General features: G+C 62.0%; 51 protein-coding genes (1 of these 51 running past the window's edge). 10 read left to right on the top strand and 41 right to left on the bottom strand.

The window, feature by feature from the left end:
* The 3 genes in view from purL to add are tightly spaced (at most 46 nt apart) and all read left to right on the top strand, a layout consistent with a single transcriptional unit that may run on beyond the window.
* A protein-coding gene (purL, locus tag OSA81_09610; protein ID MDE0899262.1) for a phosphoribosylformylglycinamidine synthase subunit PurL crosses the window boundary here: on the top strand, positions 1-608 show its 3' portion. Its footprint begins 1,693 nt before the window's first position; the window shows 608 of its 2,301 coding nt (coding positions 1,694-2,301); the start codon falls outside the window, past its left edge; it ends in the stop codon at positions 606-608.
* 5 nt (positions 609-613) lie between these two features.
* Positions 614-2,080 carry an amidophosphoribosyltransferase gene (gene purF / locus OSA81_09605; protein MDE0899261.1) on the top strand — a complete coding sequence of 489 codons (1,467 nt, stop codon included), beginning with the start codon at positions 614-616 and terminating at the stop codon, positions 2,078-2,080.
* Positions 2,081-2,126: 46 nt separating this feature from the next.
* The gene (gene add, locus OSA81_09600) at positions 2,127-3,164 is read left to right on the top strand and encodes an adenosine deaminase (protein MDE0899260.1); all 1,038 of its coding nucleotides are present in this window, start codon (positions 2,127-2,129) and stop codon (positions 3,162-3,164) included.
* On the opposite strand, the gene fbp is transcribed toward add, so the two are convergent.
* The 7 genes from fbp to alr all read right to left on the bottom strand — a co-directional run bounded on the left by fbp (position 3,161) and on the right by alr (position 11,085).
* Positions 3,161-4,159 (bottom strand): class 1 fructose-bisphosphatase, encoded by a 999-nt coding sequence (gene fbp / locus OSA81_09595; GenBank protein ID MDE0899259.1) that lies wholly within the window; start codon positions 4,157-4,159, stop codon positions 3,161-3,163. The two genes, add and fbp, sit on opposite strands and share 4 nt — an antisense overlap.
* Positions 4,160-4,336: 177 nt before the next feature.
* Positions 4,337-4,657 (bottom strand): hypothetical protein, encoded by a 321-nt coding sequence (locus OSA81_09590; protein ID MDE0899258.1) that lies wholly within the window; start codon positions 4,655-4,657, stop codon positions 4,337-4,339.
* On the bottom strand, positions 4,654-6,066 hold the full coding sequence (gene miaB / locus OSA81_09585) for a tRNA (N6-isopentenyl adenosine(37)-C2)-methylthiotransferase MiaB (GenBank protein MDE0899257.1): 1,413 nt from the start codon (positions 6,064-6,066) through the stop codon (positions 4,654-4,656). Before miaB ends, OSA81_09590 begins: the two co-directional genes overlap by 4 nt.
* Positions 6,063-7,391 carry a MiaB/RimO family radical SAM methylthiotransferase gene (locus OSA81_09580; GenBank protein ID MDE0899256.1) on the bottom strand — a complete coding sequence of 443 codons (1,329 nt, stop codon included), beginning with the start codon at positions 7,389-7,391 and terminating at the stop codon, positions 6,063-6,065. Before OSA81_09580 ends, miaB begins: the two co-directional genes overlap by 4 nt.
* Positions 7,392-7,430: 39 nt before the next feature.
* Positions 7,431-8,597, bottom strand: a complete 1,167-nt coding sequence (locus tag OSA81_09575) for a hypothetical protein (protein MDE0899255.1) — start codon at positions 8,595-8,597, stop codon at positions 7,431-7,433.
* Entirely contained in the window at positions 8,594-9,913 is a 1,320-nt protein-coding gene (locus OSA81_09570) for a hypothetical protein (GenBank protein MDE0899254.1), read from the bottom strand. Before OSA81_09570 ends, OSA81_09575 begins: the two co-directional genes overlap by 4 nt.
* Before the next feature lie 53 nt (positions 9,914-9,966).
* Complete coding sequence (gene alr, locus OSA81_09565; GenBank protein MDE0899253.1) at positions 9,967-11,085, bottom strand: alanine racemase; 1,119 nt, start codon at positions 11,083-11,085, stop codon at positions 9,967-9,969.
* 90 nt (positions 11,086-11,175) lie between these two features.
* Between alr and mazG the strand changes: the two genes are divergently transcribed.
* Positions 11,176-12,003, top strand: a complete 828-nt coding sequence (gene mazG, locus OSA81_09560; protein ID MDE0899252.1) for a nucleoside triphosphate pyrophosphohydrolase — start codon at positions 11,176-11,178, stop codon at positions 12,001-12,003.
* 20 nt (positions 12,004-12,023) lie between these two features.
* Here mazG and OSA81_09555 read toward each other — a convergent pair whose 3' ends face one another.
* The 22 genes from OSA81_09555 to OSA81_09450 form a co-directional block, all read right to left on the bottom strand.
* Entirely contained in the window at positions 12,024-13,100 is a 1,077-nt protein-coding gene (locus OSA81_09555; protein ID MDE0899251.1) for a D-2-hydroxyacid dehydrogenase, read from the bottom strand.
* Between the two features lie 38 nt (positions 13,101-13,138).
* The gene (gene asnS / locus OSA81_09550; protein MDE0899250.1) at positions 13,139-14,491 is read right to left on the bottom strand and encodes an asparagine--tRNA ligase; all 1,353 of its coding nucleotides are present in this window, start codon (positions 14,489-14,491) and stop codon (positions 13,139-13,141) included.
* 50 nt (positions 14,492-14,541) lie between these two features.
* Positions 14,542-16,668, bottom strand: coding sequence for an ATP-dependent DNA helicase RecG (gene recG, locus OSA81_09545; GenBank protein ID MDE0899249.1), 2,127 nt, complete (start codon positions 16,666-16,668; stop codon positions 14,542-14,544).
* Positions 16,665-17,588: a signal recognition particle-docking protein FtsY gene (gene ftsY / locus OSA81_09540; protein ID MDE0899248.1), complete on the bottom strand. Its 924-nt coding sequence runs from the start codon at positions 17,586-17,588 to the stop codon at positions 16,665-16,667. The genes recG and ftsY overlap by 4 nt, the downstream gene beginning before the upstream one ends.
* A gap of 17 nt (positions 17,589-17,605) precedes the next feature.
* On the bottom strand, positions 17,606-19,534 hold the full coding sequence (locus OSA81_09535; protein ID MDE0899247.1) for a hypothetical protein: 1,929 nt from the start codon (positions 19,532-19,534) through the stop codon (positions 17,606-17,608).
* Positions 19,535-19,601: 67 nt separating this feature from the next.
* Positions 19,602-20,921 carry a M23 family metallopeptidase gene (locus OSA81_09530; GenBank protein MDE0899246.1) on the bottom strand — a complete coding sequence of 440 codons (1,320 nt, stop codon included), beginning with the start codon at positions 20,919-20,921 and terminating at the stop codon, positions 19,602-19,604.
* Between the two features lie 106 nt (positions 20,922-21,027).
* Entirely contained in the window at positions 21,028-22,278 is a 1,251-nt protein-coding gene (gene ftsZ, locus OSA81_09525) for a cell division protein FtsZ (GenBank protein ID MDE0899245.1), read from the bottom strand.
* A 62-nt stretch (positions 22,279-22,340) separates the two neighbouring features.
* Entirely contained in the window at positions 22,341-23,570 is a 1,230-nt protein-coding gene (gene ftsA, locus OSA81_09520; protein ID MDE0899244.1) for a cell division protein FtsA, read from the bottom strand.
* 15 nt (positions 23,571-23,585) lie between these two features.
* Positions 23,586-24,323, bottom strand: a complete 738-nt coding sequence (locus tag OSA81_09515; GenBank protein ID MDE0899243.1) for an FtsQ-type POTRA domain-containing protein — start codon at positions 24,321-24,323, stop codon at positions 23,586-23,588.
* On the bottom strand, positions 24,316-25,725 hold the full coding sequence (murC, locus tag OSA81_09510) for a UDP-N-acetylmuramate--L-alanine ligase (protein ID MDE0899242.1): 1,410 nt from the start codon (positions 25,723-25,725) through the stop codon (positions 24,316-24,318). Before murC ends, OSA81_09515 begins: the two co-directional genes overlap by 8 nt.
* Positions 25,722-26,867: an undecaprenyldiphospho-muramoylpentapeptide beta-N-acetylglucosaminyltransferase gene (gene murG, locus OSA81_09505; GenBank protein ID MDE0899241.1), complete on the bottom strand. Its 1,146-nt coding sequence runs from the start codon at positions 26,865-26,867 to the stop codon at positions 25,722-25,724. Before murG ends, murC begins: the two co-directional genes overlap by 4 nt.
* Complete coding sequence (locus OSA81_09500; GenBank protein ID MDE0899240.1) at positions 26,860-28,035, bottom strand: putative peptidoglycan glycosyltransferase FtsW; 1,176 nt, start codon at positions 28,033-28,035, stop codon at positions 26,860-26,862. Before OSA81_09500 ends, murG begins: the two co-directional genes overlap by 8 nt.
* The gene (gene murD, locus OSA81_09495) at positions 28,032-29,402 is read right to left on the bottom strand and encodes a UDP-N-acetylmuramoyl-L-alanine--D-glutamate ligase (protein ID MDE0899239.1); all 1,371 of its coding nucleotides are present in this window, start codon (positions 29,400-29,402) and stop codon (positions 28,032-28,034) included. Before murD ends, OSA81_09500 begins: the two co-directional genes overlap by 4 nt.
* Positions 29,403-29,442: 40 nt before the next feature.
* A complete protein-coding gene (gene mraY / locus OSA81_09490; protein ID MDE0899238.1) occupies positions 29,443-30,549 on the bottom strand; it encodes a phospho-N-acetylmuramoyl-pentapeptide-transferase in 1,107 nt (368 codons plus the stop codon).
* A complete protein-coding gene (locus OSA81_09485) occupies positions 30,549-31,940 on the bottom strand; it encodes a UDP-N-acetylmuramoyl-tripeptide--D-alanyl-D-alanine ligase (protein MDE0899237.1) in 1,392 nt (463 codons plus the stop codon). Before OSA81_09485 ends, mraY begins: the two co-directional genes overlap by 1 nt.
* Entirely contained in the window at positions 31,937-33,469 is a 1,533-nt protein-coding gene (locus OSA81_09480; GenBank protein MDE0899236.1) for a UDP-N-acetylmuramoyl-L-alanyl-D-glutamate--2,6-diaminopimelate ligase, read from the bottom strand. The genes OSA81_09485 and OSA81_09480 overlap by 4 nt, the downstream gene beginning before the upstream one ends.
* Positions 33,462-35,450, bottom strand: coding sequence for a penicillin-binding transpeptidase domain-containing protein (locus OSA81_09475; GenBank protein ID MDE0899235.1), 1,989 nt, complete (start codon positions 35,448-35,450; stop codon positions 33,462-33,464). The genes OSA81_09480 and OSA81_09475 overlap by 8 nt, the downstream gene beginning before the upstream one ends.
* The gene (locus OSA81_09470) at positions 35,447-35,728 is read right to left on the bottom strand and encodes a hypothetical protein (protein ID MDE0899234.1); all 282 of its coding nucleotides are present in this window, start codon (positions 35,726-35,728) and stop codon (positions 35,447-35,449) included. The genes OSA81_09475 and OSA81_09470 overlap by 4 nt, the downstream gene beginning before the upstream one ends.
* On the bottom strand, positions 35,728-36,651 hold the full coding sequence (rsmH, locus tag OSA81_09465) for a 16S rRNA (cytosine(1402)-N(4))-methyltransferase RsmH (protein ID MDE0899233.1): 924 nt from the start codon (positions 36,649-36,651) through the stop codon (positions 35,728-35,730). Before rsmH ends, OSA81_09470 begins: the two co-directional genes overlap by 1 nt.
* A 5-nt stretch (positions 36,652-36,656) precedes the next feature.
* Positions 36,657-37,088 (bottom strand): hypothetical protein, encoded by a 432-nt coding sequence (locus OSA81_09460; protein MDE0899232.1) that lies wholly within the window; start codon positions 37,086-37,088, stop codon positions 36,657-36,659.
* A gap of 403 nt (positions 37,089-37,491) precedes the next feature.
* Entirely contained in the window at positions 37,492-39,234 is a 1,743-nt protein-coding gene (locus OSA81_09455; protein ID MDE0899231.1) for a tetratricopeptide repeat protein, read from the bottom strand.
* Between the two features lie 269 nt (positions 39,235-39,503).
* Positions 39,504-39,923 carry a thioesterase family protein gene (locus tag OSA81_09450; protein MDE0899230.1) on the bottom strand — a complete coding sequence of 140 codons (420 nt, stop codon included), beginning with the start codon at positions 39,921-39,923 and terminating at the stop codon, positions 39,504-39,506.
* A gap of 123 nt (positions 39,924-40,046) precedes the next feature.
* Here OSA81_09450 and OSA81_09445 point away from each other — a divergent pair, with 123 nt between their 5' ends.
* From OSA81_09445 to OSA81_09425, 5 genes are all read left to right on the top strand, one after another.
* The gene (locus OSA81_09445) at positions 40,047-40,358 is read left to right on the top strand and encodes a hypothetical protein (GenBank protein MDE0899229.1); all 312 of its coding nucleotides are present in this window, start codon (positions 40,047-40,049) and stop codon (positions 40,356-40,358) included.
* A 162-nt stretch (positions 40,359-40,520) separates the two neighbouring features.
* Positions 40,521-40,658, top strand: coding sequence for a hypothetical protein (locus tag OSA81_09440; protein MDE0899228.1), 138 nt, complete (start codon positions 40,521-40,523; stop codon positions 40,656-40,658).
* Positions 40,659-40,896: 238 nt separating this feature from the next.
* Entirely contained in the window at positions 40,897-41,466 is a 570-nt protein-coding gene (locus OSA81_09435) for a DUF2911 domain-containing protein (GenBank protein MDE0899227.1), read from the top strand.
* 585 nt (positions 41,467-42,051) lie between these two features.
* Entirely contained in the window at positions 42,052-42,861 is an 810-nt protein-coding gene (locus OSA81_09430) for a glycerophosphodiester phosphodiesterase family protein (protein MDE0899226.1), read from the top strand.
* Positions 42,858-44,513 carry a glycerol-3-phosphate dehydrogenase/oxidase gene (locus OSA81_09425; protein MDE0899225.1) on the top strand — a complete coding sequence of 552 codons (1,656 nt, stop codon included), beginning with the start codon at positions 42,858-42,860 and terminating at the stop codon, positions 44,511-44,513. The genes OSA81_09430 and OSA81_09425 overlap by 4 nt, the downstream gene beginning before the upstream one ends.
* An 11-nt stretch (positions 44,514-44,524) precedes the next feature.
* Here the strand turns inward: OSA81_09425 and OSA81_09420 are convergent, their stop codons facing one another.
* The 12 genes from OSA81_09420 to OSA81_09365 form a co-directional block, all read right to left on the bottom strand.
* Positions 44,525-46,360 (bottom strand): ATP-binding protein, encoded by a 1,836-nt coding sequence (locus tag OSA81_09420; GenBank protein ID MDE0899224.1) that lies wholly within the window; start codon positions 46,358-46,360, stop codon positions 44,525-44,527.
* A gap of 1 nt (position 46,361) precedes the next feature.
* Positions 46,362-46,637, bottom strand: coding sequence for a hypothetical protein (locus tag OSA81_09415; protein MDE0899223.1), 276 nt, complete (start codon positions 46,635-46,637; stop codon positions 46,362-46,364).
* Positions 46,638-46,728: 91 nt separating this feature from the next.
* Positions 46,729-47,211, bottom strand: a complete 483-nt coding sequence (locus OSA81_09410; GenBank protein ID MDE0899222.1) for a c-type cytochrome — start codon at positions 47,209-47,211, stop codon at positions 46,729-46,731.
* A 43-nt stretch (positions 47,212-47,254) separates the two neighbouring features.
* Positions 47,255-47,401, bottom strand: a complete 147-nt coding sequence (locus tag OSA81_09405) for a hypothetical protein (GenBank protein ID MDE0899221.1) — start codon at positions 47,399-47,401, stop codon at positions 47,255-47,257.
* Positions 47,398-48,036: a molybdenum cofactor guanylyltransferase gene (locus tag OSA81_09400; protein MDE0899220.1), complete on the bottom strand. Its 639-nt coding sequence runs from the start codon at positions 48,034-48,036 to the stop codon at positions 47,398-47,400. The genes OSA81_09405 and OSA81_09400 overlap by 4 nt, the downstream gene beginning before the upstream one ends.
* A gap of 2 nt (positions 48,037-48,038) precedes the next feature.
* Positions 48,039-48,881 (bottom strand): formate dehydrogenase accessory sulfurtransferase FdhD, encoded by an 843-nt coding sequence (fdhD, locus tag OSA81_09395; protein MDE0899219.1) that lies wholly within the window; start codon positions 48,879-48,881, stop codon positions 48,039-48,041.
* A gap of 46 nt (positions 48,882-48,927) precedes the next feature.
* Positions 48,928-49,122, bottom strand: a complete 195-nt coding sequence (locus tag OSA81_09390; protein ID MDE0899218.1) for a hypothetical protein — start codon at positions 49,120-49,122, stop codon at positions 48,928-48,930.
* Positions 49,123-49,149: 27 nt separating this feature from the next.
* Positions 49,150-49,437, bottom strand: a complete 288-nt coding sequence (locus tag OSA81_09385) for a hypothetical protein (protein ID MDE0899217.1) — start codon at positions 49,435-49,437, stop codon at positions 49,150-49,152.
* 34 nt (positions 49,438-49,471) lie between these two features.
* Positions 49,472-50,833, bottom strand: coding sequence for a M28 family metallopeptidase (locus tag OSA81_09380; GenBank protein ID MDE0899216.1), 1,362 nt, complete (start codon positions 50,831-50,833; stop codon positions 49,472-49,474).
* A gap of 22 nt (positions 50,834-50,855) precedes the next feature.
* The gene (locus OSA81_09375; protein MDE0899215.1) at positions 50,856-52,271 is read right to left on the bottom strand and encodes a hypothetical protein; all 1,416 of its coding nucleotides are present in this window, start codon (positions 52,269-52,271) and stop codon (positions 50,856-50,858) included.
* Positions 52,272-52,371: 100 nt separating this feature from the next.
* Complete coding sequence (locus tag OSA81_09370; GenBank protein MDE0899214.1) at positions 52,372-53,118, bottom strand: hypothetical protein; 747 nt, start codon at positions 53,116-53,118, stop codon at positions 52,372-52,374.
* Positions 53,109-54,323 (bottom strand): membrane dipeptidase, encoded by a 1,215-nt coding sequence (locus tag OSA81_09365; protein MDE0899213.1) that lies wholly within the window; start codon positions 54,321-54,323, stop codon positions 53,109-53,111. Before OSA81_09365 ends, OSA81_09370 begins: the two co-directional genes overlap by 10 nt.
* Before the next feature lie 564 nt (positions 54,324-54,887).
* Here OSA81_09365 and OSA81_09360 point away from each other — a divergent pair.
* Entirely contained in the window at positions 54,888-57,479 is a 2,592-nt protein-coding gene (locus OSA81_09360; GenBank protein ID MDE0899212.1) for a DPP IV N-terminal domain-containing protein, read from the top strand.
* Positions 57,480-57,671 lie beyond the last annotated feature (192 nt).

The raw sequence follows: 57,671 nt of genomic DNA, 5'->3' as shown, positions 1-57,671 counted from the left end.
CACCCGTTATCGGAATGGTAGGTGTCATCGACGACGTCTCGAAGATCATGCGTCAGCCCTTCCAGACAGCCGGTGACGACATCGTCCTGCTTGGTGTGAATACTGGCGAGATCGGTGGCTCAGAGTACCTCTACGTGACCGCAGACCTCGTGGCAGGAGTGCCACCGTCCGTAGATCTCGACGGCGAACGCATGCTCCAGCGCGCGGTACTCAAAATGATCGATCAAGAAGTGCTCAATTCTGCACATGACTGTTCCGAGGGCGGACTCGCAAGCGCGCTCGCAGAGTGTGCGCTGGGTAACGGTGGGGAGCCGTTCGGCCTCGAGGCGTCACTCGACGAGGATCTTCGCCCGGTGGTCAGCCTCTTCGGTGAGTCACATGGCCGGATCATCGTCTCGTGCGACCCGGCCAAGACCGACGAAGTGCTCCGGATCGCCGGAATACACGCGGTCCCAGCCAAACGTCTGGGCACCGTCTGCGAGGCGGAGAGTGGATTCTCGCTCCACGTCAGGGACGGTGTTGTCTCGTGCTCAATGACGGACATTGCCCGTGCTTATTTCGACGCTATTCCCAACATCATGAACACCTCGTCGGATTCTGGAGCCTAAGGCACATGCCTGAGCGCGAGTTGCCTGTCGTGACATCGAACGACCCTTTCGAGACCTACGAACTCGACGACCGGCCGCATGACGAATGCGGCGTGGTCGCCATCAGCGGAATCGATGGTGCGGCCGAGCAAGCCTTCCTCGCGATGTATGCGCTACAGCATCGCGGTCAGGAGGCTGGCGGCATCGTCTCATTCGATGGCGAGACATCCCACATTCACAAGGGTGGAGGACTTGTCTCGGAGATCTTTCGACCCGAAGCGCTGGCCAGGCTCAACGGCCGGACAGCCGTGGGACATGTGCGCTACTCGACGGCAGGGGGAAGCAACGTCGCCAACATCCAGCCAATCACTGCGCGATACGCGCGCGGTGATCTGGCCTTGGCGCACAACGGCAACCTGACTAATCAGATCGCGCTGCGGACTCGACTCGTCAATGAAGGAGCGATCTTCCGATCGTCTTCTGATTCGGAGACGCTGGTCCATCTGATCGCGAAGTCCCGCAAGGACACGGTTGATAGCCAAATCGTCGACGCTCTTGGGCACCTTGAAGGCGCCTTCTCAGTGGCCGTCGCGGTTGATGACACCATCTATGCGGCCCGCGACCCGAGGGGCTTCCGTCCCCTCATTCTCGGGAAGAAGGATGGCGGACACGTCGTCGTCTCAGAGACCTGCGCGCTGGACATACTCGGCGCCGAGTATGTGCGAGATCTCGAGCCCGGCGAGGTGATTCGTGTGCGGGGTGGAGACGTCGAGAAGGTCGCATCTCTCGCAGAAGCCCCACGCCCTTCACCATGCATCTTCGAGCTCGTGTACTTCGCGCGCCCGGACTCTCGTTTGTGGGGCGTCAGCGTGGACCGAGCCCGCCGTGCCTTTGGACGGCAACTCGCCAAAGAGCACCCGGTCGAGGCCGATGCAATCATTTCGGTTCCTGACAGCGCAAACTCCGCGGCGCTCGGATACGCCGAAGAAAGTGGTATTCCGTTCGAACTGGGCCTACTCAGAAATCATTACGTCGGCCGCACCTTTATCAAGCCGGACCAGAAAGACCGAGATTTTGGTGCACGAATGAAGTACAACCCCGTCCGTGAAGTACTTGCCGGCAAACGCGTGGTCGTTGTCGACGATTCGCTCGTGCGTGGGACTACGGTTCGAAGTCTCGTCCGCATGCTGCGAGGAGTGGGCGCTGCCGAAGTGCATTTCCGAATCGGGAGCCCCCCGGTGCGACATCCCTGCTTCTACGGCATCGACATGCCAACGAAGGCGGAACTGATCGCCTCGCGTCTCGGGGTCCCAGAAATCGCTGGACAACTCGCAGTGGACTCCCTGGGCTACCTCTCACTCGAAGGGATGGTGGACGCGGTCGAGGAAGCCGGCCCCTACTGTACGGCGTGCTTCTCCGGAGACTATCCTGCTCCCCTAGTTGATGTCGAAATGGGACTAGCGTCGGCAGAAGGACCGACCTTAGGTCTCTAGCCGTGGGGTGATTAGGGTCGGATCACCCCACCGGGGCCATGCTAGCGTGACGGCGACAGTCGAGTTCTGTCGGAGCCTTCCGAAGGCAGAACTCCACATGCATCTCGACGGGTCGATACGACCCGCGACGATGCTGGAGCTCGCGCGGGAACGAGACGTTGGGATGCCCGCGGGGACTGCAGAAACGCTGGCCGACTACATGCTGGTTTCAGACGCCGCCAGTCTCGAGGAATACCTAGAGCGCTTTGCCGTAACACTCTCGATCATGCAGGACGCCGACGCTATCGAGCGCATCGCGTACGAATGCGTGATCGACCATGCGAGTGAGCAGGTCCGCTACGTCGAGGTCCGGTTCTGCCCGCTGCTCAACACCGAGATGGGACTGGCCCCCGAGGAGGTCCTCGACGCCGCCCTTCGAGGAATGAGGCGTGCCGAGCGGGCCGCAGGAGCGTCCACTCGAGTGAGAAGTCAGCTCATCGTATGCGCGCTTCGTTCACATACCGCTGAGCATACGCTCGAAGTGGCGGAACTGGCCGTGGCCTTCAGGAACCGTGGGGTGTGCGGCTTCGATATCGCTGGAGCGGAGGCGGGAAACCCGGTGGCCGATCACAAGGAGGCGTTCGACTATGCCCACGCCATGGGGCTGCCGATCACGATACACGCCGGCGAGGGATTCGGAGCGGCGTCAATTCGGCAAGCCCTTGAGCTGGGACACGCGTCCAGGATCGGCCACGGCACACGTCTTTACGAAGACCCGGCGCTGCAGGGCGAGCTACGAAAGAAGGGCATTCCGCTCGAAGTGTGTCTGACTTCGAATGTTCAAACGCGCGTTGCGGATTCCATAGCGGCACATCCCGTCCGATCGTATGTCCAGGACGGGATTCCCGTCGTACTCGGGACTGACAACCGACTGATGTCGGGCGTTGATCTTTCGGATGAGTATGCGTCGGCGGCCTCAGCGTTCGGACTAGATCGAACCGCAATCATCGGGCTTGCCCGAACCGCGTTCGAGCACGCGTTCGTGACTCCGCGTGAACGGATGACACTGCTGGAAGACTTTGACCGGGCGGCCGCGGCCCTCTAGGACTCGGCCGCGAGCATCTCGTCGGCGAGATCGACTAACGACTTGGAGCCCAGGTACAGCGGTATGCGCTGATGCAGTGAGTCCGGCTGAACATCCATGATGTCCATCGTCCCGGTGCTGGCCCGTCCACCCGCCTGCTCCGCGATCATCGCCATAGGCGACGCCTCGTACTGGAGCCGCAGCTTCCCGACCGGGTTTTCCAACTCTCCCGGGTACATAAACAGGCCGCCCTGAAGCAGCGTGCGATGGAAGTCCGCGACGAGCGACCCGATGTACCGAGAACCGAAGCCTCCCGTCGTCTTCAGGTGGACCATGAGCTTCTGCTGACCGCGCGTCCAGCGTGCGAAGTACGCCTCGTTGACCGAGTACACCTTCTTAGGCGGCTCCGGCATCCTCATGTCGGGATGGCTGAGAATGAACTCGCCGATCGATGGGTCGAGCGTGAAGCCATGCACGCCAGCCCCCGTGGTGTATACGAGCATCGTGGACGAGCCGTAGAGGATATATCCTGCGGCGACCTGGCTCCTGCCCGGCTGGAGGCAATCTTCGAGCGTGCCTCGCTCACCCGTCGAGATCTTCCGGTGGATGCTGAAGATCGTTCCAATCGAGACATTCACATCGATGTTCGACGATCCGTCGAGTGGATCGTAGATAACGACGTACTCCCCGGAGGGGAATTTGTCCGGAATCGGAATGAAGGTCTCGTTTTCCTCAGAGGCCATACAGGCAACGAGGCCCGTATGATCGAGGGCCCGGTACATGACGTTGTTCGCGAACACGTCGAGCTTCTGAACGAGCTCACCATGGACGTTCTCGTCGCCGGCCGAACCGAGGATGTCAACCAGCCCCGCCTTATTCACCTCACGCCCAATCACTTTAGCAGCGAGGGCGATGTCGTGAAGCAGACGGGTGAAGGCTCCGGTCGCCTGAGGGTGCCGACGCTCGGCATCAACCAAGAACCGGGAAATCGTGACGACGTGGCTGTCAGCAGGCATGGCTGGCGGTCGGGGACCGGGGCGAGGCGTGTAATAAGAGCCGGTGTATCGACTCTTCGCAGTCAATCTAGCGAAGGACGGGACGAACGCACCGTGATGCGCCCGGAGCGCCTCACGATCACGTGAACATCGCCCTGCCGATCGATGCGATAGACCTCGGCGGCGAATCGCCTGGTACTACAGCGTCTCTTCTTTTGCTTCGGCGTTGAAGAGGTCTCGCTGACTCTGATCAGCCAAGAGATCCCGTTCCTCGCGATCTTCTTCGGCAAGTCGGGCTCTCAAAATTCGTCGGACCTTCATGTCCGACCGGATCCCAGCGACAAGCATCACGACCATGCCTGTGATCACACATCCGAACGCCACCACCGTCAGCGGCACGCCATAGAGTGTGAATCCCCCCAAGCGCAGGGTCACCCTCTGTCCGGAATTCAGTGCCGCGAAGCCGAGCGACAAACTCAGAAGGATCACCACTCCGACGCCACCGACGAATCGACTCACGCGAGCACCGGCTCCACCGCGGAGGAGGTGACCTCCGAGCCGGCGAACGTGGCCCCGGAGGTGCGTTCGAGGAGCGTCTGCGTGTAGGTCCCGATCCGGTCGGGGTCTCCGTCGAACACGACGATCTTGTTCCGTCCTGTCCGGCCACGGATCTGGCCTTCGTCCCGCCCACTACCCTCGATCAACACCTCTTCGACGCGACCCACTTCGCTCACGTTGATTTCTGCCTGAATCGCCCGACTGACCTCGATCAATTCCTGAAGCCGCACCTGAGCCTCGTCGGGGCCGACGAAATCCTCGGCAGGCAGACGGGTCGCCGGAGTGCCCTCACGCAAGGAGTATTTGTACGTATACGCCTCATCGAAGCGCACCGTCCGCATCAGGTCGAGAGTGTCTCGAAACTCTTCCTCGGTCTCACCGGGGAAGGCGACGATGATATCCGTCGACAATGCGATGCCCGGCATCGCGGTGCGGATCAGATCAACCTTCTCGAGCAGACTCTCCACCGTGTAGCGGCGAAGCATGCGCCTCAGCGTTCGGTTGTTACCTGCCTGAGCGGGCAAGTGCAGGTGCTCGCACACGGCCGGCTCCATGGCCATGACCTCGACCAACTCCGGTGAGACATCGTTCGGGTGCGGCGAGGTATACCGGACACGCCGGATGCCGTCGACTCGTGCGACGTCTCGGAGAAGCTGCGGAAAATTCACGTCGTCCCAGACGTACGAATTGACGGTCTGACCGAGGAGCGTGACCTCGGACACACCCTGATCGGCGAGCCCTCGAACTTCAGCCAGAATTTCTAGCGCGCTACGGTTCTTCTCGCCACCGCGCACATAGGGCACGATGCAATAGGTGCAGCGGTGGTCACACCCCCGCTGAATCGGAACCCAGGCGGTAGGGCCGTCGGTTCTGCGCTGCTCAAGTCCCTGGTAGTTCTCGTCCATGTCCAACTGAAGCACTGCGAGCTGCGGCCCGCGCTTCTTTGACGCCTGACGTGCGGATGCCGTGGGCGGGGGCGGGACTGGTTCGCCCTCACCCCGCTCCAGACGTCCAAGAGTCTCGGGTAGGCCACGATATCCGTCAGGCCCCATGACCAGATCGACGTAAGGGGCCTGTTCGAGAAGTGTTTCGCCTAGGCGCTGCGCCATGCAACCGGTAACACCGATAAGCATGTCGGGGCGGTCGCGCTTCAGGCCGTTCAACTGCGACACCCGGCCCAGCACACGCCTCTCGGCGTGCTCCCGGATCGCGCACGTGTTCACCAGCACTACGTCCGCGTCTTCTGGCGCACGCACGATCTCGTACCCTCCAGTCTCAAGGATACCCTCCATCAGCTCACCATCGCTGATGTTCATCTGGCAGCCGTACGTTTCGACGTACGCCCGGCGGACTCTGGATTCGTGGGTCATGACGAAATACGGGATGGATGGCGGGGCAGATCAATATACAGATGAGCACCCTCTGCAAGCAGGGTTCCCTTCACCACAGCTCGTTCCTGAGGAGCGGCGTCGCCCGGCTCTCCCACCCCAATTCGCAGGTAGTCCTCGGTTAACCCAGTACCTCCGTCACCCTCTACGACCACGGTCGCCTTCGACCCTACTCGCCCGCGTCGGTACTGTATTCCCTTCTCAAGGGCGATTTCCCGGAGTTCACGAGCACGATCTCCAGAAATCCGCTGGGGAACCGGGTTCGGGAGGGAGGTCGCGTGTGTATCTCGACGCGGCGAGTAAGGAAAGACATGGAGATAGGTGAACGGCAGCTCTTCGATCAGTGCCCGCGTCGACGCGTGATCCTCATCCGTCTCGCCGGGAAACCCTGTGATCACATCAGCACCGAGCCCGAGGGGTGCGACACGCTCGGCGATCTGAAGAGCTCGCTCGCGATACTGCGCTCGACTATGCCATCTCCGCATGAGGCGGAGGACTGGGTCTGCTCCGCTCTGCAGTGGCATGTGGAGGTGTGGAGTCAGCCGGCCACCTGAGGTCGCGAGCAGATCGAGCAGCAAATCGTCGATCTCAGTAGCCTCCACACTGCCAAGCCGAAAGCGCACGTCGGGGACCGAATCGAGTAGCTCTGCACAAAGCGTTGACAGCGATGAGCCCTCGGGGAAATCCAGTCCATAATGGCCGATGTGGATCCCGGTGATGACGAGCTCGGCATGCGACTGAGCCAACAGACGAGCCTCCGCGACGACGTCGACTGTGGGTCTTGAACGAGACGTGCCGCGGGCCAGCCTCGTGGCGCAAAATGAACACTTCCGGTCGCACCCGTCCTGAACCTTGAGCCATCCTCGGGCGGCGCCAGCCCGGGTGCGAAGAAGTTCCCCACCAATGGGTTCGGCATGCATACGGTCGAGAGATGTGCGGACCTCGATTTGAATGAGCCCGCTGGACTCCGGGGCCGCTCGGGTGAGCGTGGTGGCAACGAGCATGGGATCATGCCCCGGCACGACATCTACGACACCCGGCATCTCCCTGTACTCCGGCTCGCGCAGAGCGGCAGAACAACCCGCCACGATGACGCTCTGGCCTGGTCGCTCACGCTGTAGTCGCCGGATGAACCGCCTGGCCTCAGCGTCTGCCTGGTTCGTGACCGTGCACGTGTTGACCACCACGACATCGGCTTCCGCCCGATCTCTGACGGTCAAGGCACCACGGGCCTCGATCTCCTGACGCATCCGTTCGGTGTCGTACTGATTGGCCTTGCAGCCGAACGTGTGATAGTAGACGCGCACGAGGCACCTCCAGGAAACGCCCTTTCGAGCAGTCTCCGATCAGAGTCCAGAGACCAGAAGCGATATGGTCACTCGCCAGAAATTCTCCGTCAGTCCGTCACCTGACCGCCGACCACGCTCCACCGCTAAGTCCGCGGCGGCGAGTACGATGTCTCCCGACGTGCTAAGAGCCAGTCCGAAGCCAGCAGCAAAGGTCTTTTCCGTCGCCCGGGTGTCGTTGGGCGAGAACGGGAGGCCGGTCTGCCTGTATCCGAAGCGGAGCGGCATCGCCTTCCCCCACAGCCGGGCTCGGGAAAGTTCGGTGCCTATACCAAATCCGTTCGAGTCCCTGGCCTGACCGACACTGCTGAGGGACTCTTGGGCACCCGACCAATCCGCAACCTTAAGGGACCCTGTGACCGTTAACCCTGTGCCCACCAGCGCACTCGCGCCCGCCCGATACTGAATGGGCAGCTTGTAGGTCTGGTCCGCACCTCGCGTCTCGTCCGTGGCCTCAGCGTGCAAATTCGTGGGCACCTGCACGCTCGCTGACACGCGTACGCCCTCAGTTACGTTCATTCCCGCCCCAAGCGTGAACGAGTGGCCCTTATACCCCCACTCACCCTGCTCAATGTAGTCGTCGACGTCGGTGGTTTCATCGCCCCCGTAGGTACGTGTCAGCGTACGAACAACCGAGCCGGCATATCGGCCAACAGTCAGTCCGACCGAATAGTCATCACCCAGCTTCCGAGAGAAGCCGAGATTCAGGTTGGAGATAGATCCATCCTGAACGAAATGGTCTTTCGTGGCGACGGATTCACCACCGAAGGGAACCTCACCTTCCGCGGTCCTCTGATAGTGCTGATCGAGGAACGACCCTATCTGAACGGACATCATCCCTTGGAAGAACGGATATGCGATGCCGAGCAGTGGAAAGCGATTGCCCTGCACTTTCCCGGTCACTCCATCTTCGGAGGCATAATCGACCCACGAGGGCTGAGCAGCCATGACACCGGTCGAAAACGTGAGGTAGCCGAGGGCCGCGGGGTCGGTAGGGAGGAATGATCCACCTCGGAGTCCAATGCCGAGATTTCCGAGAGCACGGGCTCGGCCGTCGAGCGCCTCGATGGGTAGGCCGAGGCCCGCGGCATTGAAGAGGGACTGTCCGGCGGCCGGTGTCCCCATCACGGCCAGTCCGGCCAGTGTCAGTAGCAGGCGCTTCATCATGGGAGTTCCACGGGCGGGCCGATCGTCAGCACAAGCCTCAGATACGGCTCACTCGCCGAGCCTGGGCCGTCGAACGAAGCGAAGGAGATCGAGAACGGCTCCAAGACAGACAGAAGGGCAAGCGTGCCCGTAGCTGGGTTTCCCTTCGAGTCCTCGCCGCGTAGCAGATCACGCGAAAACGTCGTGAACGGAATCTCGATGCTTACGCCTGGTGACGAGCCGAATGCGGCCGGCGGCACCGGGCGGCCAAATCGCTCCTCGATCAAGGAATTTCCGAGCGGCGATTTCGGCATCGCCGACCGATCGGTCACCGGCCTCACATCGAGACGAATCGAATCGGATGGCTGGAACGCCGCGTCGGTCATTCGGCTCGTTAGCACGAGCGCCGCGAAGCTGATTTCGACAGGAGTCAGCGTGTGGGGGCACGACACCACCGCGCAGAATTCAGCGTAGCCGTCGATGACCGACGGAATCGAGACATCCATGACCGTCCGCCACGAGGGAGCGCCACCGATCCGCACACCATCCGGCGGCGGCGTCGGATTGGGTGTGTAGATGAAAGTCATTTCACGTGTCGGGGCGGTCACCTGGATCAACGTGTCAGGCGCAGAACTCGGACGGGCATCGATCCGGAGAGCCATCCCGCGAATACGCAGCCGGGAACCCGGCTCGATGATATCGAGTCGCGCACCTGCGGTCAGATCGGTGGTGTCAGCCCACGCGGCAACCTGCAGCGAGTCGAGTTCGAACACTGCAGAATCCCCTGCCGCGGGGTCCCACACGGCAGTGCCGATCGCAGTCACAGGGCCGGCACCGGGCTCCGGCCAGGCGCGCTGGTCGTTGATCGTGTCGATCGCGTAGTCCCAACTGGTGGTCGTCGCGTCCCATTCGACCTGAGTCGCCCCAAGCGCAAGGGTCACTGGTGCGGCGTTCGTGCTCGCGATGGTGTCGAAATACGCCACTAGACGACCGCTCGGATACGTCAAGGTCGAGTCGGGCCGGCTGGCGCCTGTAGCGTCCACCGCGACTACGACCGACGGATACCTGCGGAACCGCACGAGCGTGCGGGCGTCGAGCGTGCCTTCGTACTGGTTCGCCAAGACACCGGAACCGAGATCCTCCGGCGAGCCGTACCCGCCGAACACTTCGAGATTTGAAGCGAAATCACTCCAGGGGACAGTGATTTCGACGGTCACCGGCTCGCCCGGCAGTGCCTGATCACCAATGGCGACCGGTAACTGCTCCTCACATCCCACGAGAAAAATCGGCCACAGCCCGAGGGCCGCCACCGTGAGTCCTACTCTGCGATGTTTCAAAAAAACCCTCAAGTACCTTGATTTCCTTTCGTTAGGCCCGCGCACAGCACTCATCACGTCGCGGCCCAGACCCGGGGGAGGCGGCCGGTCAAGCCGGTGAGCACCTCGTAACTGATCGTTCCTGCTGCTTTTGCCACATCGTCCACTGAAATGGACGCACCGCCCTGCTCACCGATGAGGGTCGCGACCGTGCCCTCCGCGACTCCTGGAATACCCGTGATGTTTACCACCGTGACGTCCATGGAGATCCGTCCAATGATCGGGACTCTTCGCCCATTTACAAGCGCAGCACCTCGATTCGACAATGACCTAGGTAATCCGTCCCCATATCCGATCGACAGGGTGGCCCATTGCTCGTCCACGTTTGCCACATACGTCGAGCCGTAACCGAGTTCCGTCCCGGTCAGAGCATCTCTGACATGGACGACCCTAGAGTGAACTGAAACTAACGGTTCCGGGCGTATCTGACCTTCTCCAACTGTCCCACCGTAGAGGAAGATCCCAGGACGGACGAGGCTCCCTGTGCGTGACAACCGACGGATTGAACCTGCACTGTTCAGCGCATGCACGAGAAAATGTGCCGGCAATGGGTCTGACTGTTCGAGCACGTCCTCAAGACGACTCCACTGCCGGTCGATCGAGCCCGCGTCTTCGTCGGCCGAGTGCAGGTGTGTGTAGCACCCCACCCAGCGGAGGCTGGGCCGTGCTCGAGACACCTCAGGCATCCACTCAGAAGAAGTCCGGAAGTCGAAACCACTTCGCCCCATTCCAGTATCGACGTCGAGGTGCCAGCCGATAGTCCTGTCCCTTGCAGCGGCCACACCGGCCGTATGCTCCAGTGCGCGCAGGCTGGAGATCGACAACTGGAGGTCGTGCTCGACCGCCACCGCGACATCATCTGCTGGAGCGGGACTGCACACCACTATGGGCCGAAGGACGCCAGCATGGCGGAGCTCGACTCCCTCCGAGATTGTCGCGACCCCGAATCCCCAAGGATCGAGCGGCTCCAGAACCTTCACGACACCAGATACGCCGAGTCCGTACGCGTCCGCCTTAACCATGGGGAGGACGCCCACCTCAGGCCCCACCGACTGAACGATGCGGTCGTAGTTGGCGCGTAGCGCGTCGGCTCGCAGCTGTACCCACGCGCGGGCCTTGGGATTCGTTGACATAGACCCTGAAAGATGCCAAAAACAGGGCTTTACGACGACCCCTCGGCTACACTTCCCAGTGGGTTCCGCTCCGCGACCGAGTCAAAAACAATGCACCACGAATTCCGACACCACTTCCCAGGACCGGGGGCCCTCGACCGGGCTCTCCGGCTCGTACGGTTTTTACGCGACGGTTGCCCGTGGGATGCCGAGCAGACAGCGGAGTCTCTGGTCCCCTGGCTTCTGGAAGAGACCCACGAGGTGGTGGACGCCATTCATAGGGGAAACGCGAGAGAACTCGAGGGGGAACTTGGAGATCTGCTCCTGAACCTTGCCTTTCAGATCGTTGTCGCCGAAGAAGCCGGCAACTTCAATGCAGGCTCGGTATACGCCCATCTGGAGCAGAAGATGATTGGGCGACACCCGGAGCTGTTTGGCGGAGGAACGAAGCGGTCCTGGGCGGAGTCAAAGGAGCAGGAACGAGCCGAAAGAGCTGCGCAAGGTGAGGAGGTCGAGGAAGGAGCCCTCGCTGGCCTGGCGCGAGGGGTTGATCCCCTTACGAAGGCCCACCAAATGCAGGAACGCGTCGCGAAGGTTGGGTTCGACTGGGAAGACCACAACGGGCCGGCGTCCAAGGTGTCCGAGGAACTGGACGAAGTGACAGAAGCGATCGCGGGTGGCGACCCCAACGCGGTCGAGGAGGAGGTGGGCGACCTCCTCTTCGCCGCGGTCAACTTGGCCCGAATGGCGGGCACACACCCAACCAACGCGCTGGCCCGGGCCAATCAGAAATTCGCGACCCGCTTCTCACGATTAGAACAGATTGCGGGATCCCGTGGCCTCGACATGAAGACGGCCGGACTCGAAGCGCTCGACGCAATCTGGAACGAAGTGAAGGCGGGCGAAGCCCGAGGGGGCAAGGGGTCCGAACTCCTCTGAAGGAGTGTCGGTCGAGGCCGTCAGTACCCAGCCCGCTTATCAACAACGTTATCCCATTTGAGCACGGGATGTCCCATCTGAAAGTGCTCCAGATTCTCTAGAATGAGGTCGCACTCCCGGGCCCAGAAACCGCGCGTCACTGCCGATACATGCGGTGTCACCACGACATCTGGGCGCGCCCAGAAGGGCGAATCGGACTGAAGAGGCTCCCGAGAAAAAACGTCGAGCCCTGCGCCTCGGATGTGGCCCGCTTCAAGTGAAAAGATCAACGCGTCCTCATCGACGAGTCCACCTCGGGCCACGTTGATGAGAACGCAGCCTCGCTTCATCTGCGCCAATGCCTTCGCGTCGATCATCCCTCGTGTTTCCGACGTGTCGGGAGCGCACACGACGATGGCGTCGCTCTCCCGACAGACGGTATCGAACCCGGATCTACCTGAAATCACCTCGATCCGGGAACCTAGCGTCCCACTTCCTGCGAGAGGCGTCAGGTCGCCCTCGCCTTCACACACAGGTGTGCGCTTCGCGGCGATCACCCGGGCACCGAGACTGGCGACCCTGCGAGCCACTTCGCGACCGATGCCACCGAACCCGATGATGCCGATCGTAGAGGCAGAGAGCTCCGTGAGTGGTGCCCCGGCTACGTAGTAGGCGTCCGTCGACCATTCACCGCGACGCTGACCGGCCGCGGCCAGGTCCAGACCTCGGCCGAAGTGAAGCAGCATAGCGAGGACAGTTTCGGCCATCGGAGGCGCGTGAATACCTGCGGAGTTGGTGAAGATGACCGAACTCGCCAGCATCGTGGGCGTCAGAGAACTGCCGACTCCGGCCGCACCGGAATGCACCCACCGAAGCTCAGGTGCCGCCTCGAGTAGGGCTGCCGGGATGCCATAGCCGAAATAGATCTCGGCATCACGGACGGCTTCGAGCACTACGGGCGAGACCCGCGTCGCGCCATCGCCGGACCCATCGGTCTCTTCTTCGAGAACCGTGAGCTTCCACTCAGGGCCTAGAGCCTCGCGGATCTGTTCCGGAACGGAGCTCGGCATGGCCCAGATGGGCCGCCGATCCATCATGTCGAGGACCGCATGGCGCATGGCGCCGACCTCCGCTCAAGCGATATACAGGAAACCGACTATGGGTACAGGCGGTTCATGAGGCGCGGGAAGGGAATCATCTCGCGGACGTGGTGTCGGCCGGTGATCCAGGCCACGGTGCGCTCGATGCCCAATCCGAATCCGGAGTGCGGGAACGTCCCATACCGGCGTAAGTCCAGGTACCAGGCGTAGGCATCCTCCGGGAGGTTCTCCTCTCGGATGCGGGCCTGCAGCCGGGAGAGATCGTCTTCACGCTGGCTGCCGCCGATGATTTCGCCGTAACCCTCGGGTGCGAGCATGTCATCGCACAGAACGGTCCTGGGGTCGTCCGGGTTTTCTTTCATGTAGAAGGCTTTCGCCTCCTTCGGATAATCGTAAACGAACATCGGCAGATCACGCCCTTCCATGAGAATTACCTCATCGGACGCCCCAAGATCCTTACCCCACTCCACATTTCCGCCGTTCGCGTTCAAGTAGTCGACAGCTTCGGTATAGCTCATCCGCGGGAATGACGGTGTGACCAGCTCGAGCTTGCTGGTATCACGTTCGAGGACCTTCAGCTCTTCTTTGCAGCGCTCGAGCGCCCGCTCAACGATGTAGGAGACGAACTCTTCCTGCAGCTTCATGTTGTCGTTCGAGTCGGCGAATGCGACTTCCGGCTCGACCATCCAGAACTCAGTGAGGTGGCGACGAGTCTTCGACTTCTCAGCTCGAAACGTCGGTCCGAACGCGTAGACGCGGCGAAAAGCCGGACAGGCCGCTTCGACGTACAACTGGCCTGTCTGGGCCATGTAGGCGGAGTCGCCGAAGTAATCCGTCTCGAACAGCGTACCGGCATGCTCGCCGATCGAGCCCGTCAGAATGGGCGTGTCGACACGAACGAAGTCACGATTGTAAAGAAAGTCGTGAATCGCCTGTTCGACCTCGGCGCGCACACGCAGGCCCGCGCGCTGAAGGGAAGATCTGAGCCAGAGATGGCGGTTGTCGAGTAGGAACTCAACTCCGTGCTCTTTGGGCTGGATCGGGTATTCGTCGGCCAGCGACAGCAGTTCGATTGCGGTAACACCCAGCTCGTAGCCCCCTGGCGCACGCGCGTCTTCCTTGACCTCACCGGTCAGGGCAACGAGCGACTCCTGGGTGAGCGACTGCTGAAGGTCCCACGTCCCGTCATCGACCTGACTCTTCAACAGAACGCCCTGGACTACGCCGGTCCCGTCACGGACCACCGTGAACGCGACCTTGCCGTGCCCCCGTGTGGCCTCGACCCATCCCTTGACCGTGACTTCCTCGCCGGCGTGATCTCCGAGCTGCTTGATCTCGACCATTCTGGTCCCTGAATCGTTGTTCAACTCATGCCCGAACGTACGGTACGTCCGGGCGCGGCAGGACAATGCAGGAATTCTCTTCGCGGGGGAACCACCCCGCCCTCATCGGACCTCGACTAGCCTACGCCATACATCGCGAGGCGATGGTGGTAGCGGCCGATGAGATGTGCCCGGATCGCAATGTTGTTCGCGTCAGTCAGCTCCGGATCGGCTTCAATAACATCCCTCGCCTGCCGCTGAGCCTCCGCGAGGAGATCCTCGTCCGCCAGCAGATCTGCGAATCGAAGGATCCCGTCACGTCCGTGCTGCTGACTCCCGAACAGATCACCCTGTCCCCTTATCCTCAGATCTGCGCGTGCGATTTCGAAGCCGTCGATGGTGTCCCGGAAGATCCGCAGTCGCTCAAGTGCATCCTCACCGGGCTCAGCAATCAGAATGCAGTGACTCTCTGCGGCACCACGCCCGACCCGTCCGCGTAACTGGTGCAGCTGAGAGAGGCCAAAGCGCTCCGCATGTTCGATGATCATCACGCTCGCGTTGGGCACATCGATGCCGACCTCAATCACGGTTGTCGCTACCAGAATGTCTAGGTCACCCGCCGCGAATGACCGCATCACCTGGTCTTTCTCAGCCGGAGGCAGCTGCCCGTGCAGAAGGCCCACCCGTGCTTCCGGGAATACCGTGGACTGGAGTCGCGCGTGCTCCTGCGTCGCCGAGAGCAGATCGACCTTCTCCGACTCATCCACGAGAGGATAGACGATGTAGGCCTGGCGCCCTGCGGCCACTTCATCCGAGACGAAGCCATGGACGGAGTCGCGTCGATCGGGCGCACGGAGATTGGTCTTGATCGGTGTACGACCGGGGGGCATCTCGTCGAGTATGCTGATATCGAGATCGCCATGCAGGGCCATGGCCAAGGATCGCGGAATGGGAGTGGCTGACATCACCAGAACGTCTGGCCGCATGTCAGATCGTTTTAGCAGTGCCATACGCTGCTTCACCCCAAAACGGTGTTGTTCATCAATCACCACCAGACCGAGAGATTGGTAGTCGACGGTGTCCTGAATCAGCGCGTGCGTGCCCACCACGACCCGAGCCTCTCCTGACTTGATGTCGATAAGCGCTTGTCGTCGCTCAGCCGCACCCAGGCTGCCGGTGAGTAGACAGACTTTGATACCGAGTGGCCCGACGAGTTCACCAATGCCGCGCGCGTGTTGCTCCGCGAGAATCTCGGTGGGGGCCATGAGCACCGCCTGTCTCTTGCCCTCCACCGCCAGCACCATGGCAAAGACTGCGACCGCGGTCTTCCCCGAACCGACGTCTCCCTGAAGCATGCGGTTCATTCGTCGATCCGACTGCATGTCCGAATAGATCTCTCGGAGCGCCCCCGTCTGGGCACCCGTCAGAGTGTACGGAAGGGCCTCGTGAAGAGGGCGAATCAGTTCGTTCGTGCGCTCGAATACGATGCCGGGCTCGAGTTGCGTGGCCGCTCTCCTGGCCTGCGCCTGCACGAGCTGCAGGAAGAAGAGTTCATCATACGCCAGCCGGCGGCGCCCGCGTTCAGCATCAAAGACGCTCTCCGGCGTGTGTAGCCACGTCATAGCCTGATGAAGCGTCGGCTGCTCGATTCGAGTGAGTGCTTCCGCGGACAGGTAGTCGTCGTCTCGAGACCACTCCAGTAGCGAGGGTAGGTTGTTCTCAAAGACCGACCGCAACACCCATTGAGGCAAGTCATCGGAAGCCGGGTAGGTCACAAAGACCGTGCCAGTTCCGGACTTCGGCGGTTCCCTTTCCGCCTCTCGCCCGCCTGAGTCGGGCGATGCCTTGCCCCCGCGCTCCAACACAGTGAACTCGCGCGGCTGTAGCTGGTGTCCGTGAAAGAATTTCACCTTTCCGCTCACCAGCAGGGTGTCCCCCTCACGGAGCTTTCGGTCCAGCCAGGGTTGCCCGGGCCAGGCCACGGTAATCATGCCGGTATCATCTTCGATGACAGCCTGAAAAATCCGCAGACCCCGTCGCGTGGGAATGATCCCCTTGCTGCGAATCCGGCCGATTGCCGTAACGTCCATGCCCACCTTCAGCTGACCGATCGGCTCGACCGTCGACGCATCGTCGTACCGGCGTGGGACATGGTAAAGGAGATCTCGAGCAGTCGAAATTCCGAGCCGACTAAACGCGTTGGCTCGTTTCGGGCCCACGCCCTTCAGGAACTGGATCAGACGATCGAGCTGCGAGTAGCTCAAGACCCGAATACACCTCCTACAAACGCGTCGACATCGAAGTCCTCGAGATCTTCGAGGCCCTCACCGGTGCCGACGAGCTTCACGGGGATCCCATACTCCTCCTGAAGCGCGACGACGATTCCGCCGCGAGATGAAGAGTCCATCTTGGACAGTATGATTCCGCTAACCGCCACGGACTTCGAAAACGCGTCGAGTTGGCGGACCGCGTTCTGGCCCACCGTGGCATCCAGCACCATGAGCGTTTCGTGCGGCGCACCTTCCACCTGACGTCGGACCACACGATCGATTTTGGTGAGCTCCTCCATCAAGCCCCGGTTCGTGTGGAGTCGACCCGCGGTGTCGATGATCACGATGTCGGTACCACGAGCAGAGGCCGCCTCAAGGGCATCGAATGCTACCGCGGCGGGGTCGCCACCTTGCTGACCGCGCAAGAAATCAGCCCCGATCCGTTCGGCCCATGACTCGAGCTGTGCCACCGCGCCCGCGCGGTACGTGTCCGCGGCTGCGACCATGACGCTTTGACCTTCACGCATCAAGTGATGGGCGAGCTTCGCCACGGACGTCGTCTTTCCGACACCGTTAACGCCAACCAGGACATAGACAGTGGGGCCCGTCACCGCCTTATGAAGCTCGACATCCCCGCCGTCTCGCAAGATCTCCGCGACCTCTTCGCGCAGAACGGTCGCTAACGCATCAATCCCTCGGGCTTTCCCTCGTCGAAGCGTATGCTCTGCACTGTCAGTCAGGCGCATTGTGGCTTTGACACCGAAGTCGGCTCCGAGCAGCAACTCTTCGAGTTGTTCGAGGGAGGTCGAGTCCATTCCACCCGCTGCCACCCGGACATCTGTGAGCGCGAAGTCCACGACCCGCTTCCAAAGTCCTTTCTTGCGCTCCGGCTTCTTCTTGAAGAGACGTGCCATGCTCCAATCCTCCCCTGCTATCGCAGGCCGCTGCGACGACGCACGACCCACTCACCACAGAGAAGGATGATCACCAGCAGGTAGGGCCACGGCGTGGTCCGAAGCGGACGCCCGAGACCATCGTCACTACCGAGCGCCGAGGCTGTCCGGACCGATGCCCCGGGCTCGACAGGAGCGGGAAGCATCTCGGATGTCACGGGAGATACGTCGAAGCGACCCGCTGCCAAGGTATCTCCGGACGGACCCGTCACTTCATAGGTATAGACGTCAGGGGCCAGCACGCCGGTCGACAGCGTGCTCTCCGATACCACAGTGGTATCGACGACGACACTGTCGCCCTGCAACACCCGGATTCGTGAGATCGTCGTATCGCCCGGGAGACTCCACTCGACAGGCTCGCCGCGCCCGATCACCCAGTCACGGGGCCGGGCCTCGGACGCTGCGACCCGCTGATCACTCAGAAGCCATCCGGCCAAGCCGGACCAGAGACGGCGGTACGGCTCCCGCCCATTCTCACGCATGGCCCAGCGCCAGGTGCCAGATGCCAAAGCGATCGCAACACGGCCCTCGGGACCTTCGATGAGCTGGAACGCACTTTGTGGTGACCCGGCGCCACGGAGCTGAAGCTGAAGCGGCGGTTCCCGCATCCCAACCTCCGGAACGAGTACGTCACTCAGTGGCGGAAGTCCGCCCAGCGCCACTCCCGCCAGCGCTCCCGCAATCGGAGAAGTCGGAATGTCTGGGGATGCGTACCACTCGCCCTCGCGCAGTTCGACTGCGGGCAGCCCGGCGAGACCTGCTCCTGCCGCATCGGCTGGCAGCACGAGTCGACGTCCGGGGCTCCTCAGCAGTGCCGCGACCCACGGATCCGCATCCTCCCCGAGCCCGTGGACGACCAGAATCACGGCATCGGTCGCCGCCCGCTGCACGGACACAGAATCTGCGGGAGCTCCTCGATCGGAGGCACCCCCGAGACGGACATATCGATCGGGGCCGGCCCTCAGGTACCCGGCGGCGGAAAGGCCCGTGACCTCAGCGAGAACCGGTAGCAGATAACGGGGCTCCCAGTCGGGGCGAAGTGACAGCAGCACGAGTGCACCCGCCTCATGGCCGATGTTCGCATAGGAAACGCCGGCCTGATCATCGGAAAAGGCATCAGCAGGCCCCTGAATCGCAGCCGTGTAGCGTACCAGGCCAGCCTCGGTCGCGGTGGGAAGATCAACCATCACAGTTGCCCGGTATCCGGCGGATGGAGCAGGAACTGTCACCGTGGCCACCTGCTGATCTTCCTCAAAGACGGCCACGTTGATCGAGTCTCCGAACATCCCACCGAAGACCTCCAACTCCGCGACGGGAATCCCGTCAGGCTGCAGCACATCCCGGACCAGGAAGCGCCCGATGCCGGCATTATCCACCACACCTCCAAAAGACTCGAAGGTCACGTTGACGGGCAGCTCAGCAACGGCGGATCGAATCGCCACAGCATCGGCGAATCTCATGTCGGAAAGGATCCGAACTTCACGCGCCCCTCCTTCAGCGGCCGCCACCAGGGCCGGCGCAAGAAGGCTCGAAAGCCTGTCCGGAGTGCCTGCCTCGTCAACCACCGGCGTGAGATCCGACCCACCAAAGCGCATCACACGCCAGCCATCGAGCGCAAGTTCTGCCGCTCGCTGCTCGGCGCCGGACCACGCAGATGCTCCCGACTCGGCGACGGTCGACATACTGCGCGACGCATCGAGAAGTACCCAACGGCCGGACGCGCCACCTGGAGCCGCCGAGGGCAAACGAGGATCGAAGAGAAGTGCCAGAATCGTCACCAGCACAATCGATCGAACTACCGCAAGCCGTCGCGCTCCCTCGACGGAAAGTTCGACTCGCAGATAGATCCAGAAGGCGAACGCCATCAGCGCGGCGGCGAGGCCCAAAAACAGCAGAAAGCGGATCACGGAGAGTCCGGCTCGAATCGATAGGAGGTGCCGACGCGCACAACGTCGGGGGAACTGCCCGACAAGGCTACCTCTGTCCCCCTCCGGAAGGCTGATCCGGCGCATCACTGGGAGCCACATCTTCTACGAATGTCCGCACCGGACCCGCGCGCGGTATTGTCTTGAGCAGTGCCACGCGTCGGTTCTTCGCGGATCTCCAGCGGACCATGTCATCGGAGGGGACAGGATCACCGGCTGGTAGATCGACCGATAACGGATCGAACTGACGTCCGTTCTGGAGCATCTCGTAGTGAAGGTGTGGACCACTGGCGAGTCCAGTCATACCGACGTAGCCAATGATGTCACTCTGTCGAACGCGGGTCCCCACGTACACACCGTTCTTGAACGCCCTCAGGTGGGCGTATCGCGTCACCCATCCGTTCGGGTGCCGGATCTCGACCGTGTTCCCAAAGCTGCCCTTTGGCGCTCGGTGGATCACGACACCGTCAGACGTCGCCATGATTTCTGTGCCCGCATCGGCCGCATAGTCGATCCCGCGGTGCGCGCGAATCGTGTTGAGGACCGGATGCCGTCGTGAGTTGGTGAAACGGCCAGAAATCCGACGATAAGCGAGCGGCTTCAGGAGGAACGCCCTGCGGACGGACTCCCCCTCCAGGTCGAAGTACGATCCCTCACCGTCACCGTTCGGGTCGAAATATACAGCGTGGTAGGGCGTGCCCGCATTCTGGAACTCGGCGGCAAGCAGTCGCCCGGCACGCATCGAACCGTCAGGGCGAACTTCACGCTCGAAGGCGAAGCGGTACGTGTCGCCGACGCGGAGTTGCCGAGAAAAGTCGATCGACCACTGGAAGACTCGATCCAGGTGGTCGATCAGGTCGTTGCGGTCGGCGTAGTCGACCTGGTTGAGCACGGGATTGTCGACGACCGCGCTCCAGAGGCTCCCCTGGCCATCGATCTCACCACGTGCAAAAAGCGTGTCGATATAGACCGGCGTCTGAATCAAATCAGAGTGCCAGCCAGCGATATCGCGGTCGAGACGCACGGTACGATCGGGGCTGAGCGCCACATCGATGCCGCGGATGTCCGTTTCGTCTGTCAGGTATCGCAGCGTGATCTCTGTGCGTTCCCGCATACGTCTGGGGTCGGCATGCTCCTGAAACGCGAGCAAAAGATTCGCTTGCTCATTCGCGCTAAGCTCTCGGTTGAGAAGTCCACCGAAGGTCTGCCCGGCGCCGAGTGTAAAGATCTCCACACGCTCAGCCGGCTGCGCATACACGACGCTGAGACGCCCCACCTCGGGCGCCTGTCTGCCGCATGCCGAAAGGGCGAACGCCAGAATTGCGAACGCTCCTATCTGCACCATGTGCTGTGAACTTCGATCCCTCATGCGCTCCTCAGTTCCTGTGTGCTCACCAGAGGGCACAACTACCCGGCGAACGTCTCCGCCGGGCAGTCGAACGCCCTATGGTAAAGAACCGGTACTAGGGAACCGGTCAATCCATCTGGCGACGAATAAACGTCGGAATGTCCAAACCATCGATCTGCGCCCGAGACACCTTCCTCTCGGGGAACCTGCTGAGAGGGAGAACGGACTCGCCCCCACCACCACCCACGGCCATCCGAACCTCGGGCAGTTCCGCCTGCACAAAGATCGGCGGTGGCTCGAGCGCCGGCTGGTCAACCGGCTCCATGGTCTGGGCCGACTGCACCGGCTCGACCGGAACCGGAGTCCGTGGACGGGTACGGCCGAAGTTGCCCTGGATCACCTTGTCATCGTCGTCTTCCGAATCGAATCCGGTCGCGATCACCGTCACGCGAATTTTTTCTTCCAGATCCGGGTCGTGAACGGCGCCAAAGATAATTTCGGCTTCGTCCCCCGCCTCTTCCTGAATAATGGAAGAGATCTCCGTAACCTCGTCAATGGCGAGGTCCATGCCCCCGGTAATGTTGATCAGAACGCCTTTTGCGCCCGCAATCGACACGTTGTCGAGGAGCGGAGAGGAGATCGCTTCCTGGGCAGCTTCCTGCGCCCGGTTGTCGCCTTCGCCGAAGCCTGAGCCCATGAGGGCAGGACCTCGCACAGACATGATGGTGCGAACATCCGCGAAGTCGACGTTCACTTCACCAGTCACGCGAATGAGGTCCGAAATACCCTGCGTCGCATGCAGGAGAACTTCGTCAGCCTTCTTGAGGGCACTCGCGAAGGACGTCCCCTTCGGAACCACCGCGAGCAGCCGATCGTTCGGCACCAGGATCATAGTGTCGACCGCGCGACGAAGCTCGGCCAAGCCCTGCATGGCTTGACGCTCGCGCTTCTTCCCCTCGAAGGAGAAGGGCTTGGTAACAACACCGATGGTCAACGCACCCATGTCACGAGCGATTTCCGCGACGAGAGGTGCTGCCCCTGTACCTGTACCACCCCCCATCCCAGCCGTAATGAAGACCAGGTCAGCGCCCTCGAGCGCTCGTCGGACTTCTTGCTCGCTCTCGGCAAGCGCCTGCCGGCCTACTTCCGGACGAGCGCCAGCACCGAGCCCGCGCGTCAGCTTCTTGCCGATCTGCAGGGTGATCTGCGCCTGCGAACTCTTGAGTGCCTGGCCGTCGGTGTTCATCGAAATGAACTCGACGCCCTCAAGTTCCTCGTCGATCATGCGATTGACGGCGTTTCCGCCGGCTCCCCCGACGCCCACGACTTTCATCCGGGCGTTCGCGATGGGGCTCTCTTCGAATTCGAAGATCATCATTTACTCTCCTCCCTAGCGGAGATTATTAGAACTTCGTCAATAAAACCATTTATACCAATCACTTAGAAAAATTCCTTGAGCCACGTACCCAGCTTGGTAACGATGCCGGAGGTCCGTGTAGACGCGCCGCGTCCGGTCTCGGCGAAGCGATCCGCACCCCAGAGCGCGAGGCCTGTCCCTACCGCAAAGCGAGGGCGGCAAACCGTGTCCGCGAGGCCACCCAGCCCTTCGCTCGGCACACCGAGACGCACCGGCGAGGCGAAAATCTGCTGGGCGAGCTCGACGATACCTGGTATGGCTGTGGTGCCACCGGTGAGCACGATGCCGGCACCGAGTTTGTCGAGCGCGTCGTTGTCCTGAAGCTCGGCCTGGACGATTCCGAAGATTTCATCCAGACGCTGCTCGACGATGTGCGCGATGAGTTCGCAGGCCACGGAGCGCATCTGCCCAGGTGCCGCCCCCGGGAGTTCCACGGTCTCACGAGGATCCACCATCTGGGCGAACGCCTTGGCATGACGCTCCTTGGCCAGCCGCGCTTCCTTGTGCGGGACCGCGAGGCCACGCATCAGGTCCGCCGTCAGGGTTGCTCCACCGAGCGGCAGAATCGCTACGTGATGAATCTTCCCTTCATAGTAGGCCGCGACGTTGGTCGTATTCTCTCCGATCTCGACCATCGCGACGCCGACCTCCTTCTCATCTTCCGTGAGAACGGCCCGCGCGCCGGCGAGTGGTTCGAGGACCAGTTCCTGCACCCGGTAGCCTGCATGGTTCACCGCCTTGGTGATGTTCGCGAACGCCGTGACCTGGCACGTCACAAGAAAGACCTCGGACTCGAGGCGAACGCCCGACATGCGCAGTGGGTCCTTGATGCCCCGCTGATGGTCGACTCGATACTCCTGCGGGATCGCGTGCACCATCTCGCGATCGGGAGGAAGCGCGACGGCGCGGGCCACGATGTGCACTCGCTCAATGTCGTCGGATGTGACTTCGTCCCCAGAGATCGCGACCACACCCATCGAATTGGTCGCCCGGACATGGCTGCCGCCAATGCCTGCGTAGACCCGATCCACGGTGACGCCGGCCATGAGTTCAGCCTCGCTCATCGCAGCCCGTACCGACTCGGTCATCTCATCGATGTTCGTAACCATGTCGCCACGCAATCCAGCGGTCGGCGCCTGACCCACACCAAGGATGGTGAGACCCGGCCTGCGGGAGTCGCCCGACACCTCGCCGATTACCGCGCACGTGTTGGCGGTTCCGATGTCTAGGCCAGCAATCAAATTTGAACGCATAAGGAGTTTCTCTCGCTACCGGACGCGACGGACCACGACCTGGCCCGAAAAACGTAGATCAATGACCGCAGGGACGTGGCCTGGGTTCTGGGACATGGCGTGTCGAAGGGCGGCCTGGGCTTCACGGAGCCGGACCACAGGCGTCCCCTCGGGAATCAGGAACTCGACGGAGGGCTTGATCAGGTGAACTCGCAGTGACCCGTCAGCTGCCCGCTCAATACTCGACACGTTCTGGACGAACTTCCCGTCAGCGATCGTGAGCGCTTCGAGTTCGACGGCGAGATTCCTGACCTCGTCGGGAAAGACCGGCGCCTCAGCCTCTGGATAGAGCTCCGACATGATGATGGGCAGATCCATCCGGTGGACGGTCGGATCGATCGGGAGCCGGAAGCCCTCGGCGTCCACTGGTTCAAGCGTGGGGGTCGGCGCCAGAGCGACAGGACGCCGCTCGACGACAGTCACTCTCAGGCCGTTCGGAAGGCGACGACGAACATCTGCATCCAGGATCAGGGGGTGGGTGGAAAGTCGCTCCGCCCAGGTCTCGCGGTCGCCCCAAACAGACGCAAACTGACCGAGATCCATCTGCTCAATCACCGATCCCGGAGTGATGTACTGTACCCCAATGACCTCGATCTCAGACGCAGAAATCCGAAAGGTCTCCAATGCGGCCATGGCATCGAGCGCCCTTGGCCCACAGATCACCACCGGACTCAGGGCCAGAGTCAGACCCAGGATTTTGAGCTCTCTACGCATGAGTCGGCTCCCCCAATGCACTGAGGAGTTGCGGACCCAGCGACTCGATCGAGCCCGCCCCGAGCGTCAGCACGACATCACCGTAGGCGAGATCCGAAGCCACCGCCGAGGCTACCTCGGCGAGCACCGGGACATACGCGACACTGGCCGCACCGGCCGTCACCGTCGCGTCGACAATGGTCTGGCCGGTCACGCCCGGAATCGGCGCCTCACGTGCCGGAAAGATGTCCGTCACCCAAACGGCATCCGCGATGGCGAGAGATTCACCGAACTCGCGGGCGAACTCCTGAGTCCGCGAAAAGAGGTGGGGCTGGAATACTGCGACGATTCGTCGATCGGCGTACATGGAGCGAGCAGCCCGGAGTGCCGCCCCGACTTCTGTGGGGTGATGAGCGTAGTCGTCGATCACCAGGACTCCCGCGGCCTCTCCGATCTGCTCGAAACGGCGCCCGACACCTGCGAAGCTTGCCAGAGTCGTGAGGATGTCAGACCAATCTGCGTCGAGCGCACGGGCGGAAGCCGCGGCGGCCAGAGCATTGAGCAGGTTGTGCCGGCCGCCCATGCCGAGCGTCAACGTCCCTGCCCGGATTCCCTCTTCGTAGACCACGCAGCAGGTCTCCCCGTCGACAACCGTGATATCCGTTGCGCGCAGCATTGAGCCGGCTGCCGTACCGTAAGTGTACCCAGATGGGCCAATGATCGGGAGCAGAGCGGACGCTCCGTGATCGTCGGCGCAGACGACCACCCGTCCGCCACCCCGCACGCCGGCGAGGAACTCAAGGAAGCTCCTCCGCACGCCATCTAGGTCACCATATATGTCGAGGTGATCGGCCTCGAGGTTCGTCACGACAGCGATATCAGGCGACAACGTGTGGAACGAGCGGTCGTATTCGTCGGCCTCGACCACGAACAGGTCCTGCGAACCGTAGCGCAAGTTTCCACCCCACTCCGCGACGCGCCCGCCAACCAGTCCAGTAGGGTTCTGGCCAGCCGCAGCCAGAATTTCCGTGGTCATGGCCGCCGTTGTGGTCTTTCCGTGCGTGCCTGCAATCCCCACGACCGTCCCCTGAGACACCCATGCACCCAAAGCCTCCGCTCGCTTCAGGACGGGGGTCCCCGCATTCCGCGCAGATTGAATCTCCGGATGATCACCAGGAACCGCGGCGGTCACCACCAGTGCGGAGGCCCGTTCTACGTGAGTTGCATCGTGGCCGACGGAAACGAGCCCCCCCAGTGCTTCCAAATCCTCGAGCGCCTGACTCGCCTTCATGTCACAGCCACTCACGCGGCCCCCGCTACGGAGCAGAAGCTCCGCCAGCGGAAACATTCCTGCACCACCCACGCCCATGAAGTGCACCGGACGCTCATCGCTGAGCGAGCGGAGATCAAGCGGACCGGTCATGTGGCTCTCCGATCGGGCGAGAGCATGGTGACAAGATCGGAGGCGATTATGCGCGTTGCGTCTGGCCGAGCGCGTTCGAGTGCGTTCGTTCGCATCTGCGCGAGCTCAGTACGGCTCCGAACCATGGTGAACAGCTCTGCGCCGAGCCGTTCAGCAGTCATCTCGGACTCGGGGAGCACTCGAGCGGCCCCGGCAGCCTCAAGCGCCCGGGCGTTGCAGGTCTGGTGGTCCTCGGCAGCGGTCGGGAGCGGCACCAGGATCGCGGGAAGCCCTTCATTCAACAGCTCCGCAGTCGTCATAGCGCCGGACCGGCACAGTGCGAAATCCGACGCGGCTAAAGCACCTGGCATGTCTTCGATGTAGGGGAGCGGGTGCACCCATTCGAGCGTTCCGATCGCATCGAGCGCGGCCTGAACGGAATCGAAGTGTTTCCGTCCCGTCGCCCAGAGCACGTGCAGCAACTCGGGCCGTAGCACGTCTCCTCTAGATACCCCTTCCACGTACGAAGTCACCCCACGATTCAAGGCCAGTGATCCCTGACTGCCGCCGGTGACGAAGGTTAGCGTCACATCTTCCGGGAGGCCAAGGGATCGACGCGCCGCTGCACGACCCATGGTGGACCGGTCACGGACGGGATTTCCGCTGACGACACAGCGGGATGCTGCGGCGGGGAGCAGGCGGATCGCCTCCGGATAGGCCAGGTGGACGCGCGCCGCGAAGCGGGTCAGCAGGCGGGTGACTGCACCCGGATACGAATTCTGTTCTTGCAAGACGAGCGGTATGCCCATGAGTCCCGCTGCGATTCCAGCTGCGGCCCCCGCGTATCCCCCGGTTACGACGACGACCTCAGGCCGGATCTGAGCGAAAAGGCGCGAGACGCGGACAAGGCCGACCGCAAGGCCCGAGATCGCTCGCCAGCTCGAGAGTGGACGCTTGCGGTCGATGCCGTGCAGGGGAAGAAGAACATGCTCCTCGCCTCGTTCGGGCAGCACCCGTGCTTCAAGTCCGCGCCGAGCACCCACTAATACGACGCGAACGTCTGGTCGTGCAGACCGGAGTGCGTCTGCGATGGCCAGCGCTGGGTAGAGATGACCGCCGGTACCTCCGCCGGACAGCACAACGACAGGGCCGGGCTCAGACATGCGCTGCCTTTCCCCCCGGTGCCGCCCGCGCGACAGACATGATAATCCCCAGGGCCATCAGGGTGATGATCAGGTTCGAGCGACCGTAGGAGACCAGCGGCAATGCCAGCCCAGTCGCCGGTGCCAGCGCGAGGCCGACGGCCATGTGCAAGATCGCCTGCACCGCAATCAGGCTGGTGAACCCAACCGCGAGAAGCTCTCCGAATAGGTCCGGAGCACGGCTCGCGATACGGAACCCCACCAGTACGATCGTGACGTAGAAAACCGCGAGCAGCGCCACCCCGAGCAGACCCCACTCCTCACCGATCATCGCGAAGATGAAGTCATTGTGAGATTCCGGAAGGAATCCGTACTTCTGCCTCCCTTCCCCGAAGCCGACACCGGTGATGCCGCCGGATCCAAAGGCAATGAGCGATTGCGTGACCTGATAGCCACTCCCCGCCTCATCCGCCAGCGGATTCAGAAAGCTCTGCATTCGCTTGGCTCGGAAGTCGACCTGCAGCATCACATACATGACAGGCGACACCAGCAGCGCGAGGAACACGAAGTGTCCGAAGCGAGCGCCGGCGGCAAAGACAACCAGGATGCCCAGCATGGTGATAACCATCGCGGTAGACATGTCAGGCTCGAGTGCGACCAATCCGATTACGATGGCCCATACAGCGAAGAACGGAAGCAACCCTCGTCGCAGTGAATGGAATTGATCCGTCTTCCTTACCGCGATCGCAGCCGTCCATACGACGATCGCGATCTTGGCGATTTCTGATGGCTGGAACGAAACACCGAGGATCAGCCAGCGACGGGCGCCGTTGCGCACAGGGGCAATGCCATAGGTCCAAGGCAGGACACACAGCAACAGGAGCAGAATGCTCAACCCGAGGAGCGGCCACGCGGCATGCAGCCAAAAGCGGTACGGCACCCACGCACAGACCGCGAGGACACAAAGCCCGAAGAGCGCACCCTGCGCCTGGCGAAAGACGTAAAAGGTGTCTGCCTCTCCCTGAGAGATCGCGAAGACAGAAGAGGCGCTATAGAGCGTGACGAGACCGACCGAGAGAATCAGCAGGGTCAGCCCCATGATCGTCGACGCCTCCCATCCGCGGCCCAACCCCGATACCGGCAGTCCAACCGACCCGATGGGTGCGAGGTCGACTGGGCGCGCGGTCATGCGAGTCTCCCGACGAGTTCAGCAAAGTGCCGGCCACGATGCTCGTAGCTCTCGTACATGTCGAAACTGGAGCAGGCGGGAGAGAGCAGCACGACGTCTCCGGGTGAAGCGATCTCACTGGCTCGGGCAACGACCCGATCGAGGGCGCCTTCGACGGGTTCGATGACGAGGGAGACACCACCGAGGTTCGTCAGCTCCTCAAAGGCTCGCTCGCGAACCGCGCCGTACGCCAGGACCGCTTTCACGCGGCCTGAAATGGGCTCCACCAGAGCCTCAAACGCCTCCCCTTTGTCTTTCCCACCGAGCAGCAGGACCACGGGGCGATCGAAACTCGCGAGCGCGCTGCCGGTTGCAGCTACGTTGGTGGCCTTCGAGTCATTCACCCAGAGCACCGAGTCGATGTCTGCGACGGGCGCGAGACGGTGCGGCAGAGCATTTGCGGACCCGAGGCCTGCGGTAATGCCACCCGGTCCAGCTCCGGCCAGGCGTGCAACGAGTGCCGCCCCGAGCGCGTTGGTCACGTTGTGCGCTCCGAGGAGCGGGAACTCAGACAACGGGAGGAGCTCTTCGAGCTCACCCTGGTGCCGCAGCGTGAACATGTCTCCTTCCACGAAAGCGTCGCTTTCGGAGCCACCTCCAAAATGGAAACGGGCGCCGGGTGCCTTCCCCGCGAGCTGGGCGACCTTGCGGTCGGCTGCAGGAAGGACCCACACGCTGTCGGGATCAGCGTTGTCGAAGAGTCTCGCTTTGTCGGCGTAGTAGGAGTCGACCCCGTCGTACCGATCGAGATGATCCGGTGACAGGTTCGTGACCAGGCCAATGTCCGGACGGAACGTCTCCACACCCGCCAGCTGAAACGAGCTCATCTCGAGCACGATCCAGTCTGGCTGATCACTCGCACGGGCGAGATCCGACGCCGGAGGTGCCAGCCCTCCGCCGACGTTCCCGCCCGCCGCACTTCGGATCCCCGAAGCTCGGAGGAGGTGATCGACCAGCAGCGTGGTGGTTGTCTTTCCATTGGTCCCGGTGATTCCGATCAGTGAACCTGAGTAGAACCGTGCGGCGAACTCAGGCTCGGAGATCCATCGCACGTCGCGCTGAGCGAGCGATCGAAGCACTGGACTGTCCGGCGAGATTCCTGGACTGGTGACGACGATGTCGGCGCCGACCATCCGTTCGATGTCGTGTCCTCCCAGCTCGACGGTGATTCCGGCATCTCCGAGATCGGTTCCACCAGCTGTAACTGCATCATTCGTGCGCGAATCCGAGACATAGACGTCTCCTCCCTTCTCAACGGCCAATCGGGCAGCGGCGATTCCGCTGGCCCCGATACCAATGACAGCAATGTTCTTTCCTGACAGGTCCATCAAATCGCTTCACCGCTTCCCGTGATCGCATGTAATTCGCTCACCGGATCTTCAGGGTGCTAATCGCGACCATCGCGAACAGGACACCGACGATCCAGAAGCGGATGACGACCTTAGACTCGGACCATCCGAGGAGCTCGAAGTGGTGGTGAATCGGGGCCATCCTGAAGACGCGGCGCCCCTCCCCGAACCGACGTTTCGTGTATTTGAACCAACCTTTCTGCACGATCACCGACAGCGTTTCGAGAACGAACACGCCACCGACGATCACGAGCAGGAACTCGGCTTTCAGCAGGATCGCCATGACGCCGAGAGCTCCTCCGAGGGCCAGCGACCCGGTGTCGCCCATGAAGACTTCCGCCGGGTGCGTGTTGAACCAGAGAAAGCCGAGCGCTCCACCGGCCAGTGCTAGGGCGAAAATTGTGAGTTCACCGGCGCCCTCTAGGTAGAAGAAGCCGAGATAAGCGGACATGTCGACTCGGCCCGCGATATAGGCGAAGAGACCGAGGGTCATGGCCGAAATCGTGGTCAGGCCCGCTGCCAGTCCATCGAGACCGTCGGTCAGGTTCACGGCGTTGGAGGAGCCCGAGACCACCGTCGCCGTAAAGAGGATGAAGATCGAAACAGGAAAGGCTGCGGCGGCGTCTGCGAAGAAAGGGACTGAAGTCCAAGTCGTCGGATGCGAAGAGATAGGGTTCCAGACGAGGAAGGCACCAAGCCCGAGCCCGAAAGTCCACTGTCCGATCATTTTGTAACGGGCGATCAGACCACGTGTCTCGCCCCGCACCACCTTCAGGTAGTCATCGAGAAAGCCGATCGCGCCCATCCACAAGAGTGAGATGACGGCCAGGATGACGTACCAGTTGTCGAGGCGGGCCCAGAGTAGCGTCGATATCGTCGTCGCCGCGATGATGATCAACCCGCCCATCGTCGGCGTCCCTGACTTCACTAGGTGCGTCTCCGGACCGACCTCACGCACCACCTGCCCTACGTTGGCACGCTGAAGGCGGCGGATGACGCCCGGACCGAACGCGAACGCGATGACCAGCGAGGTGACGACAGCTCCGGCGGCGCGGAACGAGATGTACATGAACACGTTCAGGACGCCGAACGAGTCGGAGAGACTTGGAAGCAGGTGATAGAGCATCAGGCCTCTCTCGGGGAATAGTCTGCTTGGAGCAGTGGAAGAAGCCCTTCCAGCGCGATTCCACGAGACGCCTTCAGCAGCACGACTTCCGACCCATCTAGACGGGAGCGAAGCTCCGGATACGCGTCGGCCCATTCGGTCGCGACCACGATCCGCTTCGAACCCGTGGCCGAAACACCCAGTCCCGCCGCAGCCGCCGCGAAAGCCCCCGTGAGCACGAGGACGTCGATATCTCGCTCGAGCGCGTCAACCAGCACGCGCTCATGTAGGCCCTGGGTCGCATCGCCGAGCTCGAGCATGGAGCCGAGAACCGCAGCACGCCGTGTCGCCGAGCCCTGCTCCTCGAGCACGTCGAGCGATGCCAGCACGCTTTGCGGGTTGGCGTTGTAACAGTCGACGATCACGGTGAGGTCCCCGATACGCTGGAACTCACCGCGCATCGAGCCGGTGTCGGCGCTCGCGAGTCCACGAACTGCGTCACGAGCCGGGACACCCAGTAGATCCGAAATCGTCAGGGCCAGCAGCGCGTTCGAGGCGGCATGCCGACCCACCATTGGGGCAGAGACCCTATGTCCGCGCCATTCGAAGGCGTAACCCCCAAACACATCGACCACCGCATTCGAGGGTCGGTCGCACTCGGCGGCGCGATCGCTCCAGCCGACGACTCGCACTCTCGGGCAGAGGGCCCGTGCGCGCCCTGCCAGAACCGATGGCTCATCGCCAACGATACAACGGCCGCCATCCGACAGGTGGCGAAGCAGGTCCAGCTTCTCGTCCAGCACGCCCTCGAGCGAACCGAGCTTCTCCAGATGGCTCTCTCCGACCGTGGTAATGACCGCCACGTCGGGCCGAGCGACCTGCGCGAGGGCCCGAATCTCTCCGGGCTCATTGGTGCCGAGCTCGAGCACCACGACTTCTGCATCGTCCGACACAGCCAGCAACGTCATCGGCATGCCGATGCGGTTGTTCAGATTCGCGCGGGTCGCGTGCACCCGCAACTTCGATCCTAGGGCCGCGGCCGTCATCTCTTTCGTCGAGGTCTTACCGGATGACCCTGTGATGGCAACAACGGGTGCCGAGAGCTTCTGACGCCGGTGGGCCGCGAGCCTTCCGAGGGCTTCGAGTGTGTCGTCGACCGGATACAATCGGCCACCCGGGTCGCCCGGAGCAGGTCGGGACACAACCGCGGCACCCGCGCCCTTCGAGAGCGCATCGGCCACGAAGTCGTGACCATCGAAGTGCTCACCAACGAGCGCGACATAGAGGTCGCCCGCAGCCACCGAACGGGAGTCCGTCGAAACGCCGCCGAAGTTAACTCCTTCCTCGGCCAGTTCGACCCGCAGGCCCAGCGCACGGCGCACCGTCTCGTCGGTCCAGGCGAAGGCGCTCATGCCGACCCCTCGAACCACCACAGATCACGGGCTACCTCGCGCGCGACTTCGCGTTCGTCGAACGGGACCTTCTCGGTGCCGAGCACTTGGTAGGTTTCGTGCCCCTTCCCCGCCAAAAGCACCGTGTCTTCAAGTGACTCGGCGAGGGTCAATGCCTTGCGAATCGCGTCTCGGCGATCCGTGATTCGGTAAAAGTCTTTGCCACTGAGACCTTCGGCGACATCGTCGATGATCGCCTCGGGGTCCTCAGTCCGAGGGTTGTCCGATGTCAGGACGACAACATCCGAGAGCCGGCCCGCGACTTCACCCATCGCCGCGCGCTTCGTCGTATCACGGTCACCGCCAGCACCGACAACCACAATCAGCTTGCCGGGCACAGTGGGCCGAAGCGCAGACAGCGTTGCCTCCAGCGCACCGGGCGTGTGTGCAAAGTCGATGAGGACGTCGAAACCGTCGAAGACCTGCTCCAGTCGTCCGGGAATGACCGGGGCATCGGCGAGACGTTCAACGATGCGGTTGAGCGGCACACCGGCAATCAGCGCAGTAGCGATCGCCGCGAGTGTGTTCTCGACGTTGAAGCGTCCACGGTAAGGCGTCCGCACGATCGTCATGTTCTCGACGTCTCCGTCGACAACCAGACCAAAGGTCGTTCCGGCTCTCGAACCCGATCCGGTCTCGGCCGGACCAATGAACGAAGCCAGTAGATGAACCGGGCCGCAATTTGAAACGCGATCTGCGTCCGCATACAGGCGAACCGTCCGAGCATCATCATTCAACCCGTCCCACGCGGGATCCCCGGCGTTGACCACGATGTCACCGTCTCCGGAGACCAGGTCGACCAGACGGACCTTGGCGGTGCGATAGGCCTCCATGGTCTCGTGGTAGTCCAGGTGGTCCTGCGACAGGTTCGTGAATACGCCGACGTCGAACTCGATGCCGTCCAGTCGGTTCTGATCCAGTGCATGGGATGAAGCTTCCATCACGACAGCGCGAACGCCGCGGTCCGAGAGGTCGCGCATCCAACCCGCCAACTGAACAGGATCGGGAGTGGTCAGCCCCTCGGTACCGGGCCGAAAGCCTTCTTCGTCGAACAGTCCAAACGTCCCGATCATCCCGGTCGGCAAATCCGGCGACAAGAGATGCCGGATGAGCATCGCGGTAGACGACTTCCCGTTCGTCCCAGTGACTGCAACCGTGAACATCTCGTTCCCCGGGTCACCCATTACGGCGGAGCTCGCAAGCGCCGCGGCCCGACGGCCGTTGTGGACCACGAGCTGAGGCAAATCGACATCGACTCGGCGTTCGACGATCGCGGCAACCGCGCCTGCTTCCGCTGCTGCGGCGACGAAGTCGTGTGCGTCAAAACGGAGCCCCTCCCACGCGAGGAAGAGGTCACCCGGACGACACGCGCGCGAGTCCAGGGCAACACCCTGAACGACGACGTCCCCCGGGCCAACCTGTTCCCGGAGGAGGTCGGCTGACCGGAGGACATCTCCGACAGCAGCGAGCGTCCGGACCGCGTCACTCATAGGTCTGACCCCGGTACCGGAGACGAATCGTGTCTCCCTGCATCACGAGTGTTCCAGCCACTGGTATCGTGCCGATCACCTCGCCTGATTCGGCATGGGCAGCCCGAAGGCCGAATTGATGCAGATTCAGAATGGCCCGACGTGAAGGCAGTCCGGAGAGTTCGGGCAGCCTTACTGGGCCATCGGACGACTCTGCCGAGACGCCTTCCTCGGAGTCCCAACCACTCTCGAGAGGCGGGAGAGCCCGCATGGGGCGGCCACTCGTGAATTGAGGAGCCAGTGAAGGTGCAGCCGCGTTCCGCGCCTGAGAATTGACCAGTGCGCCCAGCCGAATCGCCGGAGGAGCGGCGGCCAGCGCGGCTTCCATCGTCATGCGGGTTACGGGGGCAGCCACCGCGCCGCCGTAGTACGTCCCGTCCTGCGGGCGATCGAGTTTGACGAAGACGACGAGCTGTGGCTTGTCGGCTGGGAAGTACCCCACGAAAGACGACGAGTAGTCGCCTCTACTGTACCCTCCGTTGCTGCTGAAGCGAGCCGTGCCGCTCTTCCCCGCCACCCGGAAGGAGCCTAGCTGAGCCAGCGAGCCGGTACCGATCGTAACGACATCTTCGAGCGCACCGCCGACGAGGTGTGCGGTCTCCTTCGCGACGACACGACGAACCACCAACGGCTCGAACGTTTCGAGCACGGAGCCATCGGCCGCCCGGACCTCTCGTATCAGACGGGGCTGCATGAGGAGTCCGCCGTTGGCCAGCGCTCCGTACGCCATCGCCATCTGCAGCGGTGTGACCGAAACCTCGTAACCGATGGCGAGAGAGGCCGGCGACAGCGCACTCCAGCGATCGGGACGTCTCAGCGTGCCTGCGACCTCACCTGGCAGTTCGACTCCAGTGAGTGTCCCAAAGCCGAAGTCACGGAGATTCTCATACTGGACTCCAGGCGACATCAGTTGGGCCATCTTGGCGATGCCGATGTTCGACGACTCCCGAAGCGCTTCGCGGAGCGTCATCCAGCCTTCCGTGTGCGTATCGGTCAGGATACGGCCAGGTGCCTGCCACCGGCCGCTCTCGGCATCGACGGTGTCTCGCATCGTGGCGAGGTCGTGGTCGAGCAGGCCAGCCACGGTAAATGGCTTCAGCGTGGAGCCCGGTTCGAACGGAGCGTTGACCGCGGACAAGGCGCCATTGTGCCCATCACGGGTGGAGAACAGAGCGAGAATTTCGCCAGAGAACGGATTCGTAATCAGGATGTCGCCGCCGTGCGCCTCATGCTTGTCGATCGCCTCAAGAAGCGCGGCCTGCGCGATCTCCTGCAGGTCAGAGTCGATCGTAACCACGACCTGGCCTCCGGCCTGCGGCGCCTGCACGATCACCCGGTCGCCGGGGATCGGTGTGCCCAGGTTGTTCCGTCGCACGATTCTGCTGCCTGGGGTTCCGCGGAGGTGGTGGTCATAGATCCGCTCGACCCCGCCACGTCCTTCGTCGTCGATCACGACGCCGAGCACGCCACGTGCGAGATCGCGGGCAGGGCTGTACCGCTGGAACACCTGATCCAGGTGCACGCCCGAGAAACCGGCGAACTGCTCGCGCACTGATGGTGCGAAGAGGCCGACGACGTTCCAGCGGCGCTCATTCATGACATGCTGACGGGCCCGAGTCGCGCTTAGCCCGAGACCGGCTACTAGCGCGCCCTGCAATGCATCGTGATTCCGGACCTCGTTGGGAGCGATGTTCACGCGGACCTGGTCACGAGTCACCGAGAGCGGCGAGCCACCACGGTCATAGATCGCTCCGCGCGGCGCGGCGACCTCCTCAAGGTCGGTGTGCTGATCATTCGCCTTTGCTTTCCACCGATCCGCTTGCACCACCTGAATCTGCCCGGCGCGGGCAATGACGAGCCCGACGCACAGCAGCCATCCCCCCAGGACGGCCCCTCTGCGCCAACGGTGCGGCCGATCGGTCATCGCCCTAGCGCGGCTCATGACCCACCTGCCGCCGAGAGGAATACCTGCTCCGTCGCATCTGGCGTATGCATGCCCAGCGCTTCGGCTTCCGTGACAATCCGCACCCTGCGCCGAAGAGTCTGGATACCACGATCGATCTCGACTCGCTCGGCGCGGGCGACCGACACATGGCGACGAAGGTCATCAAGCGTGCGATTCGCCTCGAGCGCCCGGCTCTGCCGCCAGGTGACGAGACCCAGGCTCCACATGAGGACCGCAAAGGTGATAGCTGCACGACCCAGGACCCTGGCGTCCATCAAGCAGCCCTCCGCCAGGCGCGGAGCCGGGCGCTTCGGGCCCGTGGATTCCGCTGGACTTCCTCGTCCGACGGTCGAAGCACTTTTCGCGTCAGCGTCTGACCCAGTGCCTCCCCACGGCAGCGGCAGATCGGCAACTCCGGCGGACAGACGCAGGAACGGCTCCACTCGCGGAAGGCGTTCTTCACCGCCCGGTCTTCAAGGGAGTGATACGCGATCACCACCATCACCCCACCAGCCTTCATCGCGTCGCGAATCGCGGGCAACCCAACCTCCAACGCCTCCAGCTCATCATTCACCGCGATACGGACAGCTTGGAAGATTCGTGCCTTTTCTTTCGCGCTCGGTGGCCGTCCCATGGAAACGGCCAGCGCCGCAACTAGGTCGTCACTGGTTTCGAGAGGTTCGGTTGCACGACGCTTGACCACCTCCCGCGCGAGGCGCCGCGCTCGTGGCTCCTCGCCAAAATCGCGAAACACCCGTGTCAGCTCTTCTTCGCTCGATACGGCAAGGAGCATCCGTGCGTCGGGCCCTTGATCCGCGCCCATGCGCATATCCAGGGGCGCACCCCGGCGGAACGTGAAGCCACGGACGTCGTCGTCGAGCTGGTGCGAACTGACCCCCAGATCGAGAAGTGCGCCGTCCAAGCCACGGTCCCTCACTTCGGGGTCTTTCGGGGCGTTGTCGAAACGGGTCGAGAGAAAGCGGACCCGGCTCCGGTGATCGGCGAGCGAGGCACGTGCCTCGTCGAGAGCCTCCGAGTCCCGATCAACGGCGAGCACGCGGCAGTCCGAACATGCGTCGAGGATCAGACGGGTGTGCCCACCGCCCCCGACCGTCCCGTCCATGTAGAAGCCACCCTTGGAAGGGGACAGCAGGTCGAGGACCTCCGGCGCCATTGCGGGTTCGTGGTATTCGGACATGCCGGTTACCCGAAGAGCCGGTATGAGAACTTGTCGAGGTCGCCGGCCTGATCCTGGACCTTGGCGAGGTACGTCGCCGGGTCCCAGAGCTCTACCCGATCGAGGTTCCCACTTAGCAGGACGGCGCCAGACAGACCTGCAGAGGCCTGGAGGGCACCTGGGACAAGAATCCGCCCCTGCTTGTCGGGAGAAACCTCGACCGCATTGGCGATGATCATCCGCACCTGGTTCCACCCTTCGGGATTGGCGCGTCGGAACTCAAGCAAGTTCTCCTGGACCTCCTGCCACTTCTCCTGGGGAAAGAGGGTCAGGTAGCCCTCCTCCCATTGCAACAGAACGAAGTGGTCGCCCTCGGCCTCTCGACGAAACGCCGAAGGAAGGCTGATGCGGCCCTTCTGATCCATCTGATGTTCATACTGCCCGACGAAACCGTTCACGTGGCTCCCGTGGTGGCACAGAGTGGGGGCAAGTGGGGATGATTGGGATCAAGGTAGGGTGTCGTGGAACAGCGCGTCAAGGGTGCTTTTTACGAATTCCCTACCTTTCTCTTGACCCGTATATAGCCCGAAGGCGGCATAGATCCGGGATAAAGGTTGATTGGCCCCAAGGTCAATTTTTCGTTTTTCCGAACGAAAACCGAAAGTCTTCTCGAGGGCGAGAAAATCAGCGGTGGGGCGAAGTGGGGCGATTCATGAAAGAGGTCGCTCCCCGATGGCCCAACAGAACGTGCCCGGGGGGCCTGCAATTGCATCTTCAGACAGAGGGGCACAAAAAAGACGCCGCGAGGGATCTCTCCCCCGCGGCGCCATCAGCGCCGAGGCGCTGGGTCCGTCAGATCATCTACTGACCGCGCTTGATGATCGCGTCCTGGATTTCGATGTACGTCCCTGCGTTGTCGATCAGCTGCTGCAGGTTCACGCCCACAGACTCGGGATAGTCACCGGCGAGGTTCAGAAACTCGAGCGCCTGGTAGAACTTTGGCAACGACAGATTCGCAGATGGCAGCGTCTGCGGCTCCTGCTCGGCCAAGGCCCGCTGATAGAGGCTGTAACCATGCCAGAAGTTCAGCTGGTTCATCATGGTCTCAGAGAGGTTCGGAATACGCTTTGCGTCGGACACCGCTGACGCGGCGTACATGTAGTCGTCTTTCTCCACACCGTTCTGGTAGGCTTCGGCGAATACCATCTGGGCCGCCTGCTGCGCCTGCTGTGGGTTGTTCTCCGCAGCAACACTCAGCACGTCCACTGCGTCACTCACGCGACCGGCCTGGATCAGCCAATTACCCTGACGGAGCGCAGCATTCGGGTGGTCCGGATTGATTTCCATGACTCGGTCGAGCGCGGTGATCGCGTCATCGAGTCTCTCATTGCGCTGGAGCGCATCGGCATAAAGAAGCCACAGGCGATCTTCGTCACCGTGGGTCTGAAGCACCCGCTCACCAAGTGAGATCGCAGATTCGAGATCTTCGAGTTGGATGTATGCCGAAATGACGTTGGACAGATGGCCCACCGGAGTCTCGGCGCCCTTCGCCTCAAAGACCTTTTCGTACGAAGCGATCGCCTCGCGGTAGTAACCGACCGCCTCAGGGGCTACGGCATCACCGCCGTTCTCAGCACCTACCGCCGCTTCCTGCTGAATTTCCAGCGCGGCGCTGAACGCGAACCCACCGTACTGCTCGTGCAGATCGACGTTCTCGGAATCGACGTCCAGTCCGACCTGAATGAACTCCATGGCACCAACCGGGTCACCGGCCTGGGCCAGCTCATACGCGATCCGCATGCGGATCGCAGCGTTGCCCGGGTTGATCTCAAGGTAACGCGAGTAGTACTCACGGGCCTTTGTGTCCTGGTCCGTGAGCGCAGCGATGTAGCCCGCCCGCTGCAGCGCGTCTTCATGGTACGGGTTGGCCGCGATAACCGTCTCGAACTCGATCAGCGCATCCGTGTGGTTCTCCATTTCATAGAGAACGAGCCCGCGGAGGTAGCGAGTACCCATCGAGTTCGGATTAAGGCCCAGCGACTCGTCGCAGTTGCGGAGAGCGTTCTCCCACTGCTGACTGGCGTAGTAATCGTTACAGATGGCCGCTGAACGGACCGTCGTCGAGTAGCGCTCGAACGCGTCATAAATGTGTACTGCCGCGCCTTCCTCATCCTTCTCACCAATCGGGAACGGCTCGATCGGGAACGACTCGGACCCCGCGATGTCCCATACTTCGGCGGAGATGACCCAACTCTTGTCCGCCTGCTCGGTGTAGCTGGCACAAATCACGACCGGCACATCGATCTGCGACGCGAGCTGTCGCGTCCGAATGCAGTCGAGATCCTGGATCTTCATATCGAAGTTCTTGACCTCATCCTTAATGTCTCGCTCCGACAGGGCCACGTGGGTCGGCATGCTACCCATAAGTTCGCGAAGCTCCTTCGACGCTTCCTTGCCGAATTTGTCCTTCGCGTCCTCGAGCGGGGTGAAGTACGGAATCAGCACTTTAAAGCGCCCACCGTCCTGTGCCGCAACCTGCGCTGCAGGCGCGAAGATCACAGCCGCAGCAGTGATCATGAGTGTCAGCTTGAGCCGTCCAAGCATGGCCTTATCTCCCTGGGGTTTCTCAACATGTAGCGACCCACCAAAGCGGGTCTCGCCCGAACCGGTACCCGAACGTGTTAGATGCTCTTACAGCCAACGAAAAGCCGGAGGTCCCTGTACTGAAACACCCCGGCAAGTGAAGCATGTGAATTTATTCACAAATAATGGCGTGGGTCAAACCCAGCGCCAACGTCGAAGGCAAAACCAGTCTCCCCTGCCAACTCCTGTTGCACCTGGGTGCGGCCATCGACAGGGACTAAATAGACCTACTAGAACGGGCCGTCGAACGACTCCAGAATTGACTTCAGCTCGTCGGGCATCGCCTTCGACTTGCCGGTGTCGTAGTCGAACATCACTTGGACCGTCGCCCCACTCTGCAGCTTTTCACCTTCGGCAGAGCGGACCTCATACGCCATCTCAAAGTGCTTTCGGCCCACCCGGACGACTCTTACGCTGACGGCCAACTCCTGTGGCCACAGCACCCGAGCGTGCCAACGAACGCGACACTCGGCAAGGACGTAATCCAGCTCATTGAGCCCTTGGCCCACAACCTCTATCCAGTAAGCCCATCGTGCCTCTTCGAAGTAGATGAGGGCGTCAGCATGATGAGCATGCCCACCGATGTCGATGTCGCGAAAACGCACCGGAACTGAGTGGGTGAATCGAAATTCTTCTAGGGCTTCGGTCACGGTGGCGTTCTTGCAGGAAGGTGGAGGTCAGCGCGCGGCACGCACTACTTTGGGAGAATCAGTCAGCTTCGTCACCCTCAGCACCGGTCGACCGCCAGACACTCGACCCAGATCTCAGTGGTCATGATCCGAACATCCAGGAGATTCGTACCCCACAGTCACGGGCGCACCACCCGTGCGCTAATGGTATCGCTGTTCGGCCTCGCAGCGTGTGGGGGCCGTGCGACAACGGCCGGATCGAGTGTTGCCGCCGAGGCTGAGCGGCGAGCGCTCCGGGTGGACCGACCCACTCCCCTGAACGGAGCGACCCGCATCAGTGTCGGTGACATCGACTTCCGCGGGCTCTATGTGTGGCCCGGAGGAGGCATCTCCTCCTCCATCGGAGTAAACGAGCTGGTGGCGGCCGGCCTGCTCCGTCGTCGTGAAATGAAATAGGTCAAACGTCGACGCTTCCTGGTCATTGCCGATGCCGAGCGAAGTGGTAAACTGCGCCGGCTAGGTCAACCGTCTACTGGCGTCAGTGTGACGCCTGCCTTTTCGATCCAGGCGGTATGGATTCCGCTTTCGGCTATCCGCACATCAGTGGAAATCCGCCAGATGGAAGTCCTCAGTGGCGAAATGGTACAATCGACGCTGGCGATGCTCCCATCCGAACCCGATGTAGTGACGCTGGCACGCTCGATCGTCGACAAGGCCATCGCGATGCTCGATGATGAAGGCCGCCTACCGGCCTAGGTGGACCCGCCCGAGTCAGGGCCAGCGAACGCGGAAGGGGCGTCAGGTGTATCCCAAGCATCGCTGGCCAACTTCCTCGCAGGGCTTGCGGCAGACGAACGATGGAACTGGGAAGGCACTCGAAGGGGCTATCAAGCCACGGCTGCAGAACCGGCCTTCCATGAGGCGGTGACGCTCCTCGCCCGGGCGGCGCGCTTGAAACTGGGTGGCACACTGGCAGAGAGTTGAGGCAGAAACCATGAAAGACCGTTGGACCTTCTGGATGGCGGTGGCCATCATGGCCGCCGCACCCGCGGTCGGAGCGGCCCAGACGCAGTGTCAGTTTCGGGGTGCACCCGATGCCTTGGCCGAGCGGCCGAGTCCCCCCGACTCCGTCATGATCGATCTGGGCGGTGATGCCGCCAAACTATGTTATGGTCGCCCTTCACTTCGGGGACGCACTATGATCGGCGGCGATGACGCCCTCGGTTCGCCATGGCGGTTCGGCGCGAACGAGCCCACGACGTTGCATCTACCTTTCCCTGCGACGTTCGGGGGAATCGACGTTGAGCCTGGGTCCTACTCTCTGTACGCCATTGCGGAGACGGGTCAGTGGACCATCGTAGTAAACGGGAATACGAACCGATGGGGGATCCCGCTCAGCCCTGATGTGCGCAGCGCAGACATCGGGAGCTTTGAAGTAGTGGTGACAGATCCTGGGCGGCTCGTCGAGACACTTACCTTCCGCTTCGAGGGCGCCGGCTCGGCCGGATCGCTCGTCTTTGCCTGGGAACGAGCGACTCTGCGGATCCCGATCTCCCGGCGCTGATTCTGAGTCCTGAAAAAGAAATGGGGTGAGCAGAAGGCCACCGCCTCGACTATTGACGCGAAGGTGGTCATCCAGTTGGCGAGGACGGACAAAGCCGTGCTCGAACCAAGCTCCATCTCGGTATATACGATCTGGTAATGCTCTGGCACTCGTTCGCCCAAGGTTCCCCCTAGATCCAGTTCATCAGCCTTCTCTGCACCGACTTTGATAGTCCGGAAGCGTGAGCGGTTGGACCGGGGATCAGCCCGCGCGGCAAAAATGTTGCGCGGGGGTCACAGCCCAGACACCATGACGAAGACATGACTCCAAACAATCCGGGTGCATACAGCTTGAGCCCATCAACCTGACGGCACCCCTGGGGACCATCCTAGGAATCTTGATTGTTCTGATTCCAGTGAGCGGCACTCCCGCCCGCTTCGCCATGAGCCCGACAGGCGATGCCTTCAGCAGGCTGTTCAAGACAAAAGGAGCAGGCGACACAATACGGATTCTGGAACCGCGCCTCAATCTGCAGGAACAGGAAATCGCAATGCTCCATCAGACTGTCCGACGGGAAAGAGTTCGCCCGACAACTCGCCGGCTCGGATGACAACGGCTGACAGAAGCGATTCCGCGGGCCCGTTCGGATTTCCGGGGCCCGTCGAGATCATTGCCCACCGAGGGTTCAGCGCCCGTGCCCCCGAGAACACCTGGGCGGCACTCGACGCCGGCCTCTCGGCCGGTGCGGATGCTGTCGAGTTCGATCTACACCCCGCGTCGGATGGCACCCCATACCTGCTGCACGACGAGACGCTAGACCGCACGACGAGCGGCACCGGGGCCGTGCATCTGCATACGCCGGACGAGTTGGATACGCTCGATGCAGGGAGCTGGTTCGATCCGGCGTTCGTGGGCGAACCCATCCCGTCTCTCGCTGCCGTCATGACTTCGCTACGTGGCCGTGTGGGCCGGATTTACGCCGAGGTGAAGCGGACCAGCTCGGGTAACGAAATGTCGTCGGTGGTAGCGGCAGTCCACAAAGCAGGCCTGTTCGAGCACACCGTCTTCATCTCGATGGACTGGGGGGCACTGGATCAGATCAGGAGTCTCCAGCCGGGCGCGAGGATCGGATACATCGTCGAAGCGCGTTCGCGTGTCGACGAAGCGCGCGAACGTGCGAAAGATGATTCCGACGCGATGCTGGACTTCGATGCACGGATTCTCCTCGGTGACCCGAGGATTGCGGAGCGCTGTCGCGAAGTCGATATCGCCCTGGCATGCTGGACGGTAAACGCCACGTCTGTTGCGCGGTCCATGCTCGACATGGGGGTGCCGCGAATCACGACCAACGAAGTCGCTGACCTGTTGGAATGGAAGGAGTCGCTCAACCCCACCTCACCGGAGAATGCTCGATGAGCACTAAGCCGGATAGCGCGGATTTCTCCCCCTCCGGACGGAGCGCTGCGCTCGAAGCGATGTCGACCGAATCCGTTGACGTGCTCGTGATCGGCGGCGGCATCACAGGAGCCGGTGTTGCGCGAGACGCAGCCCTGCGTGGCTGGTCCGTAGCACTGGTGGAACAGGACGACTTCGCGGCAGGCACCTCTAGTCGATCGTCCAAGATTGTCCATGGCGGCGTCCGATATCTCGAGTACGGCCACTTCCTTCTGGTCCGCGAGTCGGCCCGTGAGCGACGGGTGATTCAGTCCATCGCCCCTCACCTCGTGCATCGCCTCGACTTCCTCTACCCCGTCTTCTCTCCGGACTCCGTGCTGAAAATCAGAGCTGGCCTCGCGGTCTTTGACTGGCTCGCCGAGACGGACGACTCGGATCGGCATCAGTCCCTGGATCCACAGGAAGTACGGAGGTTCCTCCCTGGCCTCCGAGATCCTTTGCGCGGAGCGATCCAATACGTCGAGTACATCACCGACGACGCGAGATTGACCCTCGAGAATATTCAGTCCGCTGCAGCCCACGGGGCCCGGGTGGCGAATCACGCACGCGCCGAGTCACTCTTCACCGACTCGGAAGGCCGCGTCCACGGCGCTAGTGTCCGAGACACAACGGACAGCAGCGTTTACGAGGTCCAGGCACGAATCGTGGTTAACGCCGGTGGCCCCTGGGCTCAGGGCGTCCTCGAGGACTCCGGCCTCGCCGCCCGCAAAGCGCTGCGGCCCAGCAAGGGCATCCACATCCTGCTGTCAGCGGGCCGCCTCCCAATCAAGGGAGCCGCATTCCTGAAGTCAGAGACGGGTCGGCGCGGCCTCGCCATGCGACGGCTGGACTACGTCTACGTGGGAACGAGTGACGACGAGTACACAGGTCCTATGGAAAGCCCGCGCGCGAGCCGCGCGGATGTGTTGGACCTCCTGGCGATGGTTCAGGACTGCTTCCCCGCCGCGGAGATCACCCTGGACGACGTGCTCACGACGTGGGCTGGTATCCGGCCCCTGATCGAGGAAAATGGAAAGACGACCCGCGACACCTCCCGAGAGGACGAGGTGTGGCCCGGGCCCGACGGGTTGGTCACGATCGCAGGAGGGAAGCTCACGACCTACCGACGGATGGCCGGGCGCGTCATCGAAGAAGTCCTGAACGCACTGGGCGACTCTCCTGTCATGGACGACAGAACGGCGGAGGTAAGGCTGCCGGGATGTCCGGCGGGGGACGTGTCCAAGTTCATCGAGGACCGCCTAGAACGACTCGGAGAAGCAGGTGTGCCGGAGGCCACTCTCAAGCGGCTCGGATTCTTGTATGGTACCCAGCTTGACGATCTCCTCGCCTTGGCGCGTGAGGATCCGACCTGGCTGGCCCCTCTGGGCGAGGACGTTCCCGCTCTGCGGGGTGAGGTGCGGCTGGCGGTCATGAAAGAAATGGCGGCCACGCTCATCGACGTCATGGACCGCCGGCTGGCGTTACTCCTCTTCTCACCAGACTCGGGCTTGAGCGGAGCCTCAGAGGCCGCCTCGATCATGGGCGTCCTACTAGGCTGGGATGAGGCCCGCGTCTCCGCCGAGGTGTCTGGGTATCGAGCGTACGCGATGGAGCACCGCGTCCCGGCTTCGTAAAGCTCGATCCCTCAGGCCGTGGTTTCCACCCCTCTGCCAGCATCGGGTGGGCCACCCATCGGCAAGTGCAGTATGAACCGGCTCCCTCGCCCCAGCACGGAAATCACCGACGCGTCCCCCCCATGCGAGGTAGCCACACCTTTCACGATCGAGAGTCCCAGCCCAACAGATCCCCGATCGAGCTCGTCGCCCTGGGCGAATCGATCGAATAGCCCGCCTACAAGCTCAGGGGCTATACCCGGCCCCGTGTCCTCGACCGAAATCAGTACATTGTTGCCATCCTCTTCCGCCGAAAGAGTGACGGAGCCTCCCTCAGGCGTTAGACGAATCGCGTTGTCGAGAAGGTTCGAGAGCGCCTGAATGATTCGGTCACGGTCGACTCGTGCGCTGAGGTCTCCGTCGCCGACCACCACGCTGATCGAGCGTTCCGCTCCCTGTCCAAGGAAGAGGTCGCGAGCTTCCTCAAGGATCGGGGCGAGAGGTTCGTGAGAGGGCCGTATCACCAAGGCACCCGCTTCCATCCTAGCGACATCGAGCAGATCCTCGATCAGGCGCTGCATGCGCTTGCCCGACCGGCGGATGATCTCGGCCTGACGACGTCGTTGCCCCTCGTCGAGCGGCAGATCCAGCAACAAGTCCGCCGACGCGAGCGCGACGCCCAGAGGGTTTCTCAGATCGTGTGACACGATAGCCACCACGTCCTCGCGCTGCCGAATCGCCCGTCGCAGAGCTTCTTCCTTTTCATGGATCTGCGTCATGTCCGTGAACGTGAGGACAGCACCCCGCAGTTCAGTCCCGTCGATCATCGGCTGCACCGACCAGCGCGCCGGAAATGAACTGCGCTTCCGCCGCCAGATGACCGCGCCCACGTCAGACCAAATCTGCTCCCCCGCAGCGACCGTCTGTGCGAGCGGAAAGCTGTCCTCTGTGACGGGAGCCCCATCTGCATCGGTGTGAAACAGCGTGGCCACGACATCCCGACCTTGAATCTCGCCCTCCGGCCACCCCACAAGCCCTGTGCCGGCCCGGTTGAGCGAAATGCAACGACCTTCCAGATCGATGCCGAGCACCCCGTCGCCCGTCGCCTCGAGAAGCGCGTCGACCTCTCTTCGGCCCCGGACCGCCTCCCGCCGTTGGATCTCGCGCTCCGTGGTGAGCGCTCGGTAGCGGTGGGCTACACGACCGAGAATCAGAGAGGCGAACAGGGCCACCGCCGCGAGTACCCTCGTGATTCGTGTCTGCCGCCGCTGCTCGTTGGCAACCCGCCGCCGGCCATCGGCCACCGCCGCCTGGATCGACTGATCCAGCTCACGCGTGGCCCACTGGACGTCGTTGTACCCTGCGAGGACGCGGTCACGGGCCCCCTCGTTAACGCCAAACTCGAACAGACGCTGATTACCAAAACGCCATGCCACCGATTCGGTCTGAAGTCGGACAAGCCGGTCGAAGAAGCTCTGGCCACCCAGTGCACTGGGCACCGCGTCGAGCCACGGAGCGAGGACCTGCAACTGAGCGAGAACAGCTTCCTCTTCTGCCGCCGCTGACAAGTATGGATCCCGAAACATTCGTGCGGTCATTGCCGCGTGCGGCGGATCTTCGAGCGTGTTGGCATCCTCCGTCGCAAGGTACCCCTCCATGCGCGCGAACTGCCGTGCCTTTAGCAGAAGAAGGTTCGAGCTCAGTCGTGCCGCCGGCTCGAGCACATCTGTAATCCGCATCTGTACGACGGCGACCCGCTGCCCGTAGTACACAGGTACAGCGACTAGGGCGCCGAGAGAGAGCGCGACGAATCCGAGCGCCCAAAGGCCACGAACCGACGGCGGACGAATGGTCGCGGGTGTACTCATCCTACTCGTCGGGGCCGAAGTCCGGTTCGCCCTCTTCCTGAAATTCGTCTTCGAGCAAGCGGAAACTGTCGTTCAGCTCCCGATTGGTCTCGGTCCCAAGAACGCGTCCTGCAATGTACTCACTGAGTACCGCCCCCCGCTTAAAGGCCTCGGCCTGACCAGCCCCCGCCAGCCAGACATTATCGAAGTCTGGATGGGTATCGATCATGAAGTTTCTACTTACGGCGTTGCAGTAGTGACAGGCCCGTGTCTCGTTGATGATACGGTCGATTCCCATGGTCCTCTGCGGTTTCTGGTTGGGTCATCGCCGCGACCCGACTTGAAAAACCGTTGTTCAGGCAGATGAAGCCGAGCCGACGCGTTCGCTGTTAGTTCCGGATCGATGCAAGGCTGACGGCATTGAGGACGGCGCGCTCTGACGACAATTCGGCGGATCCCGGTTCAAATCCGTTCATGCGAAGAATGTACGACACCAGGTCGACAGCCTCTTCCGAAGACAACGATCCGGGAGCCGTTTCCGGCATCTGTGTCTGGATCATCTGGTAGAGATTCCCCGCGCTCCGGCGACTCCACTTGAACTTGAACTGAGAGTCTGAGAATTCGCTCGAGTAGTGGCACTCGGTGCACGTCGCACGGAAGGTGTCCCGCCCCCGATCAGCCTGGGCGGCGCTGAAACTCGCGACCTCGGCAGAAGCCGGTTGAGCCGTCGCCGCGTGGGTCTCTGCCGGCGCCTCCGGCATGGCCGACACGCCGCCAGCGCGCGCGGGAGCCGGCTCCGTGGCACCGGAGGATGCACACGCAGGCAGGACAACGATGAACAGCAATGAGAGGACGGCTTTTGAAAGCTTCATGTTGTGAGCGTTGGGGAGGGGGTGGGACACTGCAATAAGAGTCCTACCAAAGTGAACCGGCAAGCATTTCCTGGCGCAGTGGCGCATAGATATGGGACCAAGACCCTGAATTATTGACCAGGATCATCCCGGCAATCGTCAGTCCGCGGAAGGCGTCCAGTGACACCAGTCGTTCCGAGGACTCAGTCATCGCTTGCTCAAACCTGCCTCAGCCCGGCGGAGGTCGTCTTCCGTGTTGACGTTCAACAGCGCAGGCACATCTTCCGCGCCGTCGACTTCGCTGTCACTGAGCACGACGCGGGTCCCATCCACCGCCTCGAACAGGGCCCGAGCGGCCCCCTCCCCACGGTCGAGCAGCGCCGCAGCGATCGGGAGGCACGTGATGCTGTACGCAGCACACAGCGGCTCGAAATCTGGCACCCCGTCACGAGACGCTGCCGCAGCCCAAGCCCCGGCAGCCGTATCCAGGCTCTCTTTCAACTGCCTGACCCGAAGTACCTCACGGACAAGAGCTACACCTACCAGTGGTAAGTCGCAGGCGAGAACAAAAACGGCATGGTATCCTTCTCGGGCCCCGTAGGAGAGCGCTGCCTCGAGCCCCGCCAAGGGGCCTGCGCCAGGCCGCAGGTCGCCGATCACATCCCAGGCACCAGTCGGGGTTTCTTCGCGGGACGAGACCACGACAACGTCCTCGCAAATTTCGGCAAGCGTGTCGACGGTCCGTTCAAGCATCGAAACACCTCCCAGCACCGCCGATGCCTTGTCCCGTCCCATGCGACGACTGGTCCCACCCGCCAAGACGGCTCCCAGAACCTTCAGGGCCACTCTCAGTCGACCCGCTCAGGTCGGGTATAGACGTTAAAGCCGCCGTTGCGTGCGAAGCCGATCAGAGTCTGACCGAACTGGCGAGCGAGGTCCACCGCGAGGCTGGACGGGGCACCGACCGCGACGAGTATAGGCAGCCCGGCGGCCACCGCCTTCTGCACAACTTCGAACGACGCGCGACCACTCACCACCAGGACATCATCAGAGGCCGGTAGCGCCCGCTGCATGAACTGATGGCCGATCACCTTGTCCACGGCGTTGTGCCGCCCCACGTCCTCCATCACGACCAGACGTTCTCCCGTTCGGGTGAAGATACCGGCCGCGTGGATACCGCCGGTGCGCTCGAAGACACCCTGAGCCTCCAGCAGCCGGTCCGGAAGTTGGGGAACGAGTGCCGCGTCGACCGTCAGTCCCGGCGCCAGAAGCGTACACCCACGGGCCTGAACAGCATCCAGCGAGGCCTTCCCGCAGACACCGCAGCTCGAAGTTGCGTAGAAATTCCGTTTCACGGACTCAGGGTCAAACGCCACCCCTGCGGCAAGCTTCGCCTCAACGACGTTGTACTCCTGCTCTTCCGGCCCGGTGCAGTAGGACAGTTCATGCAACTGATCGGTGGTGGTAATGAGTCCCTCGCCATGCAGGAAGCCGGCCACCAGTTCGAAATCGTTTCCAGGGGTCCGCATGGTTACCGCGAGCGGCTCGATCCGCTTCTCCCCCCCCTCGAGCCAAGACACACGGATCTCCAGCGGCTCTTCCACTGCGAGCGCATCGCGCTCCCGCTTCGACTCGGTGCCGCGATATCGAGTGACCCGCGTGGTCCGAGCGCCCCCCTTCGGGGCAATCATTCCGGGGCCCTAGGGCACGCTCGCAAAGTCACAGCCAGACCCCTGATTAGAACTGGAAGATCGGGAAATTCTGAAGCAGATTGTAGAACGCCGCACCTACAAGCCATGTCAGCACCGTCTTGCCGTTCGAGATATCGAGTGCCTGCCGGATGGCGATAAAGCTGGCGACGCTCACCCAGACTGCGACGACGATGGTCACGATGGCGCCGAACACTGGGACCACCGCGAGTAGGTACAGCACTCCCGCAGCCTTCGCGAAGCCTAACGTTCAGAGCAATTCACCCCACGTCGCTTTCCCGTCGAAGACCTTTTCGCCGATTACATAGGTGAGGCCAGCCCAGACCAGCCAGGAACCGAGCTCCATCACAGCGAGCCCGGCCGCGTAGAACAGACCGCCATTCCAAGCACCCACCGCCATGCAGACCGCAGCCAGCACCACCACGATGGCCGCCTGACCTGTCGCGGTCGCGTCCGCCTCTACTTCTTCGTACACATCAACTCTCAGCATCGCCGCGCCTATCATGCGGCTAGTGAGAGTTCCATCTGTCTGAGTCATGCGTCTACACCGGCATTCGTGGGTCTGAAGGGCACTAGCGCGGCAGCCGCTGCGGCATATCTGCCACGACATACGCGATCACGGCCATCGTCGCGACACAGAGTGCGACTTCGTCAGGGTCGAGCTTATCGACCGTATCGGCGTCCGTGTGGTGGTACCAGAAGTATTTCGAACCATCGACGCTGAGTCCCATGCCTGGCACTCCGGTCTGCATGAGCGGCCCAATGTCCGCCCCCCCCCCGCCGCGAGTGATCGTCCCCGACTCTGTCCGATCGAGCAGTGTGGCGATGTCCTGGATCATCGCGAACGCTTCGTCCGACCCAGTGAAGCCAAACCCGCTGGGCTTGAACACACCTCCGTCAGACTCCATCGCCAGGACGTGATACTCGTCCGCGTGGTCCTCAGCATACTTAGGGCCGCCCGGGCCGCCATTCTCCTCACTCGTCCAGCCAACCGCCCGGATCGTGCGGCGCGGCTGAAGGCCGAGTTCCTTCATGATGCGAATGGCTTCCCACGCGGCAACCACACCGCCCGCGTCATCCATCGCGCCGGTTCCGACGTCCCAGGAATCGATGTGACCGCCGAACACGATGACCTCGTCTGGAAATTCGCTGCCCACGATTTCCGCCATCACATTCCGCGACGGAGCATCCGGTAGTGTGCGGGCCTCCATCTTGAGGAGGAGTTCAGGTCGTTCACCCCGATCCTGCATACGCTGAAGTAGCTCGGAGTCCTCCACGGTGATCGCGGCGTGGGGGATTTTCGGAACGTCGTCCGAATACGCGCTATTGCCCGTATGGGGTGTCTGCTGGGAATAAGGCGTGACCGAACGAACGAGGCTCGCGGCTGCACCAACGCGCGCCGCCTCAATCGCCCCTTGGGAACGATATCGGACCGTTTGACCGTAGCTCGTGAAGGGCACGTTGTAGAGGACGATTCGCCCGCCCGCCTCGTCGGCTCTGGCGGTCAGCTCCTCGAAGCTCCCCACGACCAGCACCTCAGCGAGAATCCCCCCGACCGGCGTCGCGACGCTTCCTCCGAGTCCCAGCATGGGTAGTTCCCGCGGCCACGGCAGAATCATCTCGAGGCTCTCGTTCCCGCGAACCCAGTGCGGCACCATGACATGGTCACCGCGAGGGTTGTCGAGGCCATCCTCCTCCATCTCGACCAGCATCCAGTCGATGGCGCGCTCCAAGGCGACGGAGCCCGAGACACGCGGCCCGAACGTCTCCGTCAACTCGGTAAGACGCGCATAGGCATCGTGGTCACCTGTGGCGGCATCGATGATCTGATTTGCTACGTCTCGGTACTCGTCGGCGATCGTCTGCGCATTGGCATCAGCAGTCGGCACTCCGATGAGTGCGAAAAAAAGAACGAAAACGGTCCGGTGAATCATGGAACGACCCCCAGGTCGGTGTTCAATCGAAGTATGGAGCGAGCGCGCTTGATGGAGGCGGAGGCGTAAGCAAGCTGACGCCGACATAGAGAGCTGCAGAGACAATGAAGCCACAAAGTACTGGTTCAATGGTTGGCGTGCCGAAGATTTCCCATAGGAAGGTGGCTGATGTCCCTCCGATCATCGCAGAGGCTGCCCCTTCGCGGGTGGCGCGGCGCCAGACCACTCCACCCACCACCGGAAGCACGAACGCCGACGCCATCAGGGCAGTGAACAGCAAGACGATAAACTGCACCAGATCTCCTTCCCCGACACCACTCAGGAGAAGAAGTACAGGTACGGTGCCCACGACGACGATGCCCGCACGATCAATCCACATCCGGCGACCAGGCGTGATGTCCGGGTCGATCAGATTCTGATAGATGTCTACGGACAACGCAGACCCAGCGACCATCAACAGAGAATCGACTGTCGACATCATGGCGGCCGTGATCGCCGCGAGCATGATCGCGCCCAGTGTCGCGGGCAGGACGGCGGTTGCGATCATCGGCATGGCGAGGTCACCCGTCGCAAGCGAAGGGAAAAGCACGATCGATGACAGCGCAAGCACGAAGACGAGAAGATTGATGCCCAGAATCATCACAATGGCGAAGAGCACCCCGCGGCGAATCGTCCGCATGTCCTTCATTGCGTAGAGCCTGATGAGCTTCTCCGGAGTCGCGACCCCGCCCAAGAAGAAGGACAGGCCCATCGTCAGCAGGAGAGTCGCGGGCATGGTCTCCCATGTGAACACGAGGGGGTGCGCCGACTCAACAAGCGTCAGGAGTCCCCCCAATCCATCGACATGGCGCAACGTCAGCGGCACAGCGAACAGTGCCCCGAGGCCCATGACGACGAGTTGAAAGGCGTCTGTGTACACGACGGCCACCATGCCACCCACGACCGTATAGGCAAGCAGAATCACGGTGAAACCAATCATGCCCCAGGTCGTGGGAATCCCGAAGACGGTGTTCGCGATGAGTCCCCCGGCGACGATCTGTGCCTGGATATAGACGACTGTGGCAATCAAAATGATCGCCGCCGCGAGACCCCGTATGCCCTTCCCGTAGTACCGTGTCTCAATAAACGCAGGGATAGTGAGCTCTTTTTGTCGGGTGAAGCGCGGAGCCAAAACCGCGACCATGAACCAGTACGCGAGCGGGATCGACAAAAGCACCCAACCAAAGGACCAGCCGGCGGTATACATGACCCCGATAGTCCCCACGAACGTCCCCGCGGACGTATGCGTCGCCGCCATCGTCGCACCACCGGTGAACCAGCCGAGCTGTCCGCCTGCGATCCAGTAGTCAGTCTCATTACGGGTCGCGCGCAGGCTATACCAGCCGATCGCGAAGACGATCATGAAGTACCCGACGAAGATGAGCATCTGCGTACTCATTTTTCCTCTCGGCGCTCAGTCCGAACCATCCAGAATCCATAACCCAAGACGATGAGTCCGCAGACGACGAAGAGGCCCCAGAAAATCACGCCGGGACCGTTCATGCGTTTGCCGCTGCTGCCACACCACTCAGATGACGCCATCCAAAGACCGCAAATCCACACAGCATAGTCAGCGTGAGCAGGTCGACAAGGAGTGGAATCCCGGGACGCCAGGCACCGTCCGTTCGACCGCGAAACCCAATCATGGCCGGAACCACGGGGAGCGACACCTCATACTGGCCCGCCGGATTCAGTCGGAGGCCAGAGGGGAAACCCTCTACTAGTGACCATTGGGCTGGCAGCACCAGGATCGCGCGGAAGCCGGAGCCCTCATCCACCAATGGTGGAGCCGTCAGCGTCGGGATCCGCCCGCGGACACGCCCGTCGTCTACCTGGACAGCTTGTTCGACCCGATAACGCACCTCAATCGGCAACGCCTCACCAGTCACGGCCGACGGTGGCATGATCTCTCCCGATCTGTGCGTACCTCCGGTCACAGCGAGCAAAATGGCTGGCCCGGGGCCCACCGTGAACGACTCAGTTGTCGCCTCGCCGAAACCCAATAACTCAACCGGAATCGGCGAATCAAGCGGAAGCGCTCCGCCACCATCCGCGACAAACGTGTAGTGAATCGTGACCTGCGCAGCACCGTCACCGACCGAAGCATCCACCTCCATCTGTGCTGACTCGACCCGCCACATGGACTCATCCTGAGCGGCGGCAGAGGGCGCGGTGATCCCGGCGAGGGCCACCAGTCCGAGGAGGACGAATCCCCGGGGGCCGAAGGGCACCAACGTCAGGACCAAGCCTCACTCATTACACGCAACGCGTTCGTGCCCATGACCTTTTTGATGTCTGCGTCCGAGTACCCGTTTTTCACGAGCCAACGGAGAATGTTCTTCGAGCCTTCAGTGGGGTTCTCGAGTCCCTCCACATATTCGACCTCCTCGTACTCCTGGCCCGGCTTACCTGCGCCGCGCGACTCCTTCAGAGAAAGGCTTGCGGCATAGGTTCTATGGAGGCCGACGTGATCTCCATAGACTGTGTCCGGACCGAAGCCAACGTGATCGATGCCCACTAGGTCCCTGACGTACTCGAAGTGCTCCATGAAGGCATCGAGATTATGGGACCGATGATTCTTTGTGAGCGTAGTGTGCGGCGCGCACTCGATTCCTATGACACCACCCTTCGCGGCAACCGCCTCAAGGACGTTGTCCGGGGCCAGGCGGTTGGAGTCCCAGAGCGCCTTCGCGCCGATATGAGACAGGACAATCGGCTTCTCGCTCCACTCGACGGTGTCGAGTGTCGTCTGGTCGCCGCAGTGCGAGCAATCAATGAGCAAGCCGACCTTGTTCATCCGCTCGACAGCCTTCTTTCCAAATTTCGTCAGACCGCCGTCTCGGTCCTCCTTTAGACCGTTCCCGAGCGCATTGGATTCCGAGTAGGTGATTCCCAGAGAACGGAGTCCGAAGCCATGGAGGATATCGATGCGGTCGAGATCGTGTTCGATCATCGCAGCGCCCTCCATGGTGGCGATCCATGCCATGCGCCCCTCGTCATGGGCTCGCTGGATGTCATCAATGCGCAGACAGTGAAAAAGGAAATCCTGGTGGGCCAGATCGCACAGACGCATGCCGAGATCGTGGAGCACATCGTCCCACTGCCAGCCTGACTGTGAGTGAATCGTGCACACACCATCCATGAGATTGTCGAAGACCGCGTCCCAATGGGATGCGGCGAGGCCCTTGAATGCGGTGCTCATGCGACCGAGGCGAGCGTACTCCGGGGTCTCCTCGATGCGATCCGGAAAAACGCCCAGATGTTCATGCATCGAGACGAGAAGGCAGCTCTCGAGCAGCCCTCTGACCCTCGCCTCCTGGTCACCAGAAAGGGTCAGCAAGTAGGGCGGCACGCGTTCCAGTTCGTCGGCCAGGTCGAAGGCCTTGTAGTCGGTGCCGGCATCGAGGTATGAAAACGACGTGTATCCGTCGTAGTTTTTGTCGAGGCTCATCTGCTTCTCATGAAATCGGAAGGGGTCGGCTCGCGACAACCTGATGTCTCAACCGGGCCACGGCCATTCTGCGCTCACACGGCCCGACGGTCGAGCCATCAAGCAGCCCTGCTGATCACGCCGCGAGGTACTCCGCTGGGATTGTCTCGGTATCGGGCTGCGCTTGAACGAAGATGTCCACGACATCGGATCGAAGTTCGTCCCGGTCTCGTCGTGGATGGTCTCGACGGCCTTGCCATTCGAGACAGCCTTCCGATACGGGCGACCCATGGGCTGGCCTCAATTCCGTCGGGCGCGACCTCGGCCTCTCAGTCAAATCCACGTAAGGATTCGACGTGGATCGTCCGGATCATATCGTCGTCGTCTGCGACGACGATTCTACAGGGAGGGCCGGCCATTTCGCCGTCTGGGTGAGCACTGCTGGAACGAGTGATCCCTCAGTGACCCCAACCCACTGCAGTGCTGCTGGGAACTCCCAAGGATTTTGCTATTGCCGCATGTGACAGGAAGCCGCCTCTTGGCCTGATCCAAGCACCAGAGGATCCCACCTTCGGAGATCGATCCATGTTACGGAACCTTCGCGCCCCGGCTCTGTTGATTCGGACAGGTCTGGCAATCCTGTTCGCCGCCCTGTTCATGATACCGAGCAACTCGGCAGAAGCTCAGCACCGAGGGGACCAGGAAGGTGCAGCGAACTTCGACCTGGCCGCCCGCTGGGCCCCCTATCAGATCCGGGACATGGTCCACAGTACCACTGTGGAGCCCAACTGGATCGAGGGTTCCGAGGGGTTCTGGTACGAATGGGAGAGTTCTGATGGAACGAGCTACTACATCGTCGATCCTCAGCGCGGCACCCGGACGCAGCTCTTCGACAACGATCGAATCGCAGCGGAACTGACACGGATCACGCTCGATCCGTGGGACGGCCAGCACCTGCCGATCCGCAATATCCGCTTCATCGACGCCGGCACGTTGCAGTTCGATGTCGAATCCTCTCAAGACGAAGAGACGACCGACGATACTGACGGTGACGACAGCGATCAGGATCAAAATCAGGAGGATGGCGACGACGACGAGGAAGACGTCAGCAAGAAAGTTCATCACTTCGAATACACGGTGTCTTCGCAGTCCCTCCGAGAGCTCGAGGCCTACGAAGCGCCGAATGATCATCCGACCTGGGCCAGCGTTTCTCCGGACGGCCAGACCGTGGTCTTCGCCAAGCTCCACAACCTGTGGATGATGAGCGGGACGGACTACGCCCGAATTCTCGACGCCCGGCGTGGGGAGGACGGCGACGAGGCTGATGAAGCGGAAGAAGAGATCGAGGTAACCGAAACCCAGCTCACCACGGATGGCGAGGAGTACTACAGCTACGCGGCGAACGCGAGTGGGCGCGGCGAGACCAACGTTTCGCGTGAAGAGGACATGGAGGATCGGAAGCGCACGAACCTATCCTGGTCCAAGGACTCACGTCGATTCTCACTGTTGCGCTCGGATCAGCGGGAAGTCGACGACCTGTGGGTCGTTCACGTGACGGGGAATGTCCGTCCGGAACTCGAGACCTACAAATACGACATGCCGGGCGAGGACAACGTCACCCAGAACGAAATCGTGATCTACGATCTTCAGAACATGAGTTCGGTGACAGTCGACGATGAACCGTGGAAGGATCAGCTCCTATCGATCTCGAACGACCCGCAGTTCACGTACTCGGACTCCAACGAGCCCCGCCGGTCACTCTGGCTCTCGGACACGTCCGACGAACTCTTCTATGTACGGATGTCGAGGGACCGCTACCGAGCGGACATCATGGTCGCCGACGCGACCACTGGCGTTGCCCGCCCGGTCGTCGAGGACCGATTGAACACCTATATGGAGACTCGCGCTCCAATCCGGCTCCCGAATGGAGAGTTGCTGTGGTGGTCGGAGCGGGACGGCTGGGCGCACGTCTACCGGTACGCCGCGGACGGGACGCTCATGAACCGCCTCACGGAAGGTCCATGGCACGTTGACGGTATTGTCGGCGTCGACGAAGAGAGTGGCCACATCTTCCTGACCGGTCAGGGCCGCGAAACCGGTGAGGATCCCTACTACCAGCACCTCTACCGCGTGAATCTGGACGGCTCCGGACTCACTCTGCTCAACTCGGGAGACTTTGAGCATCGCTTCAGCATGAACGAGTCTCGCCGGTACTTCGTGAACAGCTATTCCCGTGTGAATACGGTGCCCACCTCGTCACTGCATGATGCGAGTGGCGCCAAGATCCTCGACTTGGAAGTCGCCGACTTCACAGCACTCGAGGAGGCGGGGTACGGCTTCCCCGAGCCGTTCGTCGCAGAAGCCGCGGACGGCTTCACTGACATCTACGGTGTGATGTACAAGCCCTACGACTTCGATCCGGAGAGGACGTATCCGATCGTGGCCTACGTCTACCCCGGCCCGCAGACGGAGTCCGTTTCCAAGTTCTGGTCCACGAATCCCTACGAGCAGGGCCTGGCCCAGTTCGGAATGATCGTAGTCACGCTAGGAAACCGCGGTGGAAATCCTGATCGTTCGAAGTGGTATCACAACTATGGATACGGAGACCTCAGGGACTACGGACTGGACGATAAGAAGGCCATTCTCGAACAACTCGCGGACCGGCACGACTTCATCGATCTCGATCGGGTCGGAATCTACGGGCACTCGGGCGGTGGATTCATGTCGACCGCGGCCATGCTCGTCTACCCGGAATTCTTCAAAGTCGCAGTCTCCTCCTCGGGGAATCACAACAACGACGTGTACAACCGTAACTGGTCCGAAACGCACCACGGCGTCAAAGAAATCATCGATGGTGAGGGCGAAGTCACTTTCGAGTTCGACATCGAGAAAAATTCGGACTTGGCCGCGAACCTGAAGGGCAACTTGCTGCTCACCACGGGTGACATCGACAACAACGTTCACCACGCCGGCACCTTCCGGATGGCGGAGGCTCTGATCCGCGCGAACAAGCGATTCGATTTCTTCGTCTTCCCGGGACAACGTCACGGGTACGGCGACATGGGCGACTATTGGTTCTGGCTCCGCGCGGAGTATTTCGTCGAACACTTGCTCGGCGCGGACGCGGACGAGGCGGACATCGTCCCGCTGCAGCTGGAGCGGCCGAGAACGAGGTAGGCAATACAACTTCTTTCGAGGCGGCACTCGGTGATCAGGCCCGCAGTCGCATGCGCGATTGCGGGCCTGTGCTTTCCGGCTTCATCGACACCGGCAGTGGCACAGGGCTTCCGAGAGATCTTCTCCTACGACGCCGAGGTTGTTTTCGAGCCGGGCGGCTCGACGATCGTGACCGAGTCGATCGAGGTTCGG

The sequence above is a fragment of the Longimicrobiales bacterium genome (assembly GCA_028823235.1).
GTDB lineage: Bacteria > Gemmatimonadota > Gemmatimonadetes > Longimicrobiales > Gaopeijiaceae > UBA2589.
The sequence above is the reverse complement of the archived record's forward strand: the minus strand, read 5'-3'. Positions and strand labels throughout refer to the sequence as shown.

Excerpts from the sequence above, each read along its gene's own strand:
- OSA81_09485 (MDE0899237.1), bottom strand. The coding sequence starts at position 31,940 with ATGAGCGCCTTCGCCTGGACCGACGAGACGGTGCGCCGTGCGCTGGGC.
- OSA81_09470 (MDE0899234.1), bottom strand. The coding sequence starts at position 35,728 with ATGGACGCCAGGGTCCTGGGTCGTGCAGCTATCACCTTTGCGGTCCTC.
- OSA81_09360 (MDE0899212.1), top strand. The coding sequence starts at position 54,888 with ATGTTACGGAACCTTCGCGCCCCGGCTCTGTTGATTCGGACAGGTCTG.
- OSA81_09440 (MDE0899228.1), top strand. The coding sequence starts at position 40,521 with ATGGAAGTCCTCAGTGGCGAAATGGTACAATCGACGCTGGCGATGCTC.
- OSA81_09515 (MDE0899243.1), bottom strand. The coding sequence starts at position 24,323 with ATGCGTAGAGAGCTCAAAATCCTGGGTCTGACTCTGGCCCTGAGTCCG.
- ftsA (MDE0899244.1), bottom strand. The coding sequence starts at position 23,570 with ATGCGTTCAAATTTGATTGCTGGCCTAGACATCGGAACCGCCAACACG.
- murD (MDE0899239.1), bottom strand. The coding sequence starts at position 29,402 with ATGGACCTGTCAGGAAAGAACATTGCTGTCATTGGTATCGGGGCCAGC.
- OSA81_09445 (MDE0899229.1), top strand. The coding sequence starts at position 40,047 with ATGATCCGAACATCCAGGAGATTCGTACCCCACAGTCACGGGCGCACC.
- OSA81_09555 (MDE0899251.1), bottom strand. The coding sequence starts at position 13,100 with ATGCGCCATGCGGTCCTCGACATGATGGATCGGCGGCCCATCTGGGCC.
- fbp (MDE0899259.1), bottom strand. The coding sequence starts at position 4,159 with ATGCCTGCTGACAGCCACGTCGTCACGATTTCCCGGTTCTTGGTTGAT.
- mazG (MDE0899252.1), top strand. The coding sequence starts at position 11,176 with ATGCACCACGAATTCCGACACCACTTCCCAGGACCGGGGGCCCTCGAC.
- murC (MDE0899242.1), bottom strand. The coding sequence starts at position 25,725 with ATGACCGGTCCGCTTGATCTCCGCTCGCTCAGCGATGAGCGTCCGGTG.
- OSA81_09380 (MDE0899216.1), bottom strand. The coding sequence starts at position 50,833 with ATGATTCACCGGACCGTTTTCGTTCTTTTTTTCGCACTCATCGGAGTG.
- OSA81_09420 (MDE0899224.1), bottom strand. The coding sequence starts at position 46,360 with ATGAGTACACCCGCGACCATTCGTCCGCCGTCGGTTCGTGGCCTTTGG.
- fdhD (MDE0899219.1), bottom strand. The coding sequence starts at position 48,881 with ATGATTGCCCCGAAGGGGGGCGCTCGGACCACGCGGGTCACTCGATAT.
- OSA81_09365 (MDE0899213.1), bottom strand. The coding sequence starts at position 54,323 with ATGAGCCTCGACAAAAACTACGACGGATACACGTCGTTTTCATACCTC.
- OSA81_09410 (MDE0899222.1), bottom strand. The coding sequence starts at position 47,211 with ATGAAGCTTTCAAAAGCCGTCCTCTCATTGCTGTTCATCGTTGTCCTG.
- OSA81_09475 (MDE0899235.1), bottom strand. The coding sequence starts at position 35,450 with ATGAGCCGCGCTAGGGCGATGACCGATCGGCCGCACCGTTGGCGCAGA.
- ftsY (MDE0899248.1), bottom strand. The coding sequence starts at position 17,588 with ATGGCACGTCTCTTCAAGAAGAAGCCGGAGCGCAAGAAAGGACTTTGG.
- OSA81_09455 (MDE0899231.1), bottom strand. The coding sequence starts at position 39,234 with ATGCTTGGACGGCTCAAGCTGACACTCATGATCACTGCTGCGGCTGTG.
- OSA81_09480 (MDE0899236.1), bottom strand. The coding sequence starts at position 33,469 with ATGAGTGACGCGGTCCGGACGCTCGCTGCTGTCGGAGATGTCCTCCGG.
- OSA81_09575 (MDE0899255.1), bottom strand. The coding sequence starts at position 8,597 with ATGATGAAGCGCCTGCTACTGACACTGGCCGGACTGGCCGTGATGGGG.
- rsmH (MDE0899233.1), bottom strand. The coding sequence starts at position 36,651 with ATGTCCGAATACCACGAACCCGCAATGGCGCCGGAGGTCCTCGACCTG.
- OSA81_09500 (MDE0899240.1), bottom strand. The coding sequence starts at position 28,035 with ATGACCGCGCGCCCAGTCGACCTCGCACCCATCGGGTCGGTTGGACTG.
- OSA81_09405 (MDE0899221.1), bottom strand. The coding sequence starts at position 47,401 with ATGACTGAGTCCTCGGAACGACTGGTGTCACTGGACGCCTTCCGCGGA.
- ftsZ (MDE0899245.1), bottom strand. The coding sequence starts at position 22,278 with ATGATGATCTTCGAATTCGAAGAGAGCCCCATCGCGAACGCCCGGATG.
- OSA81_09425 (MDE0899225.1), top strand. The coding sequence starts at position 42,858 with ATGAGCACTAAGCCGGATAGCGCGGATTTCTCCCCCTCCGGACGGAGC.
- mraY (MDE0899238.1), bottom strand. The coding sequence starts at position 30,549 with ATGCTCTATCACCTGCTTCCAAGTCTCTCCGACTCGTTCGGCGTCCTG.
- OSA81_09430 (MDE0899226.1), top strand. The coding sequence starts at position 42,052 with ATGACAACGGCTGACAGAAGCGATTCCGCGGGCCCGTTCGGATTTCCG.
- OSA81_09415 (MDE0899223.1), bottom strand. The coding sequence starts at position 46,637 with ATGGGAATCGACCGTATCATCAACGAGACACGGGCCTGTCACTACTGC.
- OSA81_09530 (MDE0899246.1), bottom strand. The coding sequence starts at position 20,921 with ATGAGGGATCGAAGTTCACAGCACATGGTGCAGATAGGAGCGTTCGCA.
- murG (MDE0899241.1), bottom strand. The coding sequence starts at position 26,867 with ATGTCTGAGCCCGGCCCTGTCGTTGTGCTGTCCGGCGGAGGTACCGGC.
- miaB (MDE0899257.1), bottom strand. The coding sequence starts at position 6,066 with ATGACCCACGAATCCAGAGTCCGCCGGGCGTACGTCGAAACGTACGGC.
- OSA81_09385 (MDE0899217.1), bottom strand. The coding sequence starts at position 49,437 with ATGACTCAGACAGATGGAACTCTCACTAGCCGCATGATAGGCGCGGCG.
- OSA81_09375 (MDE0899215.1), bottom strand. The coding sequence starts at position 52,271 with ATGAGTACGCAGATGCTCATCTTCGTCGGGTACTTCATGATCGTCTTC.
- OSA81_09435 (MDE0899227.1), top strand. The coding sequence starts at position 40,897 with ATGAAAGACCGTTGGACCTTCTGGATGGCGGTGGCCATCATGGCCGCC.
- alr (MDE0899253.1), bottom strand. The coding sequence starts at position 11,085 with ATGTCAACGAATCCCAAGGCCCGCGCGTGGGTACAGCTGCGAGCCGAC.
- purF (MDE0899261.1), top strand. The coding sequence starts at position 614 with ATGCCTGAGCGCGAGTTGCCTGTCGTGACATCGAACGACCCTTTCGAG.